Source organism: Nocardioides sp. CF8 (assembly GCF_000389985.1).
GTDB lineage: Bacteria > Actinomycetota > Actinomycetes > Propionibacteriales > Nocardioidaceae > Nocardioides > Nocardioides allogilvus.
On record NZ_CM001852.1, the window covers coordinates 1,924,986 to 1,981,602 of the forward strand.

General features: G+C 70.2%; 55 protein-coding genes and 1 riboswitch (1 of these 56 running past the window's edge). Of the genes, 25 read left to right on the forward strand and 30 right to left on the reverse strand.

Going from position 1 to position 56,617, the window contains the following annotated elements:
- Window positions 1-80: 80 nt before the first annotated feature.
- Together CF8_RS09415 and CF8_RS09420 are read left to right on the forward strand one after the other, a co-directional pair.
- A complete protein-coding gene (locus CF8_RS09415; protein ID WP_010832886.1) occupies window positions 81-953 on the forward strand; it encodes a diacylglycerol kinase in 873 nt (290 codons plus the stop codon).
- Window positions 950-3,757: a DEAD/DEAH box helicase gene (locus CF8_RS09420; RefSeq protein ID WP_010832887.1), complete on the forward strand. Its 2,808-nt coding sequence runs from the start codon at window positions 950-952 to the stop codon at window positions 3,755-3,757. Before CF8_RS09415 ends, CF8_RS09420 begins: the two co-directional genes overlap by 4 nt.
- Here CF8_RS09420 and CF8_RS09425 read toward each other — a convergent pair.
- The gene (locus CF8_RS09425) at window positions 3,747-4,682 is read right to left on the reverse strand and encodes a 5'-3' exonuclease (protein WP_442937097.1); all 936 of its coding nucleotides are present in this window, start codon (window positions 4,680-4,682) and stop codon (window positions 3,747-3,749) included. The genes CF8_RS09420 and CF8_RS09425 overlap by 11 nt on opposite strands.
- A 38-nt stretch (window positions 4,683-4,720) precedes the next feature.
- Here CF8_RS09425 and CF8_RS09430 point away from each other — a divergent pair, with 38 nt between their 5' ends.
- Window positions 4,721-5,173 (forward strand): Lrp/AsnC family transcriptional regulator, encoded by a 453-nt coding sequence (locus tag CF8_RS09430; RefSeq protein WP_269634811.1) that lies wholly within the window; start codon window positions 4,721-4,723, stop codon window positions 5,171-5,173.
- 114 nt (window positions 5,174-5,287) lie between these two features.
- On the opposite strand, the gene CF8_RS09435 is transcribed toward CF8_RS09430, so the two are convergent.
- Together CF8_RS09435 and CF8_RS09440 are read right to left on the reverse strand one after the other, a co-directional pair.
- A complete protein-coding gene (locus tag CF8_RS09435; protein ID WP_036490668.1) occupies window positions 5,288-6,244 on the reverse strand; it encodes a hypothetical protein in 957 nt (318 codons plus the stop codon).
- Between the two features lie 217 nt (window positions 6,245-6,461).
- Window positions 6,462-7,931 (reverse strand): KamA family radical SAM protein, encoded by a 1,470-nt coding sequence (locus tag CF8_RS09440; RefSeq protein ID WP_010832891.1) that lies wholly within the window; start codon window positions 7,929-7,931, stop codon window positions 6,462-6,464.
- Between the two features lie 154 nt (window positions 7,932-8,085).
- Here CF8_RS09440 and CF8_RS09445 point away from each other — a divergent pair, with 154 nt between their 5' ends.
- The 7 genes from CF8_RS09445 (at window position 8,086) to CF8_RS09475 (ending at window position 15,150) form a co-directional block, all read left to right on the forward strand.
- Window positions 8,086-9,138: a hypothetical protein gene (locus CF8_RS09445; protein WP_010832892.1), complete on the forward strand. Its 1,053-nt coding sequence runs from the start codon at window positions 8,086-8,088 to the stop codon at window positions 9,136-9,138.
- Window positions 9,135-10,706 carry a lysine 5,6-aminomutase subunit alpha gene (locus CF8_RS09450; RefSeq protein ID WP_010832893.1) on the forward strand — a complete coding sequence of 524 codons (1,572 nt, stop codon included), beginning with the start codon at window positions 9,135-9,137 and terminating at the stop codon, window positions 10,704-10,706. Before CF8_RS09445 ends, CF8_RS09450 begins: the two co-directional genes overlap by 4 nt.
- 76 nt (window positions 10,707-10,782) lie before the next feature.
- Window positions 10,783-11,520 carry an OAM dimerization domain-containing protein gene (locus tag CF8_RS09455; protein ID WP_010832894.1) on the forward strand — a complete coding sequence of 246 codons (738 nt, stop codon included), beginning with the start codon at window positions 10,783-10,785 and terminating at the stop codon, window positions 11,518-11,520.
- On the forward strand, window positions 11,517-11,921 hold the full coding sequence (locus CF8_RS09460; RefSeq protein ID WP_010832895.1) for a hotdog domain-containing protein: 405 nt from the start codon (window positions 11,517-11,519) through the stop codon (window positions 11,919-11,921). The genes CF8_RS09455 and CF8_RS09460 overlap by 4 nt, the downstream gene beginning before the upstream one ends.
- Before the next feature lie 421 nt (window positions 11,922-12,342).
- On the forward strand, window positions 12,343-13,848 hold the full coding sequence (gene lnt, locus CF8_RS09465) for an apolipoprotein N-acyltransferase (RefSeq protein WP_157953235.1): 1,506 nt from the start codon (window positions 12,343-12,345) through the stop codon (window positions 13,846-13,848).
- A gap of 40 nt (window positions 13,849-13,888) precedes the next feature.
- Complete coding sequence (locus CF8_RS09470; protein WP_051204182.1) at window positions 13,889-14,656, forward strand: polyprenol monophosphomannose synthase; 768 nt, start codon at window positions 13,889-13,891, stop codon at window positions 14,654-14,656.
- Complete coding sequence (locus CF8_RS09475) at window positions 14,653-15,150, forward strand: FxsA family protein (protein ID WP_010832898.1); 498 nt, start codon at window positions 14,653-14,655, stop codon at window positions 15,148-15,150. The genes CF8_RS09470 and CF8_RS09475 overlap by 4 nt, the downstream gene beginning before the upstream one ends.
- A gap of 9 nt (window positions 15,151-15,159) precedes the next feature.
- Here CF8_RS09475 and CF8_RS09480 read toward each other — a convergent pair whose 3' ends face one another.
- The 5 genes from CF8_RS09480 to CF8_RS09500 form a co-directional block, all read right to left on the reverse strand.
- Window positions 15,160-15,543 (reverse strand): RNA polymerase-binding protein RbpA, encoded by a 384-nt coding sequence (locus CF8_RS09480; RefSeq protein WP_010832899.1) that lies wholly within the window; start codon window positions 15,541-15,543, stop codon window positions 15,160-15,162.
- Window positions 15,544-15,755: 212 nt separating this feature from the next.
- Window positions 15,756-17,117: an MFS transporter gene (locus CF8_RS09485; protein WP_036490671.1), complete on the reverse strand. Its 1,362-nt coding sequence runs from the start codon at window positions 17,115-17,117 to the stop codon at window positions 15,756-15,758.
- On the reverse strand, window positions 17,114-17,896 hold the full coding sequence (locus CF8_RS09490; protein ID WP_010832901.1) for a glycerophosphodiester phosphodiesterase: 783 nt from the start codon (window positions 17,894-17,896) through the stop codon (window positions 17,114-17,116). The genes CF8_RS09485 and CF8_RS09490 overlap by 4 nt, the downstream gene beginning before the upstream one ends.
- A gap of 19 nt (window positions 17,897-17,915) precedes the next feature.
- Window positions 17,916-18,734 (reverse strand): GNAT family N-acetyltransferase, encoded by an 819-nt coding sequence (locus tag CF8_RS09495; protein ID WP_010832902.1) that lies wholly within the window; start codon window positions 18,732-18,734, stop codon window positions 17,916-17,918.
- 84 nt (window positions 18,735-18,818) lie between these two features.
- A complete protein-coding gene (locus CF8_RS09500) occupies window positions 18,819-20,345 on the reverse strand; it encodes a helix-turn-helix domain-containing protein (protein ID WP_036490673.1) in 1,527 nt (508 codons plus the stop codon).
- A gap of 101 nt (window positions 20,346-20,446) precedes the next feature.
- Here CF8_RS09500 and CF8_RS09505 point away from each other — a divergent pair, with 101 nt between their 5' ends.
- The gene (locus tag CF8_RS09505) at window positions 20,447-21,463 is read left to right on the forward strand and encodes a zinc-dependent alcohol dehydrogenase family protein (RefSeq protein WP_010832904.1); all 1,017 of its coding nucleotides are present in this window, start codon (window positions 20,447-20,449) and stop codon (window positions 21,461-21,463) included.
- Window positions 21,464-21,473: 10 nt separating this feature from the next.
- On the opposite strand, the gene CF8_RS21990 is transcribed toward CF8_RS09505, so the two are convergent.
- The 4 genes from CF8_RS21990 to CF8_RS09520 form a co-directional block, all read right to left on the reverse strand.
- Window positions 21,474-21,620 carry a hypothetical protein gene (locus CF8_RS21990; RefSeq protein ID WP_156887197.1) on the reverse strand — a complete coding sequence of 49 codons (147 nt, stop codon included), beginning with the start codon at window positions 21,618-21,620 and terminating at the stop codon, window positions 21,474-21,476.
- Window positions 21,621-21,731: 111 nt separating this feature from the next.
- On the reverse strand, window positions 21,732-22,130 hold the full coding sequence (locus tag CF8_RS09510; RefSeq protein ID WP_010832905.1) for an arsenate reductase ArsC: 399 nt from the start codon (window positions 22,128-22,130) through the stop codon (window positions 21,732-21,734).
- Window positions 22,127-22,792: an aquaporin gene (locus tag CF8_RS09515; protein WP_010832906.1), complete on the reverse strand. Its 666-nt coding sequence runs from the start codon at window positions 22,790-22,792 to the stop codon at window positions 22,127-22,129. The genes CF8_RS09510 and CF8_RS09515 overlap by 4 nt, the downstream gene beginning before the upstream one ends.
- Window positions 22,789-23,148 (reverse strand): ArsR/SmtB family transcription factor, encoded by a 360-nt coding sequence (locus tag CF8_RS09520; RefSeq protein ID WP_010832907.1) that lies wholly within the window; start codon window positions 23,146-23,148, stop codon window positions 22,789-22,791. Before CF8_RS09520 ends, CF8_RS09515 begins: the two co-directional genes overlap by 4 nt.
- A 75-nt stretch (window positions 23,149-23,223) precedes the next feature.
- On the opposite strand from CF8_RS09520, the gene CF8_RS09525 reads away from it, so the two are divergent.
- Complete coding sequence (locus CF8_RS09525) at window positions 23,224-23,634, forward strand: ArsI/CadI family heavy metal resistance metalloenzyme (RefSeq protein ID WP_010832908.1); 411 nt, start codon at window positions 23,224-23,226, stop codon at window positions 23,632-23,634.
- A gap of 16 nt (window positions 23,635-23,650) precedes the next feature.
- On the opposite strand, the gene CF8_RS09530 is transcribed toward CF8_RS09525, so the two are convergent.
- Window positions 23,651-24,295, reverse strand: a complete 645-nt coding sequence (locus tag CF8_RS09530; RefSeq protein ID WP_010832909.1) for a hypothetical protein — start codon at window positions 24,293-24,295, stop codon at window positions 23,651-23,653.
- Window positions 24,296-24,367: 72 nt separating this feature from the next.
- On the opposite strand from CF8_RS09530, the gene CF8_RS09535 reads away from it, so the two are divergent.
- Complete coding sequence (locus tag CF8_RS09535) at window positions 24,368-25,384, forward strand: LLM class flavin-dependent oxidoreductase (RefSeq protein WP_010832910.1); 1,017 nt, start codon at window positions 24,368-24,370, stop codon at window positions 25,382-25,384.
- Window positions 25,385-25,386: 2 nt separating this feature from the next.
- On the opposite strand, the gene CF8_RS09540 is transcribed toward CF8_RS09535, so the two are convergent.
- A complete protein-coding gene (locus CF8_RS09540) occupies window positions 25,387-25,704 on the reverse strand; it encodes an AzlD domain-containing protein (protein WP_010832911.1) in 318 nt (105 codons plus the stop codon).
- On the reverse strand, window positions 25,701-26,384 hold the full coding sequence (locus CF8_RS09545; protein WP_232211605.1) for an AzlC family ABC transporter permease: 684 nt from the start codon (window positions 26,382-26,384) through the stop codon (window positions 25,701-25,703). Before CF8_RS09545 ends, CF8_RS09540 begins: the two co-directional genes overlap by 4 nt.
- 101 nt (window positions 26,385-26,485) lie before the next feature.
- Here CF8_RS09545 and CF8_RS09550 point away from each other — a divergent pair, with 101 nt between their 5' ends.
- Window positions 26,486-28,846: an ATP-binding cassette domain-containing protein gene (locus CF8_RS09550; protein WP_010832913.1), complete on the forward strand. Its 2,361-nt coding sequence runs from the start codon at window positions 26,486-26,488 to the stop codon at window positions 28,844-28,846.
- A gap of 9 nt (window positions 28,847-28,855) precedes the next feature.
- On the opposite strand, the gene helR is transcribed toward CF8_RS09550, so the two are convergent.
- A complete protein-coding gene (gene helR, locus CF8_RS09555; RefSeq protein WP_010832914.1) occupies window positions 28,856-31,003 on the reverse strand; it encodes an RNA polymerase recycling motor ATPase HelR in 2,148 nt (715 codons plus the stop codon).
- A gap of 295 nt (window positions 31,004-31,298) precedes the next feature.
- Here helR and CF8_RS20895 point away from each other — a divergent pair, with 295 nt between their 5' ends.
- Both CF8_RS20895 and CF8_RS09565 read left to right on the forward strand, forming a co-directional pair.
- Window positions 31,299-31,586 carry a hypothetical protein gene (locus CF8_RS20895; RefSeq protein WP_156887198.1) on the forward strand — a complete coding sequence of 96 codons (288 nt, stop codon included), beginning with the start codon at window positions 31,299-31,301 and terminating at the stop codon, window positions 31,584-31,586.
- Between the two features lie 183 nt (window positions 31,587-31,769).
- On the forward strand, window positions 31,770-32,204 hold the full coding sequence (locus tag CF8_RS09565) for a GNAT family N-acetyltransferase (RefSeq protein WP_010832916.1): 435 nt from the start codon (window positions 31,770-31,772) through the stop codon (window positions 32,202-32,204).
- Here the strand turns inward: CF8_RS09565 and CF8_RS09570 are convergent.
- Window positions 32,186-32,818, reverse strand: a complete 633-nt coding sequence (locus CF8_RS09570) for a TetR/AcrR family transcriptional regulator (protein ID WP_010832917.1) — start codon at window positions 32,816-32,818, stop codon at window positions 32,186-32,188. The genes CF8_RS09565 and CF8_RS09570 overlap by 19 nt on opposite strands.
- A 50-nt stretch (window positions 32,819-32,868) precedes the next feature.
- Between CF8_RS09570 and CF8_RS09575 the strand changes: the two genes are divergently transcribed.
- The gene (locus CF8_RS09575) at window positions 32,869-33,390 is read left to right on the forward strand and encodes a hypothetical protein (protein WP_010832918.1); all 522 of its coding nucleotides are present in this window, start codon (window positions 32,869-32,871) and stop codon (window positions 33,388-33,390) included.
- Between the two features lie 9 nt (window positions 33,391-33,399).
- Here the strand turns inward: CF8_RS09575 and CF8_RS09580 are convergent, their stop codons facing one another.
- A complete protein-coding gene (locus CF8_RS09580) occupies window positions 33,400-33,756 on the reverse strand; it encodes a hypothetical protein (protein ID WP_156887202.1) in 357 nt (118 codons plus the stop codon).
- 46 nt (window positions 33,757-33,802) lie between these two features.
- Here CF8_RS09580 and CF8_RS09585 point away from each other — a divergent pair, with 46 nt between their 5' ends.
- On the forward strand, window positions 33,803-34,525 hold the full coding sequence (locus CF8_RS09585) for a peptidylprolyl isomerase (protein WP_010832920.1): 723 nt from the start codon (window positions 33,803-33,805) through the stop codon (window positions 34,523-34,525).
- A gap of 3 nt (window positions 34,526-34,528) precedes the next feature.
- On the opposite strand, the gene CF8_RS09590 is transcribed toward CF8_RS09585, so the two are convergent.
- The 3 genes from CF8_RS09590 to CF8_RS21995 are packed head-to-tail and all read right to left on the reverse strand — an operon-like array spanning window position 34,529 to window position 36,022.
- Window positions 34,529-35,482, reverse strand: a complete 954-nt coding sequence (locus CF8_RS09590) for an oxidoreductase (protein ID WP_442937098.1) — start codon at window positions 35,480-35,482, stop codon at window positions 34,529-34,531.
- The gene (locus CF8_RS09595; protein ID WP_010832922.1) at window positions 35,425-35,850 is read right to left on the reverse strand and encodes an OsmC family protein; all 426 of its coding nucleotides are present in this window, start codon (window positions 35,848-35,850) and stop codon (window positions 35,425-35,427) included. The genes CF8_RS09590 and CF8_RS09595 overlap by 58 nt, the downstream gene beginning before the upstream one ends.
- Before the next feature lie 28 nt (window positions 35,851-35,878).
- A complete protein-coding gene (locus CF8_RS21995) occupies window positions 35,879-36,022 on the reverse strand; it encodes a hypothetical protein (RefSeq protein WP_156887203.1) in 144 nt (47 codons plus the stop codon).
- Between the two features lie 162 nt (window positions 36,023-36,184).
- Here CF8_RS21995 and pepN point away from each other — a divergent pair, with 162 nt between their 5' ends.
- From pepN to CF8_RS09615, 4 genes are read left to right on the forward strand one after another with little or no spacing between them, the layout of a single operon-like run.
- The gene (pepN, locus tag CF8_RS09600; protein ID WP_010832923.1) at window positions 36,185-38,680 is read left to right on the forward strand and encodes an aminopeptidase N; all 2,496 of its coding nucleotides are present in this window, start codon (window positions 36,185-36,187) and stop codon (window positions 38,678-38,680) included.
- Window positions 38,677-39,501 carry a formate dehydrogenase accessory sulfurtransferase FdhD gene (locus CF8_RS09605; protein ID WP_010832924.1) on the forward strand — a complete coding sequence of 275 codons (825 nt, stop codon included), beginning with the start codon at window positions 38,677-38,679 and terminating at the stop codon, window positions 39,499-39,501. Before pepN ends, CF8_RS09605 begins: the two co-directional genes overlap by 4 nt.
- Window positions 39,502-39,560: 59 nt before the next feature.
- The gene (locus tag CF8_RS09610) at window positions 39,561-40,721 is read left to right on the forward strand and encodes an exonuclease SbcCD subunit D (RefSeq protein WP_010832925.1); all 1,161 of its coding nucleotides are present in this window, start codon (window positions 39,561-39,563) and stop codon (window positions 40,719-40,721) included.
- Window positions 40,721-43,720, forward strand: a complete 3,000-nt coding sequence (locus tag CF8_RS09615; protein ID WP_010832926.1) for an AAA family ATPase — start codon at window positions 40,721-40,723, stop codon at window positions 43,718-43,720. The genes CF8_RS09610 and CF8_RS09615 overlap by 1 nt, the downstream gene beginning before the upstream one ends.
- Before the next feature lie 6 nt (window positions 43,721-43,726).
- Here CF8_RS09615 and CF8_RS09620 read toward each other — a convergent pair whose 3' ends face one another.
- The gene (locus CF8_RS09620) at window positions 43,727-44,422 is read right to left on the reverse strand and encodes a sulfotransferase domain-containing protein (protein WP_010832927.1); all 696 of its coding nucleotides are present in this window, start codon (window positions 44,420-44,422) and stop codon (window positions 43,727-43,729) included.
- A gap of 35 nt (window positions 44,423-44,457) precedes the next feature.
- Here CF8_RS09620 and CF8_RS09625 point away from each other — a divergent pair, with 35 nt between their 5' ends.
- The 3 genes from CF8_RS09625 to CF8_RS09635 all read left to right on the forward strand — a co-directional run bounded on the left by CF8_RS09625 (window position 44,458) and on the right by CF8_RS09635 (window position 48,685).
- Window positions 44,458-45,966, forward strand: a complete 1,509-nt coding sequence (locus CF8_RS09625; protein ID WP_010832928.1) for a TldD/PmbA family protein — start codon at window positions 44,458-44,460, stop codon at window positions 45,964-45,966.
- Window positions 45,966-47,357: a metallopeptidase TldD-related protein gene (locus tag CF8_RS09630; protein WP_010832929.1), complete on the forward strand. Its 1,392-nt coding sequence runs from the start codon at window positions 45,966-45,968 to the stop codon at window positions 47,355-47,357. Before CF8_RS09625 ends, CF8_RS09630 begins: the two co-directional genes overlap by 1 nt.
- Before the next feature lie 101 nt (window positions 47,358-47,458).
- Window positions 47,459-48,685, forward strand: a complete 1,227-nt coding sequence (locus tag CF8_RS09635; protein WP_051204184.1) for a hypothetical protein — start codon at window positions 47,459-47,461, stop codon at window positions 48,683-48,685.
- A 22-nt stretch (window positions 48,686-48,707) separates the two neighbouring features.
- Here CF8_RS09635 and CF8_RS09640 read toward each other — a convergent pair whose 3' ends face one another.
- The 8 genes from CF8_RS09640 to CF8_RS09675 form a co-directional block, all read right to left on the reverse strand.
- Window positions 48,708-50,039, reverse strand: coding sequence for a serine hydrolase domain-containing protein (locus CF8_RS09640; protein ID WP_010832931.1), 1,332 nt, complete (start codon window positions 50,037-50,039; stop codon window positions 48,708-48,710).
- The gene (gene gcvP, locus CF8_RS09645; protein WP_010832932.1) at window positions 50,036-52,876 is read right to left on the reverse strand and encodes an aminomethyl-transferring glycine dehydrogenase; all 2,841 of its coding nucleotides are present in this window, start codon (window positions 52,874-52,876) and stop codon (window positions 50,036-50,038) included. The genes CF8_RS09640 and gcvP overlap by 4 nt, the downstream gene beginning before the upstream one ends.
- 70 nt (window positions 52,877-52,946) lie before the next feature.
- A riboswitch (glycine riboswitch) is annotated at window positions 52,947-53,067 on the reverse strand.
- Window positions 53,068-53,115: 48 nt separating this feature from the next.
- Window positions 53,116-53,700: a MerR family transcriptional regulator gene (locus CF8_RS09650; RefSeq protein WP_051204440.1), complete on the reverse strand. Its 585-nt coding sequence runs from the start codon at window positions 53,698-53,700 to the stop codon at window positions 53,116-53,118.
- 206 nt (window positions 53,701-53,906) lie between these two features.
- Window positions 53,907-54,374 carry a bifunctional nuclease family protein gene (locus CF8_RS09655; RefSeq protein ID WP_010832934.1) on the reverse strand — a complete coding sequence of 156 codons (468 nt, stop codon included), beginning with the start codon at window positions 54,372-54,374 and terminating at the stop codon, window positions 53,907-53,909.
- Window positions 54,375-54,416: 42 nt separating this feature from the next.
- On the reverse strand, window positions 54,417-55,145 hold the full coding sequence (ftsR, locus tag CF8_RS09660; protein ID WP_010832935.1) for a transcriptional regulator FtsR: 729 nt from the start codon (window positions 55,143-55,145) through the stop codon (window positions 54,417-54,419).
- 3 nt (window positions 55,146-55,148) lie between these two features.
- Window positions 55,149-55,685, reverse strand: a complete 537-nt coding sequence (locus CF8_RS09665) for an FHA domain-containing protein (RefSeq protein ID WP_036490683.1) — start codon at window positions 55,683-55,685, stop codon at window positions 55,149-55,151.
- Between the two features lie 127 nt (window positions 55,686-55,812).
- Entirely contained in the window at window positions 55,813-56,199 is a 387-nt protein-coding gene (gcvH, locus tag CF8_RS09670; RefSeq protein ID WP_010832937.1) for a glycine cleavage system protein GcvH, read from the reverse strand.
- Between the two features lie 36 nt (window positions 56,200-56,235).
- Window positions 56,236-56,617, reverse strand: the 3' end of a protein-coding gene (locus CF8_RS09675) for a DUF881 domain-containing protein (protein ID WP_010832938.1). It continues 440 nt past the right edge of the window; 382 of the gene's 822 nt are visible here — the last part of the coding sequence; its start codon lies beyond the right edge, outside the window; the stop codon is at window positions 56,236-56,238.

Below are 56,617 nucleotides of genomic sequence, written 5' to 3' on the forward strand. Positions count from 1 at the left end.
TCGCCCGACAACATGGGCGCGCTGCTGCGGATCGGCGCGGAGAAGCAGAACCGTCGCTGAGGCTGGATAGGGTCGTCGACATGGCCCGCGAGATCGCTCTTCTCACCAATCCCACCTCGGGCAAGGGGAAGGGCGCGCGCTACCGCGAGGCGGCACTGTCACGGCTGCGCGACGCCGGCCTCATCGTGCGCAACCTCGAGGGACGCGACGCCGACGAGGCCCTCGACCTGGCCCGCGCCAGCGTCGCCGACGGCGTCGAGGCGCTCGTGGTCTGCGGAGGCGACGGCCTCGCCCACCTCGCCGCCCAGGTCCTCGCCGGCACCGGCGTACCCCTCGGGATCATCCCCGCGGGCACCGGGAACGACGTCGCCCGCTACTTCGACCTGCCGCGCCAGGACCCGGTCGCCGCGGCGGATCGGGTGATCGGTTCCCGCACGCGGACCATCGACCTGGCCCGCACCGGCTCGCGCTACTTCATCACCGTCCTGGCCGCCGGCTTCGACGCGATCGTCAACGAGCGGGCCAACGAGATGAGCTGGCCACGGGGGCAGATGCGCTACAACCTCGCCACGCTCGTCGAGCTGCGCACCTTCCGTGCCCTCCCGTTCACGCTCGAGCTCGACGGCGCGCAGATCCAGCGCGACGCGATGCTCGTCGCCGTCGGCAACGGCATCTCCTACGGCGGCGGTCTGCGGATCGCCGAGGGGGCCCTGCTGGACGACGGCTTGCTCGATGTGGTCATCATCAAGACGATGACCAAGCCCAGGCTGATCCGCACCTATCCCAAGCTCTTCTCCGGCACCCACACGCAGGCGCCGGAATACGAGCGCCACCGCGTCCGCAGCGTCACCCTCGCCGCACCAGGTGTGACGACGTACGCCGACGGCGAGCGCTTCGGCGCCCTGCCGCTGACGATCACCTGCGAGCCTGCTGCCCTGTCGGTGTTCGCATGAGCGGCCACGAGGACGAGCCCGTGTTCGAGGACGAGCACGCGTCGACGTACGCGCGGATGACCACGCACCCGGTGACGGCCGCGTTCGCCGGTCTCTACGACTTCCCGCTGGACGACTTCCAGGTGCGGGGGTGCAAGGAGATCGAGGAGGGGCGCGGCGTGCTGGTCGCCGCCCCGACCGGCTCCGGCAAGACGATCGTCGGCGAGTTCGCCGTCCACCTCGCGCTCGAGACCGGGCGCAAGTGCTTCTACACGACGCCGATCAAGGCGCTGAGCAACCAGAAGTACAACGACCTCGTCGCGCGCTACGGGCCGGAGAAGGTGGGCCTGCTGACCGGCGACAACGTCGTCAACGGCGAGGCGCCGATCGTGGTGATGACCACCGAGGTGCTGCGCAACATGCTCTATGCCGGCTCGCGCACGTTGATCGGGCTCGGCTTCGTGGTGATGGACGAGGTGCACTACCTCGCGGACCGGATGCGCGGCGCGGTCTGGGAAGAGGTGATCATCCACCTGCCCGAGTCGGTCACGCTGGTGTCGCTGTCCGCGACCGTGTCCAACGCCGAGGAGTTCGGCGAGTGGCTGGCGACCGTGCGCGGCGAGACGACCACCATCGTCGAGGAACGCCGACCGGTGCCGCTGTTCCAGCACGTGATGGTCGGCAAGCGGCTCTTCGACCTGTTCGCCTCCTCCGACGTCGACGCCAGCGCCGGCTTCGTGAAGGAGGGCGCGCCCGTCAACGACGAGCTCGTGCGGATCGCGCGCGACGACTGGGCGAGCTCGCGGCTGATGCGCGATCGCAAGTCGGCCCGGAAGGGCAAGCCGGGGGCCTCCAAGAACCCCCGCCAGGTCGGCAACGGCCGGCGCGTGTGGATCCCGAGCCGGGTCGAGGTGCTCGAGCGCCTCGACAGCGAGGGACTGCTGCCCGCCATCGTCTTCATCTTCAGCCGGGTCGGCTGCGACGCCGCCGTCACGCAGTGCCTCTCGGCCAACGTCCGGCTGACGAGCCCCGAGGAACGCGCCGAGATCTTCGCCTACGTCGAGGAGCGCTGCCGCCACCTGCCCGACGACGACCTGGAGGTGCTCGGCTACCCCGAGTTCCTCGACGGCCTGACGCGTGGCGTCGCCGCCCACCACGCGGGCATGCTGCCGACCTTCAAGTCCTGCGTGGAGGAGCTCTTCCTGCGTGGCCTGGTGAAGGCGGTGTTCGCGACCGAGACGCTCGCGCTCGGCATCAACATGCCGGCTCGCACCGTGGTGATCGAGAAGCTGTCGAAGTGGAACGGCGAGACGCACGCCGACATCACGCCGGGGGAGTACACCCAGCTCACCGGTCGTGCCGGTCGCCGCGGGCTCGACGTCGAGGGCCACGGCGTGGTGCTGTGGCAGCCCGGGATGAACCCCGGCGAGGTCGCCGGCCTCGCCTCCACCCGCACCTATCCGCTGCGCAGCTCGTTCCGCCCGTCCTACAACATGGCGGTCAACCTGGTCCACCAGTTCGGCCGCGAGCGCTCGCGCGAGCTGCTGGAGCAGTCCTTCGCCCAGTTCCAGGCCGACCGGGCCGTCGTCGGGATGGCGCGCCAGCTGCAGAAGGCCCAGGAGGCGATCGCGGGTTACGACGAGGCCGCCACCTGCCACGTCGGTGACTTCATGGAGTACGCCGCGCTGCGCCGTCGCATCTCCGAGGTCGAGAAGGGCGCCTCCCGGGAGCGGCGCTCGGGTCGCCGCGAGGAGGCGATGGAGTCGCTGACGCGGCTCAAGCCGGGCGACGTGATCATGGTGCCCAACGGGAAGTTCGCTGGCTTCGCGGTCGTCATCGATCCCGGCATCGGCGGCCACGAACCGCGGCCCTACGTCCTGACCGCAGACCGGCAGGCCCGCCGCCTCGCGCCGATGGACTTCCAGACGCCCGTCGAGGCCATCACCCGGATGCGGCTGCCGAAGTCGTTCAACGGCCGCAACCCGGCCATGCGGCGCGACCTCGCCTCGGCACTGCGGACCAAGACCCACAACCTGACGCCGCCACCCCCGCGCCGTACCACCCGCAACGACGACTTCACCGAGTCGCCGATCGACCGGGAGATCGCCGAGCTGCGCACGAAGCTCAAGCAGCACCCGTGCCACCAGTGCCCCGAGCGCGAGGACCACGCGCGCTGGGCCGAGCGGTCCTTCAAGCTGGCGCGCGATGCCGAGACGCTCAAGCGGCGGGTCGAGTCACGCACCAACACGGTCGCGCGCACCTTCGACCGGGTGTGCAACGTGATGACGGCGCTGGGCTATCTCGAGGGCGACACCGTGACCGAGCGCGGGAGCCACCTCCGGCGCATCTACACCGACATGGACCTCGTGGCGGCCGAGTCGCTGCGCGAGGGGCTGTGGGACCACCTCGATGCCTCCGAGCTGGCCGCGGTCCTCTCGTCACTGGTCTACGAGGCCCGTCGTGCCGACGATGCCTCCGCGCCAAAGGTCCCAGGCGGTGCCGTGCAGGCCGCCCTCGTCGACACCGTGCGGGTGTGGGGCCAGCTCGACGCGCTGGAGCGTGACAACAAGCTGGAGTTCCTGCGTGAGCCCGACCTCGGGTTCGCCTGGGCCGCCTTCCGCTGGGCGGAGGGCGACGACCTCGACGACGTGCTCGGTGGGACCGACCTGGCCGCCGGCGACTTCGTCCGCTGGATGAAGCAGCTGCTCGACCTCGCCGGCCAGGTGGCCGACGCAGCCGGCGACTCCCCGCTGCGCAAGACCGCGCGCGAGACGGTGAAGGCGCTCAAGCGCGGCGTCGTGGCCTACTCCTCCGTCACGGAGTGAGCCCGGCGAGCACCTTGGTGAGGCGCTCGACCGGGCTGTTCAGCCCCCAGCGCTCGGCGAGGGCCGCCAGTGCCTCGGGGTCCTTCGGCGAGCGCGGCAGGGTGCAGTCCGGGGTGCCGAGGTCGATGTCGCGGGCCACGGCCACGACCGTCGGGGCGACCTCGAGGTAGTCGGCCGCCGCCAGGATCTTGCCTCGCGGGCCGGGGCCCAGCGCCGAGCCGGGATCGGCCGCCGCCGCTCGGATGCCCGACAGGTCGCCGTACGACAGGAGCAGGCTGGCGGCCGTCTTGTCGCCGACGCCCGCGACTCCGGGCAGGCCGTCGGACGCGTCGCCGCGCAGGGTGGCGAAGTCGGCGTACTGCTGGGGGAGGACGGAGTACTTCTCGACCACGACGTGCTCGGTCATGCGCTCGTGCTTGGCGACACCGCGGGCGACGTAGAGGACGCGCACCTCGGCTGCGTCGTCGACGAGCTGGAAGAGGTCGCGGTCGCCGGTGACGATGTCGACGGGCATCGTCGCGTTGGTGGCGAGGGTGCCGATGACGTCGTCGGCCTCGTAGTCGTCGGCGCCGACGATGGAGATGCCGAACGCGTCGAGGACCTCGACGATCACCGGGATCTGGGCCTCGAGCGGGTCGGGCACCTCCTCGATGTCCGGGATGCCGTCAGGACGCGGCGCCTCGACGCGGTGGGCCTTGTAGGTCGGGATCAGGTCGACGCGCCACTGCGGGCGCCAGTCGTTGTCCCAGCAGCACACGAGATCGGTCGGCTGGTACTCCTCCACGAGCCTGCTGATGAAGTCGAGGAGCCCCCTCACGGCGTTCACGGGAGTGCCGTCGGGTGCGCGCACGGAGTCCGGAACACCGAAGAATGCGCGGAAGTACAGGGAGGCCGTGTCAAGAAGCATCAGTCGCTGTGCGGTCACACCGGGATCCTTGCACGATCCGTCGCTACTCTGAGCGCGTGACAACCCCTGCCGTGGAGACCACCGACCGCCTGATCCTGTCCCTGCTCGCCACGGACGGGCGGATGTCGTTCACCGACCTGGGCAAGGCCACCGGTCTCTCGACCTCCGCCGTGCACCAGCGGGTCAAGCGCCTGGAGTCGCGCGGCCTGATCCGCGGCTACGGTGCGCAGGTCGACCACGAGCAGCTCGGACGGCCGCTGACCGCGTTCATCTCGATCACGCCGATCGACCCCTCGCAGCCCGACGACTACCCCGAGCGGCTCGTCGACATCCCCGAGATCGAGTCCTGCTGGTCCGTGGCCGGTGAGGAGTCCTACATCCTCAAGATCCGCGTCCCCACCCCCCGGCACCTCGAGGACCTCCTCGCCCGCATCCGCTCCGCCGCGAACGTCTCCACCCGCACGACGATCGTGCTCTCCACGCCGTACGAGAACCGCCCCCTCGGCTGAGGTCGTCCCTCCTGTCGCGGAGTCCCCGCCTAAGCGGGGACTCCGTCACAGGTTGGCCGTTGCAACGCCCCAGAGGCGCAAGAGTTCCCCAACCTGATGAGCGAGCAACTCTGGTCACGCCGCAGGTGCACCGCGGCTCGCCAGCAGCTTGAGGATGCGGCGAGCAGTGGCAGTCGGGTTCTCGAGGTCGGCCCAGCCGATGCGGATGCACACCCACCCCGTGGCTTGGCAGATTCGCTCCTCGCGTCGCTTCTCACGCATGAGGTAGTCGGCGAGAGTCTCTCCGGGGCGTCGGTAGATCTCGTACTTGATGCGGCCATCGAACTCGAGGAAGACGCCGTGCTTGCGCCACAGGAAGTCGACCACGCCGATCAGGAATCCTGATTCGTCCAGCACCTCCACTTGTGGCTCTGGCCGAGGCAGCCCCTGGCGGTAGCAGAGGTAGACGAATCGAGTCTCGGCAACGCTCTGGAGGCGCGAGTCCGCGAGACTCAGGGCTACCCGCGTGTTCAGCGTCTCGGGCCAGTGCTCCGTCTGTCGCGCCAGTCTTGCGACCTCCTCCGGCGTCGTCCGTCTCAGGTTGAGCAGGCCATTGAGGATGACCAGACCGAGTTCGAGGTCAACGACGGACAGGATCTCGACCGCGGTCCTGGCTGCCGTGGCCACGGGGACCCCGTGGCGCAGCGTGATGTGTTCGAGAGGCAGCCGCCCGGAGTGGTGCACGATCAAGCTCTCGCGGCGACCGGCCTTTTCATCGGTCCGGGTCAGCGCAACCTCGGTCAGGTCGATGCGCCACATCGGCACGTCCCACTCGGCAAGCGCGGATTGGTGCGTAAGCACTGACGACTCATGGGCAGTCCTCAGCACGGCACGCGAGCGGACGCGATACCTGTGTAGATCGCTCGCCGCGCTCCACAGTGCCGAGTCGACGTATGCGCCGAACCTGACCCTGCTGATGAGTCCCGCCTTCACGCACCTCGCGATGTCGCGGTCAGACCACTCGCGGTCAATGAGCTCTCGGCGGAGCCAGATGTCCTCGAGTCTCACAGGAAAGGCTTCGTTGGCCGTCATGGCGACGACCGTTCCTTCATGGACCGACACTCATGCGTCGATGCAACGACCCGCTGTGGATATCGCACCCGGACGCATACCTGTGGAGACGTTGTGGTCCGGAGCGCCGAACAGGTAGGGAGAGTTTGACGCCGGTGGGCCGTTGCAACGGCCACTACGTGCAGGAGTCCCCGCCGAAGCGGGGACTCCTGCAGTGGTCAGGGAACTTCGACGCCGCCTACCAGGCCTGGAGGGCGGCGGTACGGCGACTCGCCTCCGCCATCTCGGCAGCCTTGAGCGCGGTGGACTCGAGCCCGCCGTGCTCGGCCCACCACTGCTGGCCGGCGGCGGGGAGGGTGTGGATCGGGTCGTAGTACTCGTAGGTGCGCGACAAGGCGTCGGGGTCGGCCGCCTCGATGGACGTCTTGTAGTTCTTCGTCCAGTAGGAGATGCCACGCTCGGTGTCGTAGTCGGCGAGCTGGTGCACCCAGCGCTTCCCGACGAACGGCACGTCGCAGACGATCCGCGGGGTCGCGAAGCCGGGGAGGTAGCCCATGATGTGGTGCTGCAGCTTCTGCGCATCGGCGACCGAGACCCGCCAGTGCTCCGAGAACGGGATCATGTCGCACATGTAGAAGTAGTAGGGCATGATCTGCGCCCCGTCGAGCAGCCGGAAGCACAGGTCGAGCAGGGTGTCGCCGTCGGCGTTGACGCCGTTGAGCAGCACCCCTTGGTTGCGTACGTCGCGCACGCCGGCGTCGAGCATCGCGCGCGTCGCCCTGGCGACGATCGGGGTGATCGAGCTCGCGTGGTTGGCGTGGGTGTGGATCGCCAGGGACACACCGCGCGAGCGGGCGATGGCGGCCACGCGGCCGACGCCGTCGACGACCTCGGGCTGCAGCCAGTGCTGGGGGAGCCCGATCAGGGCCTTGGTGGCGAGCCGGATGTCGCGGATGTTGTCGACCTCGAGCACCGAGGTCAAGAACGCCTCGAGCCGCGGCCACGGCATGTTGGCCACGTCGCCACCGGAGACGACGACGTCGCGCACCGACGGCGTCCGTCGCAGGTAGTCGATCATGTCGCCGATGCGGTCGTTGGGCTTGCCGGCGAACTTCAGCTTCTCGATCACCGGCGTCGAGTTCCCGACGAGGTCCATGCGCGTGCAGTGCCCGCAGTACTGCGGGCAGGTCGGCAGCAGCTCGGCCAGCACCTTGGTCGGGTAGCGGTGGGTCAGCCCCTCGGTCGCCCACATGTCGTGCTCGTGCAGCGAGTCGCGGGTGGCGTGCGGGTGCGAGGACCAGTCCGTACGGCGATCGCTGAACACCGGGATCATGTAGGTGCGGATCGGGTCGGCGTACAGCGCCTCCGTCAGGGAACCGGGACCGGACGGCACCGCGGACGGCATCATCGTGTTCATCATCTGCGGGGGGATGAGCATCGACATGGTGGCTCGCTCGGCCTGGTCGCGCTCGAGGTCGGCGTAGAACCGGTCGTCGACGAGGTCACCGAGCAGCTCGCGCAGCTGCTTGACGTTCTTGACGCAGTGGGCGCGCTGCCACTGGACCGATTCCCAGTCCTCGGCCGTGACGTCGCGCCAGCCCGGGAACCGGGTCCAGTCGGGCTCCACGAGCTCGACCCGCTGGTAGGGGTAGGGCTGTCCGGAGTCACTGCGCCGATCGGTGGGGGCGGGTGAGATGTCGAGGCTCATGGGTGCTCCAAGGGCGAGGGTGGCCGGTCGGGCTGGCTGGGTCTGGTGCGCGCGGCGCGTCAGTTGTGTGAGCCGCGCCTCATCTGCCACGATACGAGGAGATTGTCCGGCAAGTCCAATGACGCGCCGCAATATCTCCTGTATCGACACCCATATGACGGAGGACGAGCGGATGTCACGCGAGTCGACGAGTGATCCCACCGGCCTGCACCGGGTCCTGGACGACGCGGTCGTGCTGCCGCAGGCGGCCCAGCGGCTCGACACCAGCGCCGAGCTGTGGCCCGACGAGGTCCGAGTTCGCGTCGAGAAGCTGAACCTCGATGCTGCGTCCTTCCGCCAGCTCGAGGGAAAGCACGGTGGCGACGGCGACCTCGTGCGCGCGGAGGTGCTCGACATCGTCGGCACCCGCGGCAAGATGCACAACCCTGTCACCGGGTCCGGCGGCATGCTCGTCGGCACCGTCGAGGAGGTCGGCCCGGAGTCGACCCTCGGCCTCGCGGTCGGTGACCGCATCGCCACCCTGGTCAGCCTGACGCTCACGCCACTGGTGATCGAGGACGAGCTGAAGCAGTGGGACGGTCGCAGCGAGCAGGTCCCGTGTGACGGCTACGCCGTCCTGTTCGGCCGGTCCATCGCCGCAGTCATTCCAGACGACCTGCCTGCCGCCCTGAGCCTGTCGGTCATGGACGTCTGTGGTGCCCCGGCCCTGACCGCGCGCGTGGTGGCCGACTACGCCGAGCCCACCGTCGTGGTGATCGGGGGAGGCGGCAAGTCCGGCTCCCTGAGCCTGGCCGCCGCCCGCGAGGCCGGAGCCGGACGGGTCATCGGGGTCGTGCCGCAACAAGAAGAGGCGGAGCGACTGCGCGGTGCAGGACTAGCCGACGAGGTCGTGATCGCCGACGCCCGCGACCCGATCGCCCTGCGCGACGCGGTCGCGAAGGCCGGGGGACCGGCTGAGGTCACCGTCGTCTGCGTCGACGTGCCCGGCTGCGAGGGGGGAGCGATCCTGTCCACAGCCGAGGGCGGCACCGTCATCTTCTTCTCGATGGCCACCTCCTTCTCCGCCGCAGCGCTGGGCGCCGAGGGGCTCGCTGCGGACGTCCAGATGATCGTCGGCAACGGCTATGTGCCCGGCCACGCGGCGTACGCCATGGAGCTCCTGCGGGGAAACGCCGGCGTGCGCGGACTCTTCGAGGGACGACTGTGAAGACCACCGGGAAGCTCGGCCTCGACACCGCCCAGATCCGTGAGGCGCGCACGCTCGCACGCCGGGTCGGCAAGCCGATCGTGAGGACGGCCCAGCGGCACACGACCGTCAGTGTCGAGCGCGCCACCCTGCGGCTCGCCGGACTCGGCGGCGCCGACTCCGAGGGCACGCCGTGGGTCAACCGCCTTGCCGACGTCGTCCGCGCGGACGTCGGGCTCGAGCACGGCCTGGCTCTCCCGGTGTGGGACGCCCTGCTTCGCGGAGAGGCCGACGACCTCGAGACGTTGGCCCAGAAGGCGTCCGCCGGCTCGATCACCTTCCACCTCCCGGAGGGGAAGGACGCGATCCGCGCGGCCAAGGCCTCGCACAAGGCCGTCGGCAGGGGCATCAAGCAGATCGACCGCCGCCGCGTCGAGCGCGAGCGGGTGATCGCCAAGGTCGGCGACGCGCCCCGGAAGCCGTGGATCTACCTCATCGTCGCCACCGGCGACATCTACGAGGACATCCCGCAGGCCCAGAACGCCGCGCGTGAGGGCGCCGACGTCATCGCCGTCATCCGCAGCACGGGGCAGAGCCTGCTCGACTTCGTGCCGGAGGGCGCCACGCGCGAGGGCTTCGCGGGGACCTACGCCACGCAGGAGAACTTCCGCCTGATGCGCGCAGCCCTCGACGAGACGAGCCGCGAGCTCGGGCGCTACGTCCGGCTGACCAACTACGCCTCTGGCCTGTGCATGCCCGAGATCGCCGCGCTGGCGGGCCTCGAGCGGCTCGACATGATGCTCAACGACTCGATGTACGGGATCCTCTTCCGGGACATCAACCCGATCCGCACCTTCGTCGACCAGCGCTTCAGCCGCCAGGTCCACGCCCGCGCCGGCATCATCATCAACACCGGTGAGGACAACTACCTCACCACCGCCGACGCGGTCGAGGCGGCACACACGGTCACGACCAGCCAGCTCCTCAACGAGTACTTCGCCAAGGAGGCCGGCCTCGAGGACTGGCAGCTCGGACTTGGGCACGCCTTCGAGATCGATCCCGAGGTGCCCGACTCGTTCCGCCTCGAGCTCGCCCACGCGATGCTCGCGCGCGACCTCTTCCCGAAGGCGCCGCTCAAGTGGATGCCGCCGACGCGGCACATGACCGGCGACGTGTTCAAGGGCTACCTCCTCGACGGGTTCTTCAACCTCGTCGGCGCGCTGACCGACCAGGGCATCCTGCTCGTCGGGATGATGACCGAGGCGGTGGTGACGCCCTGGCTCTCCGATCGTGACCTGGCGCTGCAGAACGTCCGCTACGTCATGAACGCCGCCGGCAACCTGCACGAGGACTTCTCCCCGAAGCCGGGCGGCTTCATCGTCAACCGGGCCCAGGAGGTCCTGGGCGACTCCATCACGCTGCTCCAGGACATCGAGGGCCACCCCAACGGCCTGCTCGACGCCATCGCCGACGGCACGTTCGGCCTGATGAAGCGCCCCGCCGACAAGGGCCGCGGGCTCGAGGGCGTCGCGAAGAAGGCACGCGACTACTACAACCCCGCCACCGAGATCCTGGAGGGACGCCTGTGAACGAGCGCAGCGAGCGAACCATTCAACGCAGCGCGGTCTGTGCCTCATGCGCGCACGGAGCGAAGCGAGTACGCGCATGAGCCTCATTCGTCCGTACGGCGACACGACCGGCGACGGCATGGTCCAGCTGTCCTTCACGCTGCCGATGGCGCACTCGAAGATCGCCGAGGGAGCCGCGGCCCAGCTCGCCAACAAGATGGGCATGGACCCCGCGATGGTCGTGCACTCCAAGGCGATGGGGCCCGACTTCACCTTCTTCGTGGTCTACGGCCGGGTCAACCACCTCGTCGACCCCAGCGTGGTCGAGGTCGTCGAGCGCGACTACCCGCTGCTCACGCCGAAGGAGGCCAACGCGGAGATCAAGCGCACCCTGCGGCGCCGGATGGTGGTCGTCGGCGGCTGCATCGGCACCGACGCCCACACCGTCGGCATCGACGCGATCCTCAACATCAAGGGGTTCGCGGGGGAGAAGGGACTGGAGTACTACCGCGAGGTGAAGGTCGTCAATCTCGGTGCCCAGGTGTCCGTCCCCGAGCTCGTCGAGGCCGCTCGCACCGAGAAGGCCGACGCGGTCCTCGTCTCGCAGGTCGTCACCCAGCGCGACGCCCACCTCCTCAACACCCGCGAGATGTCGGCCGCCTTCCGCGAGTCCTATCCCGCGGACAAGCGCCCGCTGCTCGTCGTCGGTGGCCCCCGCTTCGATGAGACGATGGCCGACGAGCTCGGGGTCGACCGGGTCTTCAGCCGCGGCACGACTCCCGGCGAGGTCGCCTCCTTCCTCGTCCACCGCCTCACCACCAGGGAAGCGTCATGACTGATTCGCGCATCGGCACCACCGTCACCCACCGCCGCTACGTCCCCTACAGCCACGCCCACTACGCCGGCAACCTCGTCGACGGTGCCTACTCCCTCGGTCTCTTCGGTGACGTGGCGACCGAGCTGTGCATCCTGCTCGACGGTGACGAGGGCCTGTTCGCGTCCTACTCCGACGTGCAGTTCAAGGCGCCGGTGCACGCCGGTGACGTCCTCGAGATCACCGCGACCCTGGTCAGGGCCGGCACCCGCAGCCGGGTCATGGACTTCATGGTGAGCGTCGTCGCCAGGGGCGCGGCCACACCCGAGGCGCCCGGCGCGGCCGCCTCCCTCACCCCGCCCCTCGTGGCGACCACCGCCACCGGCACGGTGGTCGTGCCGCCTTCCCCAGCGCGGGAGTGAAGGTCGCGGCGTGTCACGCTCCGACACGCCGATCCCCGCATCTTTTTTGCCCAATTCTTGTGGTGTACGGCGCCGCGCTGACCTGCGAAGATGCGCGTTGCCGCAGGTCAGCGGCCTGTTGACACGCGTCGCCCGGACAGCGAAGGTGCCGTGGTCCGCCCGTGCAGATCATGGCTGGCGGACCGGCGTCCGAGTGGCCGGATCGGGGGGTGTGCAGCCAGCATCCGAGCCGAACTGGTTCACGGAGGTCGGTCTCGCACCATGAGGGTGGAGACGGGAGGGGCGCAGGCTCCGTAGACAACTTCCTGCTGTCCGCAGCCAGCTGGCAGTGGGTTGGTCCGAAGGGTGTGCGCGCCTCCCGTTCCCCTGCAAGGAGCGCGGCCATGACGGGCGATGACCGCCCGACGGCTAGCGTGTGCGCGTGCTGCTCCGCTGCGTCGTCGCCCTGCTCGGCGGCGTCGTGCTCTCCCTGGGCTTCGCCCCGGTCAGCTTCGCTCCCGCACTGCCGATCGGCATCGCAATCCTCGTCCTCAGCGTGCGCGGCACCAGGCTTCGCTGGGCCTGGCTGCCGGGGTGGCTCTTCGGGCTCGCCTTCTTCGGCGGCCTGCTGTGGTGGCTGCGGGTCGTGGGCCCGGACGCGTGGGCCGCCCTGTCGGTCGTGCAGTCCGTCTACTTCGCCCCCTTGGGTGTCGCGTTCGCTGCCCTCACCCGCCTGCGCTGGTGGCCCGTGTGGTGCGCCTGCGCGTGGGTGAGCGTCGAGTCGTGGCGCGGCGCGTGGCCGTTCGGCGGCCTCACCTGGGGCAGGTTGTCCTTCGGCACCGCCGACACCGTGTGGGCGGCGGGGCTGCCCTGGCTCGGGATGACCGGGGTCAGCCTGCTGATCGCGCTCACCGGCAGTGCGCTGGCCTGGCTGGTGACCACTCGGCTGCGCAAGCCGGCGGCTGCCCTGCTCGCCGCCGCGGCGCTGGTCGCGGTGACCTGCGTGCCGCTGCTGGCGACGTATGACATCGAGCGGGGGCGCAGCCTGCGGGTGGCCGCCGTGCAGGCGGACGTGCCGGGCGACGGCACCGACGTGCTCGCCCACCACCGCGACATCACGCGCGCCTTCTCCGACCTGACGGTCGAGCTGGCCGGTGCTGGGGAGCGGGTCGACCTCGTCGTCTGGTCCGAGAACTCCACGGCCGTCGACCCGTTCAGCGACGTCGAGGCACGCGCCGAGATCACGACCGCCTCCGACGCGATCGGGGTGCCGATCCTGGTCGGCGGGATGGTCGACTCACCCCGCGAGAAGGAGGTCCTCAACCAGGGCATCGTGTGGCAGCCCGAGATCGGTGGGGGAGACCGCTACACCAAGCGCCATCCCGTGCCGTACGGCGAGTACATCCCCTACCGGGGCTCACTGATCCCCGACACCTACGGCCAGCTCGCACTGATCCCGCGCGACATGGCCCGCGGCACCAGCCTCGAGCCGCTCCGGATCGCCGGGACCAGGATCGCGGACGCCATCTGCTTCGACGTCGCCTACGACGACGCCATCCACGGCCAGGTCGCGAACGGGGGCCAGCTGATCACCGTGCAGACCAGCAACGCGATGTTCATCAACACCGCCCAGATCGACCAGCAGTTCGAGATCAGCAGGCTGCGCGCGATCGAGACCGGGCGCTACGTCGTGGTCGCCGCGATCAACGGGGTCTCGGGCATCATCGCGCCCGACGGGGAGGTGCTCGAGGCCGCCGATCCGCGCACCCGCGCCGTGGTCGTCGGGGACGTCACGCTCGCTGCCGAGCTGACGCCGGCCGTCGCGGTGGGTGCATGGCCCGGACGTGTCATCGTCGCCATCACAGTTGTTTCTCTGGCATTCATTCTGGTCACGTATCGTCGCAAGGAACGGCCGAATTCCGCGCCGGGCCGTATTCTCGACACGTGAGGGGAGACCAGTGAGCACAGCCGAGCTTGGTCGAGTTGTGATGGTGATCCCCACCTTCAACGAAGCCACCAACCTTGAGCTCATCGTCGCCCGCCTGCGGGCCGCGGAGCCGAGCATCGACGTCCTCGTGGTCGACGACAACTCGCCCGACGGCACCGGCGACATCGCCGACCGGCTGGCCGCCGAGGACAGCCAGGTGCAGGTCCTGCACCGTACGGCGAAGGGCGGGCTCGGCGCTGCCTACCTGCACGGCTTCGCCGTCGCGCTCGAGCAGGGCTACGACGTCATCGGCGAGATGGATGCCGACGGCTCGCACCAGCCCGAGCAGCTGCACCGCCTGCTCGGCGCGCTGGTCGACGCCGACCTCGTGATCGGCTCGCGCTACGTCCCGGGCGGGTCCATCGTCAACTGGCCGCGGCGGCGCGAGCTGCTCTCACGCGGCGGCAACCTCTACGTGCGGCTGCTGCTGGGCATGGGCGTCAAGGACGCCACGGCCGGCTTCCGCCTGTTCCGCCGCCCCACCCTGGAGAAGATCGACCTCGCGACGGTGACCTCGACCGGCTATGTCTTCCAGACCGACATGGCCTACCGCACCGTCATGGCGGGCCTGAAGGTGGCCGAGGTGCCGATCGAGTTCATCGAGCGCGTCCGTGGCGACTCCAAGATGAGCGGCCAGGTCGCCAGCGAGTCGCTGAAGAAGATCACGCTCTGGGGGCTGCACGAGCGTCGTGAGCAGGCGCGGCGCGCGCTGCGCCGGCGCGACGGGCGGCGCACGACCCGGAAGGGCCCGCGCGGGAGCACCCCATGACGCGACGCAAGATCCCCGCCTGGCTGCTCGTGGTGGCCTTCGTGGTGGTGCCGCTGCTGGAGATCTTCGTGCTCATCCAGGTCGGTCAGGTCATCGGCCCGTGGTGGACGATCCTGCTGCTGGTCGCCGCCAGCATCATCGGTGCCTGGCTGATCCGCCGCGAGGGCGGCCGCGCCTTCGCGGCCCTGCGCACTGCGCTCGGCAGCGGTCAGATGCCGGCCAGGGAGCTCGCCGACGGTGCGCTGATCCTGATCGGCGGCACCCTCATGCTGACTCCGGGCTTCGTCACCGATCTCCTCGGGATGGCGCTGATCCTCCCCTTCACGCGTCCACTCGCGCGCCGGGCGCTCACCGGGGTGGTGTCCCGGCGCCTGGTCGGCGCCGGCGCAGCGGCGTACATGCCTCGAACCGGCCCGGGTGCGACGCCCGGAAATCAACAACGCCCCCACCCGAACCCTGGCGGGTCCGTGGTGGAGGGCGAAGTGGTCGACTAGTCGAGCAGGTCAGGAGACCTTGCGCTTCTTGGCGTTGGCGCGGTGCAGGTGCGCCGGGCCGATCTGACCGCCACGGAGCAGGTCGAGGCGCTCCTTGAGGATGTCCTCGAGCTCCTGGGTGGAACGGCGCTCGAGCAGCATGTCCCAGTGGGTGCGAGCCGGCTTCTCGACCTTCTCCTCGGGCAGGATGCCGGCGGTGCTGAGGGCCTTGGCGCCGCAACGCGGGCACTCCCAGTTCGCGGGGATGTCGGCCTCGACCGACATCGTGATCTCGAACTCGTGCCCGTGGTCGCAGCGGTAACCCACCTGCTGACGAGCGGCGAACTCGATGCCGCGCTCGTCTTCAAAGCTCTGGCCGCCGAGCCTCGCGCCGCGTAGTGTGCGCTCCGCCATTGAGCCACCTCCAAGTGTGCTGAAAAGTTTGTCCGCCCGTTGATGGGGACGGTCATGAGACGGGCGGACTGGCTTGTCCTGACGCCGGTTGTGCCGACGTTTACGTCTCGATTCAATCAACGTTAGCGGGGTGCGCAAGGTTCCGGGGAATCCGGAGACCTGCCTCACCCGTCGGGGTGAGACAGGTCACCGACGCCGGGGCATCGGTGCGATCAGACGACGGCGGGCATGTCGTTGCCGGCCTCACGGATGCCGCGCTCGGTGTCGACCCGGGTCAGCAGCAGCCCACCGATCACGAAGAAGGCGATCAGCGCGAAGATCGCCGGTCGGTAGGAGTCGGTGATCGCGAGCACGATCGCGAAGGTGGCCGTCCCGAACCACGACGTCCCGCGGTCCATCGCGTGGTAGAAGCTGAAGTACTCGGCTTCCTTGCCGCGCGGGATCAGCAGCGAGAAGTAGGAGCGCGCGAGGGCCTGCGTGCCGCCCAGCACGACGCCGATGGCCGCGCCCAGGACGAGGAACAACGGCACGTTGCCGGCCGGCAGGAAGAGCGCGACGGTGACGATGACCATCCAGATCACCAGGCCCATCAGGATCGTCTTCTTCGCACCCTGGCGAGCGGCGAGGCGGCCGAAGAGCAGCGCACCGAAGAACGCGACGAACTGCACCATCAAGATGGTGGCGATGAGGATCGTCTGGTCGTGCCCGAGCTCCTCGGCGCCGTACACCGAGGCAGAGGCGATGACCGTCTGGATGCCGTCGTTGAAGAAGAGGTAGGCCAGCAGGAAGGTCAGCGCCATCGGGTAGTTCTTCATCTCGCGCAAGGTCGCGCCCAGCTGGCCGAAGCTGCGCCTGACCGCGTTGCCCTGGACGGGCTCGACGTCGGCCGGCGGGTGGTTGTTGAGCCGGCGGAAGGGGATGAGGGTGAACGCGGCCCACCAGACGGCAGCCGACAGCATGCACAGCCGCGCGGCCATGCCCTCCTCGAGACCGATCTTCTCGTGCCCGAGGAAGACGGCGAGGTTGACGACCAGCAGCAGCCCGCCGCCGAGGTAGCCGAACGCCCACCCGCGTGACGAGACGCGGTCGCGGTTGGCCTCGTCGGAGATGAGCGGGAGGATGGAGTCGTTGATGACTCCCGCCGCACCGAAGCACAGGTTGCCGATGACGATGCCGACGGCCGCGAGCTGCCAGTTGTCGCCCGTGGCGAAGAAGATCAGGGCTGCGAAGAAGGCGCCGGTCCACGCGAAGAACGCGAGCAGTCCCTTCTTGTTGGCCGTGCGGTCGGCGTAGGCGCCGAGGGGCGGCAGCAGCAACGCCGACAGGATCGTCGAGGCGGTGATCAGCCAGAAGAAAAGCGAGCCGGGAGGCATCGAGAAGGGGCCGACGTCGAAGCGACCGCCCTCGCCCACGGCGTTCTCGGCGAGGTTGATGAAGTAGGGGCCGAAGAAGACGGTACCGATCGTGGTCGTGTAGGCACTGTTCGCCCAGTCGTACCAGTACCAGGCCTTCTGCTCCTTCTCCTGCTCGAGCGGCCTGAGGTCAGCGATCCCACCGGGAACCGTGTTGCTCATGACTTGTCCTCCCATTGGCCGCGGGATCGCAGCACGTCGATGAGTATGTCGGTGCGATCGGTGATCAGGCCATCGACACCACGCTCCAGCAGCTCGATCATTTCGTCGCGTTCATCCACCGTCCACACGTGCACCTGGACGCCGTTCGCGTGCGCGCGGCGGATGACGCGTCGCGATGCCACGACGAGCCGACCGCGCCGGTGCGGGATCTGCAGCGCGTCCGGCCGGCCCGGCGTCAGCAGCCGGGCGAGGGCGGCAGTGGGGGACAGGACGTAGGCCGCCACCTCCAGCGGGTGCGCGGAGGTGGCCACCCGACCCCGGGTCAGGCGGCGGAAGGCACCGAGGCGGGTCCTGGAGAACGAGCCGACCAGCACCCGGTCCCACGCCTCGTTGGCCGCGATGAACTCCGCGAGCGCCGAGACGGCCCCGGCCGACTTGATGTCGATGTTGAAGCGGGCGTCGGGAAAGGCCTCGAAGAGCTCGGTCAACGTCGGCACGCGCTCGCGGCCACCGATGAGGGCGGCCTGCACATCGGCGTACGACGTCTCGGCGATGCTGCCCGTGCGGTCGGTCACCCGGTCGAGGACGTCGTCGTGGAAGGCGAGCAGCACCCCGTCGCCGGTCACGTGGACATCGGTCTCGAGGTAGGTGTAGCCGAGGGCGACCGCATGGGTGAACGCGGCCATCGTGTTCTCGAGGCCCTCGATCTCGGGGTGGTAGGCGCCACCACGGTGTGCGAAGGCCAGGACGCTGGCGTGGTCGAGGTAGCGACGTCTCACGCGAGCAGTATGGCGGTGCTCAGGGGCGAAGGGTGTCGCGTTGCCAGACGAAGGGTGTCGTGGTGGTGACGCGCACGAGGCCGGACCGCTCCAGGATCGGGCGGGACATCTCGGTGCAGTCGGACTGGAGGTAGCGCACGCCGCGGGTGATCGCCGACGACGCCCGAGCCGCGACCAGGGCGCGGTAGATGCCCCGGCCGCGCCACGGCGCGATCGTGGCGCCGCCCCACAGGCCCGCGAACTCGGTCCCCGGGACCACCTCGAGCCGGCCGGCGCACACGACCTCGCCGTCCGCCTCGGCGACCCAGGCCTCCGACAGGCCGTCGGGGTGCACGAGGCGAGCGATCAGTGCGTCGCCCGACGGGCCGTCGCCGAACGCTGCCGCCTGCATGGCGGCCATGCGGTGCGCGTCGTCGGTGAACGTCGCGGCGTCGGGGTCGAGTCGTCGCAGCGACACCTCGGCCGGGATCTCGACGGGTACGGGGAGCGCGGCCGCCTCACCGATCATCACCGTCTCCTCGGGCTCGGCGCGGAGGCCCGCCGCCAGGAGGTGGTCGGCCAGGTCGGCGGGCGCGTCGTGGCCGCGGGTCTTCCACTCGAAGTCCTCGACGTCGGTCTCGTCGCGGAAGTGGGCGATGGTGCGCCGGATCAGCGCGTCGAGGTCGGCCCCGGCAAGACCGTCGAGGTCGCGGTAGCTGACGAACCCGCCACGGTCGAAGCGCCCGCGCACCAGCGGTCCGTCGGTGGAGACGTCCGTGGCGGTGAGCAGCTCCGCCTCGCGGCGGAGCTGGGCGTCATACGCCTCGAGCAGTGCGGAGGGCTTCGCCGCAGCCGTCACGCCCTCGTCCCTCGGTCGTGGGCCTTGCTCAGGCGTTCGTCGAGCTGACGCCTCGAGCTCGTTCCTCGCTCGTTGCTGCTCGACTCAGATGTCACGGAACGTTTCGATGTTGGCCCCGAGGAGGTTGAGCCTCTCGGCGAGGTCCTCGTAGCCGCGGTGGATGACGTAGGTGGAACGCAGCACCGAGGTGCCCTTGCAGGCCAGCATCGCCAGCAGGATCACCACGGCCGGGCGCAGCGCGGGCGGGCAGACGATCTCCGCGCCGGACCAGTGCGTCGGGCCCTCGACCAGGACGCGGTGGGGGTCGAGCAGCTTGACCTGGGCCCCGAGCTTGTTGAGCTCGGTGAGGTAGATCGCGCGGTTCTCGTAGACCCAGTCGTGCAACAGGGTCTGGCCCTCGGCGACCGCGGCGATCGCGGCGAAGAACGGGAGGTTGTCGATGTTGAGGCCCGGGAAGGGCATCGGGTGGATCTTGTCCAGCGGAGCCGTCAGGTCGCTGGCGCTCGTGGTGAGGTCGACCAGGCGCGTGGCGCCGTTGGCGGCGACGTATTCCTCGGTGCGGGTGTAGCGGAAGCCCATCTCCTCCAGCGTCGCCAGCTCGATCTCGAGGAACTCGATCGGGACCCGGGTGATGGTGATCGACGACTTGGTGACGATCGCGGCCGCCAGCAGCGACATCGCCTCGATCGGGTCCTCGGAGGGGGAGTAGTCGACGTCGACGTCGATGCGCTCGCAGCCGGTGACGCGCAGCGTGGTGCTGCCGACGCCGTCGATGACGACGCCGAGCTTCTGGAGGTAGAAACAGAGGTCCTGGACCATGTAGTTGGAGGAGGCGTTGCGGATGACTGTGGTGCCCGGGTGCAGGGCGGCGGCCATCAGGGCGTTCTCGGTGACCGTGTCGCCGCGCTCGGTGAGCACGATCGGGCGGCCGGGTTCGACGGCCCGGTTGACCTGGGCGTGGTACATCCCGTCGGTGGCCTTGACCTCGAGGCCGAAGGGACGCAGGGCCGACATGTGCGGCTCGACGGTGCGGGTGCCGAGGTTGCAGCCGCCGGCGTAGGGGAGGTCGAAGCTGTCGCTGCGGTGCAGCAACGGGCCGAGGAACATGATGACCGAGCGGGTTCGGCGAGCCGCGTCCTCGTCGATCTTCGTCAGGTCGAGCTCGGCGGGCGGGATGATCTCGAGGTCGTTCTGGTCGTTGAGCCAGCGGGTCTGGACCCCGAGGGAGGTCAGCACCTCGAGCAGCCGGTTGACCTCCTCGATGCGCGCGACCTTGCGCAGCGTGGTGCGACCGCGGTTCAGCAGCGAGGCACAGAGCAGGGCGACACCGGCGTTCTTGGAGGTCTTGACCTCGATCGACCCCGACAGCGTCGTGGGACCGGTGACTCGCAAGTGGGTCGGCCCGGCACCCAGGGCGACGATCTCGGAGTCGAGAGCGGCGCCGATACGCGCCAGCATCTCGAGCGAGAGGTTCTGGTGACCCTTCTCGATCCGGTTGATGGCGCTCTGGCTGGTGGCGAGCAGCTCGGCCAGCTGGTGCTGGGTGAGGCGCCGGTGCTTGCGCGCGTCACGGATGAGGTTCCCGATGCGACCCTTGTAGTCCGTCTCCATGGAGATCACGGTATCTCAGATATGAGATACGACAAGCAGTGCCAACGCGGCGAGCCGCGTCACACCCGGGAGCCCTCCACCGTCGTGCGAGGATCGGCGTCATGCGCGCAACGACCATCCACGCCCCCGGTGACATCCGCGTCGAAGAGGTCCCCGACCCGACGATCACCAAGCCGACCGAGGCCATCATCAAGGTGACCGCGGGCTGCATCTGCGGCTCGGACCTGTGGCCCTACCGCGGCTTCAACGACATCACGCCCGGCGACACGATCGGCCACGAGTGCGTCGGCATCGTCGAGGAGGTGGGTGCCGAGGTCACCGACTTCAAGCCCGGCGACTTCGTCATCGTGCCGTTCGACCACTGCGACAACACCTGCGCCCACTGCCGCAACGGCATGCAGGCCGGGTGCGTCAACCTCGGCTTCACGATGAGCGGCCAGGCCGAGTACGCCCTGGTCACCCAGGCCAACGGCTCCATGGTCAAGACCGACGCGATGCCCGACGCCGGCCTGGTCCCGTCGCTGCTCGCCCTCTCCGACGTGATGGCCACCGGATGGCACGCAGCCGTGTCGGCGGGTGTGAAGCCCGGCAGCACGGCGGTCGTCGTCGGTGACGGCGCCGTCGGCCTGTGCGGCGTGCTGGCTGCCGCGCAGATGGGCGCCGAGCGCGTGATCGCCATGTCGCGCCACGAGTCCCGCCAGGACATCGCCCGCCAGTTCGGCGCCACCCACATCGTGGCCGAGCGCGGCAAGGAGGGCGCCGCCCGGATCGCGGAGATCACCGACGGCATCGGCGCCGACGCCGTCCTCGAGTGCGTCGGGACCGACCAGGCGATCAAGACGGCCTTCGCCGTGGCCCGCCCCGGGGCGACGGTCGGCTTCGTCGGCGTACCCCACGACGTGGAGCTGCCGGTGCGCAAGATGTTCCAGCAGAACATCGGGCTGGCCGGCGGGATGGCGCCGGTGCGCAAGTACCTCCCCGAACTGCTGGAGCGGACGCTCTCGGGGGCGATCAACCCGGGCCTGGTCTTCGACCTGACGCTGCCGCTGGACGAGTCGCCCGAGGGCTACCGCGCGATGGACGAGCGCCGCGCGATCAAGGTGCTGCTCCAGCCGTGAGCCCGTTGGGTCAGCGAGAGCTGCCCTGCAGGGCCCGGCCGCGCGCGCACTCGCAGGAGTCGGAGCACGGGAGGTAGGTGTGCTGGCCGTGCCCGCACTCGACGCACGGGCGATCGTGCGAGAGGTGCTCGGTGGTGCTGGTGACGGTGTCCCACATGTCTCGACGGTGACACGACCGGGCGGCGCTCGCAGCCGAACGCGCGGGGACAGGTGTCATCGGGCCATCACAACCACCCAGGATGACTAGGCGGAGCGGACGACCGGTGTCCTAGGCGGGCGCGATCTCCGCGACCAGCGCCTCGACACGCGCGCGGATCTCGTCGCGGATCGGACGGACGGCCTCGATGCCCTGACCGGCCGGGTCCTCGAGATGCCAGTCCTCGTAGCGCTTGCCGGCGTAGAACGGGCAGGCGTCACCGCAGCCCATGGTGATCACCACGTCGGAGGCCTGCACGGCGCCGTCTGTCAGGACCTTGGGCCTGGCCGAGGTGATGTCGATGCCGACCTCGGCCATCGCCTCGACCGCGGTGGGGTTGATCGTCTCGGCCGGCGCGGACCCCGCGCTCAGCACCTCGACGCGATCGCCGGCGAGGTGCTGCAACCAGCCGGCGGCCATCTGCGAACGGCCGGCGTTGTGGACGCACACGAACAGGACGGTGGGCTTCACTGGGACTCCTCAGGGGTGGGGTAGAGGACGCGCACGAGTCCGAGGGCGAGGGCCCCGCCGATGACCTGCATGAGCAGGAACGGCGCGACGGAGCCCGGGGCGATCCCGGCGAACGTGTCGGAGAACATGCGGGCCACTGTGACCGCAGGGTTGGCGAAGCTGGTCGAGCTGGTGAACCAGTAGGCCGCGGCGATGTAGCCACCGACGGCGAAGGCGATGCTCTCGGTGCGACCGGAGCGGACGCTGCCGAAGACGATGACGACGAGGCCGAGGGTTGCGACCACCTCGGCGATGAGGAGGTGGCTCCCGTCGCGCTGGGTGCCCGCGACGGAGACCGCGTCCAGGTCGAACATCAGGTTGGCGAGTACGGCGCCGAGGATCCCGCCGACGACCTGGGCGGCGACGTGACAAGCGGCGGCCAGTGGGGCGATCAGCCCCAGGCCGAGCTCCACCAGCGTCACCACCGGGTTGAAGGCGGCCGAGACCGGCTGCAGGGACAAGATCAGCGCCACGAGCACTGCGCCGGTGGCGGTGGAGTTGATCAGGAGCTGCAGCCCGACGTCGTCGGTCAGCCGGGTCGCCATGATGCCGGACCCGACCACGGCCGCGACGAGGAAGGCCGTCCCGACCAGCTCGGACAGACCGCTGCGCAGGAGGGTCACCGGGCCACCCCGCCCAGCAGGGTGCCCAGGTCGGTGAGTGCCTCGGTGTGCACGCGGTAGTAGACCCACACCCCGCGCTTGCTCCGGTCGAGCAGGCCGGCCTCGTGCAGGACCTTGAGGTGGTGGCTGATGGTGGGCTGGCTGAGGTCGAAGGCGTCGTTGAGGTCGCAGACGCACGCCTCGCCGCCCTCGTGCGCGGCCACCAGGCTGAGGAGCCGCAACCGGACCGGATCGGCGATCGCCTTGAGCATCGGCGCGATGCGCTCTGCCACCTGGGCATCCATCGGCTGCTTGAGCACGGGGGAGCAGCACGCCACCGACTCGGCGGCCGTGAGCGTCAGTTCAGACTTCGACATGGATCAATATTGACAGATGTCGATATCCTTGTCACTCTCAGACATCGACAACCATCAATATTTAAGGAGCTCCACATGTCTCGTCTGCAACTCGCCCTCAACGTCAACGACCTCGACGCCTCCATCGCGTTCTACAGCCACCTGTTCGGCACCGAGCCGGCCAAGACCCGGCCGGGCTACGCCAACTTCGCGATCACCACGCCGCCGCTGAAGCTCGTGCTGATCGAGAACCCCGGCAGCGGGGGATCGGTCAACCACCTCGGTGTGGAGGTGGCCGACACGGCCACCGTCGAGGCGGAGCAGGAGCGGCTCGCCGCTCTCGGCCATGCGGTGATCGAGGAGAAGGACACCACCTGCTGCTACGCCCGCCAGGACAAGTTCTGGGTGCAGGACACCCCGGACGCCGAGCGCTGGGAGATCTACACGGTGCTCGACGACGCGCCGGTCGTGGACGCTCCTGCCGCAGAGGCGACCTGCTGCGTCTGACCGGTCGGCTCCGGCCTCAGCCCCACGCGGGGCCGGAGCCGCCCACCCGCTCGACGAGGCGCCCGGCGACGTACGCCGCGTTGGCCCGCAGCACCTCGGGCGGGACGGGCGGGAGGTTCTCCTCCCAGTCGAGCAGGCAGGAGCCGCGCAGCTGCGGCATCCGGGCCGGTCGGCCGAAGAAGAACGGGTGCGCGTGTGCCCCGCCGTCGCCGTAGCGACCGATGTGGCAGCGCCCGACGCTCGGCAGCTCTTCCACGGCAGCGGCGATGCGCACCATCAGCACCCCCAGCTCGGCTGCCAGGTCGTCGGGCAGGTCGGCGATGTCGAAGTGCTCGACGGGACGCAGGATGAAGGAGACCGGCAGCTTCATGTCGAGCGCGACCAGCGCCCAGCGCTCGTTGCTCCACGCGACCCGGGCTGCGCGCTCGGCCGGCATCGGCGACTGGCAGGAGCAGTCAGCAGGGTCCTCGCCCTCACGTGGCGGCTCGGCGTCGAGCAGCGGCTCGAGCGGCTTGATCAGCAGCCCCTCGAGCTCGAAGGGGAAGATGTCCCAGCCCGGCATCGCCTCGACGGCCACCGGCAGGCGTCCCTCGTCGTCGGTGGCGGCGGCCACCCGGGCGTGGAACTCCTCGGCGGTCTCCAGCTGGTGTGTGTCGCTCATGCGGACATCCAAGCAGCCGGTCCGCCCTCCCGCCGCCCGGAATAGCGACGGTGGAAGGTTGTTGAATCCTGCATGAAGAACATCGGCTTCCTCTCCTTCGGCCACTGGACCCCATCGCCGCACTCGCAGACCCGCACCGCGGCCGACGCGCTGCACCAGGCGATCGACCTGGCCGTGGCGGCCGAGGAGCTCGGCGCGGACGGTGCCTACTACCGCGTGCACCACTTCGCGCGACAGCTCGCGTCGCCGTTCCCGCTGCTGGCTGCTGTCGGCGCGCGCACGAGCAGGATCGAGATCGGCACCGGCGTGATCGACATGCGCTACGAGAACCCGCTCTACATGGCCGAGGACGCCGGCGCGTCCGACCTGATCGCCGACGGCCGGCTCCAGCTCGGCATCAGCCGCGGATCACCGGAGCAGGTCATCGAGGGCTACCGCCACTTCGGCTTCGATCCGTTGGACGGCGACCACGCGACGATGGCGCGCGAGCACACGGCGGTGTTCCTCAGGATGCTCGAGGGGGAGGGGTTCGCCGAGCCCAACCCTCGACCGATGTTCCCCAACCCGCCCGGGCTGCTGCGCGTCGAGCCGCACTCCGAGGGACTGCGCGACCGCATCTGGTGGGGCGCCGCGACCCGCGCCACCGCTGAGTGGACCGCCGAGCAGGGCATGAACCTGATGAGCTCGACGCTGCTCACCGAGGACACCGGCGTGCCGTTCCACCAGCTGCAGGCCGAGCAGATCCAGCGCTTCCGCGACGCGTGGCAGGCCGCCGGACACACACGCACGCCGCGCGTCTCGGTCAGCCGCAGCATCATGCCGCTCGTCTCCGAGCTCGACCACGCCTACTTCGGCACCGAGCGGCGCAGCACCGACCAGGTCGGCATGCTCGAGGGCGGCAAGGCACGGTTCGGCAAGACGTACGCCGCTGAGCCGGACGTCCTCGTCAAGCAGCTCGCCGAGGACGAGGCCGTCGCCGCTGCCGACACGTTGCTGCTGACGGTGCCCAACCAGCTCGGAGTCGACTACAACGCCCAGCTCATCGACAACGTGCTGACCCTGGTGGCGCCCGAGCTCGGCTGGCGCTGAGCTCAGAGCGCGCGGAGCCCGGCCGTGACCGCCACGGCGACCACGACTGCGAGCACCAGCGAGTGGCGGCGCCACAGCAGCACCCCGGCCACGGCCACCCCGACGGTGTGGGCGCCCACCGACCACGTGCGGCCGGTGGCCAGCACCGAGGTCACCACCAGCGCGCACAGCAGGGTCGGCGCCATCAGCACCACCACCCGGGTGAACCACGCAGGGAGGGAGCGACCGCCGAGGAGCATCGGCCCGAGCGCCTTGATCAGCATCGTGAGCGCGGCGCACCCGAGGATCAGCACCCAGACCTGGGTGGGCGACAACGTCATCGCGACCTCCGCACGAGGCCGAGCAGCGCGACCGCGCTCGCCGCGAGGATCGGGACGCCCGGGGGACTGATCGGCACGAGCGCCAGGGCGAGCGCGCCACCGCCCAGGGCCGCCCAGCGTGCTGATGGGTCCCTGACCTCGGCGATGAGCAGGGCCAGGAAGAACGTCGGATAGATCGCGTCGAGCCCCAGCCGGTGGGTGTCGCCGAACGCGTCCCCGAAGAAGGCGCCGGCCACCGAGCCGAGCACCCAGGCGACGTACTGCGGAACCGTGGTGCCGAAGAGCAGCCACCGGTCGAAGGTGCCGTCGCCCCGGTTGGCGATCGCCCACGACGAGTCCACGACCGTCTGGCCCTGGACGGCGCGCTTGAGCGGCCCTCCCGGCAGCGACGGCGCGAGGGCGACGCCCATGGCGAGGAAGCGTGAGTTCATCAGGCTGGCCGCGGTGAGGGCAGCGGGGATGCCGCCACCCGCGATGACGACCGACAACATGGCGAACTGGGCAGACCCGGCGAAGACGATCGCGGACGTGACCACGGCCTGGGCGACGCTGAAGCCTGCCTGCCGCGCCAGCACCGCGAAGGAGAGACTGAGCAGGAAGCCGACCACGCCGAAGGGGACGCCGATCCTCAGGCCGCGACGGAACGCAGCCTGCGCTCCAGCTTCTGCCCGTTCCACCACCCGCGCAGTCTAGGAACGCGACACAGCCGGTGATCGTTGGCCCCGGGAGTGCAGGACGCGAGAGGATCGCGGACGCCGGTCCGACCGAACGAGGGAGCACGATGAGCACGCACGTCGCCGACAGCCACGACCTGATCCGGGTGCAGGGGGCGCGGGAGAACAACCTGAAGAACGTCAGCGTGGAGATCCCCAAGCGCAGGCTGACGGTCTTCACGGGAGTCTCGGGGTCGGGCAAGAGCTCGCTGGTCTTCGCGACGATCGCTGCCGAGTCGCAGCGGATGATCAACGAGACCTACAGCGCCTTCCTGCAGGGCTTCATGCCGTCGCTGGCGCGCCCGGAGGTCGACTACCTCGAGGGGCTGACGACAGCGATCATCGTCGACCAGGAGCGGATGGGGGCCAACCCGCGCTCCACGGTCGGCACCGCGACCGATGCCAATGCGATGCTGCGCATCCTCTTCAGCCGGCTCGGGTCCCCGCACATCGGACCTCCCACGGCCTACTCCTTCAACGTCCCCACCCGTCGCGCCGGTGGTGTGATGAGCACGGAGAAGGCCGGCCACACCGAGAAGAAGGTGGTCAAGGACGCCGTCTACCTCGGCGGCATGTGCCCGCGCTGCGAGGGCATGGGCACGGTCAACGACATCGACCTGACCGCGCTCTACGACGAGACGAAGTCGCTCAGCGAGGGCGCCCTGACGATCCCGGGCTACTCGATGGACGGGTGGTACGGCCGGCTGTTCGAGGGCGTCGGGCTGCCCATGGACAAGCCGATCGCGAAGTTCACCAAGAAGCAGCTCGAGACGATGCTCTACTCGGAGCCGACCAAGATCAAGGTCGAGGGCATCAACCTCACCTTCGACGGGATCATCCCCAAGATCCAGAAGTCGATGCTGTCCAAGGACCCCGAGGCGATGCAGCCGCACGTGCGTCGCTTCGTCGAGCGGGCGGTCACCTTCCAGACCTGCCCCGACTGCGACGGCACCCGGCTCACGAAGGAGGCGCTGTCGTCGAAGGTGGCCGGCAAGAACATCGCCGAGCTCTGCCAGATGCAGATCAACGACCTGGCCGACTGGGTGCGCGAGCTCGACGAGCCGTCGGTCGCCCCGCTGCTCAAGGGCCTGCAGCACCTCCTCGACTCCTTCGCCGACATCGGCCTCGGCTATCTCTCCCTCGACCGCCCGGCGGGCACGTTGTCCGGGGGAGAGGCCCAGCGGACCAAGATGATCCGCCACCTCGGCTCGTCCCTCACCGACGTCACCTACGTCTTCGACGAGCCCACGATCGGCCTGCACCCGCACGACATCGAGCGGATGAACCAGCTCCTGCTGCAGCTGCGCGACAAGGGCAACACGGTGCTCGTGGTCGAGCACAAGCCGGAGACGATCGCGATCGCCGACCACGTCGTCGACCTCGGCCCGGCAGCCGGTACGGCGGGTGGTGAGATCTGCTTCGAGGGCACCGTCGCAGGGCTGCGGGGGAGCGACACCACCACCGGTCGCCACCTCGACGACCGCGCCGCGCTCAAGGAGGCGGTCCGGACCCCGTCCGGCCAGCTCTCGATCAAGGACGCCTCGACGCACAACCTGAAGGACGTCGACGTCGACGTGCCGCTCGGCGTGCTCTGCGTCATCACCGGGGTCGCGGGCTCCGGCAAGAGCTCCCTGATCCACGGCTCGCTGGCGGGCCGCGACGGCGTGATCACGATCGACCAGGGAGCGATCAAGGGGTCGCGGCGCAGCAACCCGGCGACGTACACCGGACTGCTCGAACCGATCCGCAAGGCCTTCGCCAAGGCCAACGGCGTCAAGCCGGCCCTGTTCAGCTCGAACTCCGAGGGCGCGTGCCCGACCTGCAACGGCGCCGGCGTGATCTTCACCGAGCTGGGCGTGATGGCCACGGTCGAGTCGCCGTGCGAGGAGTGCGAGGGCAAGCGCTTCCAGGCGGCGGTGCTGGAATACACGTTCGGCGGCAAGAACATCGCCGAGGTGCTGGCGATGTCGGTGACCGAGGCCGAGGCGTTCTTCGGCGAGGGGGAGGCCAAGACCCCGGCCGCCTACAAGATCCTGGACCGGCTCGAGGACGTCGGACTCGGCTACCTCAGCCTGGGCCAGCCGCTGACCACCCTCTCCGGCGGAGAGCGCCAGCGACTCAAGCTGGCCACCCAGATGGCCGACAAGGGCGATATCTACATCCTCGACGAGCCGACCACCGGCCTGCACCTCGCCGACGTCGCCAACCTGCTCGGCCTGCTCGACCGGCTCGTCGAGTCCGGCAAGTCGGTGATCGTGATCGAGCACCACCAGGCTGTGATGGCGCACGCCGACTGGCTGATCGACATCGGCCCCGGTGCCGGCCACGACGGCGGGACGATCGTCTTCGAGGGCACGCCGGCCGAGCTGGTGTCCTCGAAGGCGACGACGCTCACCGGCGAGCACCTGGCGGCGTACGTCGGCGGGTGACGTCGAAGCTCACCCGCTCGTGAGGATGACCAGCCTCTCCGTCGCCCGGGTCATGGCGACGTACCGGTCCACGGCGCCCTCGATGCCCGTGCCGAAGGTCTCGGGGTCGATCAGCACGACGAGGTCGAACTCGAGGCCCTTGACGTGCTCGGGGGAGAGGGAGCGGACGCGCGCGGTGCCCTCGAAGGCGGGGTCGCCGATGACGCACGCGATGCCTTCGGCGTGCTCGGCCAGCCATGAGTCGAGGACCTGCTGCAACTCGGCCGTCGAGCCATGCTGGACGGGGATCCCGCTGCGGCGGATGGAGGTCGGCACGTTGGCGTCGGGGAGTACGGCGCGGATGACCGGCTCGGCCGCGGTCATGACTTCCTCGGGCGTGCGGTAGTTGATGCTCAGCGACGCCAGGTGCACCTGGTCGAGACCGACTCGCTCGAGGCGCTCCTCCCACGACTCGGTGAAGCCGTGGCGCGCCTGCGCGCGGTCGCCGACGATGGTGAAGCTGCGCGACGGGCAGCGCTGCAGCAGCATCTGCCACTCCGCGTCGGTCAGCTCCTGGGCCTCGTCGACCACGATGTGCGCGAACGGCCCGGCCAGGGGATCGGAGGTCGCCTCCGGGAGCGCACCCTCGTCGACCAGCGCGTCGCGGAGGCCGCCCTGGTTGAGCTGGGCCATCATCCCGTCGTCGTCCTCCTGCTGGAGGATCTCGTCGATCACCCGGTCCATCCGTGCGCGCTCGGCCGCGACGGCCGCCTCGTGCCGACGTCGGCGACGCGATGCCTCCGGGTCGCCGAGACGTTGTCGAGCGGCGTCGAGCAGGGGGAGGTCGGAGACGGTCCAGGCGCGGGCGTCGGCGCGTCGCAGGGTGCGCACCTCGTCGGGGCTCAGCCAGGGAGCGCACATCCGCAGGTAGGCCGGAACCTCCCACAGGTCGCCGACCAGGTCGGCCGCCTCGATGACCGGCCAGGCCTTGTTGAAGGCAGTGACCAGGTCGGTGTTCTGGGCCAGCGATCGGCGCACGAGCTCGGGGGAGACCTCGTCATCGGCCTCGTGCTTGTCGATGAGGATCGTGAGCAGCTCCTCCCAGATCTGGTCGCGTGCCTCGTTGTGGGGAGTGCCCGGAGCCGGTGCGGCGAAGGCCTCCGCCCAGTCCGTGGCGCTGAGCCAGACGTCGGCCCAGTGGGTCTCGACCTCCATGCCCTCGGTGGGCGGCTCCTCGTACAGCCTGACGGCCGGTTCGATCGCCCGGACCATGTCGACGGACGACTTCAGGCGTGCCACCTCGGGGTCTGCCTCCACCTGGAGGGCCGCACCTTCGGGTTGCAGGTCGAGCAACGTGCACGTCTTGACTCCCTCCTCGCCGAGGCTGGGCAGGACGTCGGCGACATACGCGAGGTACGGCGCGTGCGGACCCACGAAGAGCACGCCGCCGCGGCGATCGCCCAGCCGGGGGTCGGAGTAGAGGAGGTAGGCCGTGCGGTGCAGCGCCACCACGGTCTTGCCCGTGCCCGGACCGCCGTCGACGACATGGGTTCCGCGCGAGCCCGAGCGGATGATGGCGTCCTGGTCGGCCTGGATGGTGCCGAGCACGTCGCGCATCTGCGGCGAGCGGCTGCTGCCCAGGGTGGCGATGAAGGCGGACTGGTCGTCCAGGGCGGCGTGGCCCTCGAGCCCTTCGGAGGTGAACACCTCGTCCCAGTAGTCGCTGATGCGACCGCGGGTCCAGCGGTAGCGCCGGCGGCTCGCCAGCCCCATCGGGTTGGCGTGGGTCGCGCCGAAGAACGGCTCGGCCGCGGGGGAGCGCCAGTCCACGAGCAGGCGCCGGCCGTCACGGTCGGTCAGGCCGAGGCGCCCGATGTAGAGGGCCTCGCCCGCCGTACCCACGACGCGGCCCAGGCACAGGTCGAGGGTGTAGCGACGCAGGGTGCGCAGGCGGCCGCTGAGTCGGTGGATCTCCTCGTCGCGGTCCATCGCGGCCTGGCCGGTGCCGCCCGGAGCCCTGAGCTGCTCGTTGAGCCGCGCGGACAAGTCAGCGATCGAGCTCTCGAGGCTCTCGCCGATGGCCCGGAAATGCTGCTCGTCGTCGGTGATCAGCGCGGGGTCGGACTTGGCGGATCGTTGGTCGGGAAGGTCGAAAGCACTGGTGGTGCCAGTCGTCACTGAACATCTGCTCCGATGCGTGTGGGCGTCCCGCGAGGTGCGCAGAACCGGCCTGGATGGGCGAGTCTGGACCATGCCGGGGGCCTTGCCGCAAGCCCCCCACTGCGCTATAAGTTGGAACTGAGGGACAGTGCGTCAGCGACGGCCATCTGCGTCCCGCCATCGTGCGGGCATCATCGGGCAAGGAGCCGTCATGGGAATCGTTCGACACTGCGTGGTGGCGTCCGCTGTGGCGCTCGTCCTGAGCGGGTGCGCGTCGACGTCCGAACCCCAGGACCCGAGCACGGAGGACACCGTGAGCACATCACCCGGCGAACCGACACCCTCGCCATCACCAGTCGCGCAGCAGGCCGTCACCGACCTGGCCGGCACGTTGGGAGTGGACGAGGGCGACATAACGCTCCTCGAGCTCGAGGAGGTCACCTGGCGCGACGGCAGCCTCGGGTGCGCCCAGTCCGGGAAGATGTACACCCAGGCGCTGGTCGACGGCCAGCGGATCGTGCTGTCAGCCGGCGGGCAGCGCTACGAGTACCACTCCGGTGGCGGACGCGACGCGTTCTACTGTGAGAACCCGACGCAGTAGACCTGCACGTCGGGTGGGGAACGAAATCGGGATGTGCGCCTGATCTGACCCCGATCTGGTTCCCCAGGCAAAGCGCCGATAACTGACATTATGTCAATATGTGTGGGTCGGGACCGGTGTTCACCCTCCCCACTCGTCACCTGGGGACGAATCGCCACTGTTCGAGAGCTGTACGGTTCGCCGGTGATCCGTGAGGCAGTTGCAGAAGACTTCCAGGCCATTGCGCGTCTCTACCGTCAGCTGCATCCGGCGGACCCGGTCCTGGAGGATGGTTCCGACCGGACCGCCTTCGACGTGATCCTGAGGACGCCAGGGCTGTCCCTGTTGCTGCTCGAGGTGGATGGCGCGGTGGTCGCGACCACCTATCTGAACATCATCGCGAACATGACGCGGGGCGCGTCGCCGTACGCCGTCATCGAGAACGTCGTCGTCGACGAGAGCCACCGTGGGTCCGGGCTCGGGAAGCAGATCATGGCGGCGACGCTCCAGGCCGCCTGGGACGCAGGCTGCTACAAGGCCATGCTGCTCACCGGCTCGAGGACGCCCGGGACCCATGCCTTCTACCGCAGCTGCGGCTTCTCCCCCGACGCGAAGACGGCCTACCTGGCCGTCCCGTAGAGAACGCGTCCCCACACCGTCGTCAGCGTGCTCGCCACGGCGTCGACGTCGGGAGCCGGGTTGTCGACCAGCTCGTCGAAGAAGTACTGCAGGTTCATCGCGAGCAACGCTCGCACTGTCGGTTCGGGGTCGATGCCCGAGATCCGACCGGCAGCGATCTCCAGCTCGACCAACCGCACGTGCGCGTCGACCACCGGTTCCATGAACCCGCGCCACGCTCGTCGCGTGTCGTCGTCATGCGCCGCCGCATGGGCCAGTGCGCGCAACAAACGGCCGTGCTCGAGATAGAAGCGAGCCAGTCCGTGCAGCGCTTCCTGGCCGGCCAGCATCAGGCTGTCAGCTGTGTAGACCGGCTCGATGATGGAGTCCCGCTGCGCTGCCAACGGGTCGAGCAGTCGTCGCAACAGCTCGTTGCGATCGGCGAAGTAGACGTAGAAGGACTTCCTGCTGAGCGTGGTGGACGCCATCACGGCACTCACCGTCACCTGCTCCCCCGGCAGGCGCGTCAGCAGGTCGCGCGTCGCATCGAGGATCTCGGCCTGTGCCTCCTCGGGGCGACGCCGTCGTCGTGTGTGAGTGGTCGGGTTGTTGACGCGCGAGGGTGTGGGCGGCACTCTTGGAAGCCTACTACTGCCACTGTGGCAGTAACATGAGGAGGTGCCAGGTGGAGAACCTCGCAGCAGCGCTGACTCTCGTGGGCGCTCTCGCCATTGCGCCAGCAGCGGCGGCCGGCACACCGGGGCCGGCAACCTTCGACGGCTCCTGCTCCCTGACCGGCGTGGTGAGGTTCGAGCCTGGCCTGGGCGCCGCCATGGTGACCACGACGGCGATCGCACGCGCTTCCGGTGAGTGCAGCGGCGTACTAGCCAAGAACAACGGCGAGACGGTCACGCTCAGTGACGAGTCCGCGACCTATCGAGGACGCGCCGCCGGGGAGCAGTCGTGCGCGGCGGGCACCACCCGCGGTGTGAGCCGGCTGCGCATCGCCGGGCAGACCGTGAGGTTCACGCTCTCCGAGACGCGTGTCGGCGTTCTCGCCGTGATCCGGCTCCGCGACGCGACGGGGGCGACCACGACGGGGCTCGCTGCGGTGGCACCCAGCGAGGAGTCGATCAACCAGGCCATGGCCTGTTCATCCACAGCCGGATTGACCCGGGTGCCGGTCACGATCTCAACGACGTCGTGACCGTGCCGGTCACTCGCTGCAGCGCTCGGCCCTCTCGCCCAGGTCGTTGCTGGCGCTGACGCAGAACGAGTTCTCGTCGACCGCGCGGACGACGACCGTCACTCCCGGCGACGCGGTGAACTCACTGGCGCCGACCTTCACGGCCTCGCCGTCCGTGGCGGTCACGTCCTCGGGTCTGCCCTCGTTGACGACGTTCAAGGCCTGGAGGTTCTGCATGCGCAGCATGTCCTGGTACATCGGCCGGTCCTCGTCGATGTCTGCGTCGAGCATCCAGACCAGCGGCAGGCACGCCAGCATCACGACGAAGACGCCGAGCGTGATGAGCAGCGGCAGTCGGTCGCCCTGGGTCGGCACGCGTTGATTCACGAACGTGATCCTAGGTCCACACACGATCTCCCCTACGATCGTCGGCATGTTGAAGCGACTCGTAGCCATCTCGGCGACCCTGGCCTGTCTTTCCCTCGCAGCGTGCGGCAACGAAGGGGGCGAGAGCGCGACCGACCCGACCACCGAGGAGACCACCAGCGAGACCACGAGTGAGACGCCGGCCGAGACCGAGTCCGCCGCCGGTGCCTGTGAGTACGTCGAGGGCGGCTCCCCCGCCGTCAGGGAGGTCGAGCTCCCGCCGAGCGAGCCCACCGTGTCCGGCGAGGTGAAGGTCGTCTTCCAGACCACGCTCGGCGACATCCCCGCGACGCTCGACGCCGACGCCACCCCCTGCACGGTCAACTCGTTCGTCTCGCTCGCCGAGCAGGGATTCTTCGACGACTCGCCGTGCCCGCGCATGGCAACGGCCCCCTCCTTCGGCATCCTGCAGTGCGGTGACCCGTCCGGCAGCGGCTCGGGCGGTCCCGGCTACAGCTACGCCGACGAGCTGACCGGCGAGGAGACCTATGAGGCGGGCACGCTCGCCATGGCCAACGCCGGCCCCGACACCAACGGCTCGCAGTTCTTCTTCGTGTTCAACGACTCCCCCGGCCTGACGCCCGACTACAACGTCTTCGGCTCCGTCGACCCGGCCGGCCTCAAGCTGCTCACCAAGGCTGCCAAGAAGGGCGACGACGGCTCGCACCCCGCCGGCGGCGGCGTCCCCAACGCCGGCCCGATCGACATCACCGGTGTCACCATCGGCTGATCGCTACAGCGGCCAGCTGATCCCCGTCAGCGACTCCGACCTCGCCCACAGCTCCTTGGCGAGGTCGGGGTCGCTGGCCATTTCGGAGCGACCGACCGGCACCGGTGAGCCCCACAGCTCCATCGGGCCGTGCGGCCCGAAGTAGGAGTTGCCCGGGACGTCCATGGTCGCCGCGAACAGGGCCGGCTGGACGCCGCGCGCGACTGGCATGCCGACCACTCGGTTGCCCAGGGCGCCGATGCGGTTGAAGGCTGCGCTTCCGGTGCTGACCTGGATGCCGGTCGACGTGTAGCCGGGGTGCGCGCCCACGGACCGCAGGGTCGAGCCGGCCGCGGTGAGACGGCGTTGCAGCTCGCCCAGGAAGCTGACGTTGGCCAGCTTCGACGCCGCGTAGGCGGCATAGGGCCGGTAGGGGCGCCGGTCGAAGAAGAGGTCCGCCACGTCGAGCACTCCGCTGCGATGGGCGTCCGACCCGATGGTGACGACCCGGTCCGTCAGCCTGGGCAGGAGCAGGTTGGTCAGGGCGAAGTGACCGAGGTGGTTGGTCGCGAGCTGCGTCTCGAAGCCGTCGACGGTCCGCGACCGCGGCAGCGACATCACCCCCGCGTTGTTGACCAGGACGTCGACCCGCTCCGTCTCGTCGGCGAAGGCGCGCACCGACGACAGGTCGGCGACGTCGAGGCGACGTAGGACGAAGTCACCCGGCACGCCGTCGATGACCGCGCGTCCCTTGTCCACGTTGCGTACGGCGACCACGACCCTCGCACCGGCGCCGGCCAGCGCCGTGGCGGTCGCGAGGCCGAGCCCGCCGGAGGCGCCGGTGACGACGAAGGTCCGCCCGTCCTGGCGCGGCATCCGCTCCGTGGTCCAGCCACGGGTCGGCGTACGACCCAGCACCGTCAGGTCTGGTCGTAGGTGACGTCGGCACCCAGCTGGACCGTGCGGCTGACGGTGCACAGCCGGTCGCGGGACATCTCGATCGCCTTCGGGAGGAACTCGCGCGCGGCGTCGCCCTCGGGCCCGTCGGGGAAGGTGATGTCGAAGGAGAGTCGCAGGCCGGTCATGTGGTTGCCGGACTCGTCGCGGACCTTGTGGCCCTCGGCGGTGATGTCGAAGCTCGTGCTGACGGCCCGCTTGGCGGTGATGAGGTCGACGTCGATGGCGCTGCACCCGGCGATCGCGGCGAGCAGCATCTCGACCGGCGTGAAGTCGGGGTCCTCTCCCCCGGTGCCCATGAAGGTCTCGCCACCACGGGCGTTCGTTGCCTTGAAGCGGGCGTCACCGATCTTGGTCAGCGCGACGCTGCGGAGGGTGTCATCACTCATGGCGCCGAGCATAGGCGCCCGTGCAGGCTCAGCGAGCGTTGCGGCGCGCGGAGCGATCGGCTCGGCGCTGCTCGCGACGAGCGAGCTGGACCGAGCGCAGCAGGGCCTGGTCCTCGACGGAGTGGACACGTCCTTCGACGATTCCGAAGGCGACGTGCAGCTGCGTGCTCATGGTGTTCCCTGGTCCTTCTCGGCCGCGCGGGCCGGGTGCGAGATGTAATGTGCAGGGCGTCCCTGCGACTCTTACATTCTATGGGAGTCGCCGTGCCGCGCCGGACCATTTCCGGGGTGATCTCCCACACCCGGCAAGACTTCCCGTGGCTAGGGTGCACGCGTGTCCCGATCCCCCCACCTGAGCCTCCAGCACCGCGAAGCGATCGAGCGGTATGCGTCCGTGACGGTGGTGTCCTACGACGTCGCGCTCGACCTGGACGTCGACGACGCGACCTTCGGGTCGCGCACCACCATCGTCTTCGAGTCGACCGGTGCCGCGACGTTCGTCGACGTGAAGCCAGTGCGGCTCACAGAGGTCCGCCTCAACGGTGTCCGGCTGGATCCGGAGAGCTGGGACCGCGGACGCCTCACGCTCCACCCGCAGGCAGGAGCCAACGAGCTCGTCGTCGATGCCGTGATGGGCTTTCGCAGCGACGGCGAGGGCCTGCACCGCAGCGTCGACCCCGCCGACGGACGCCACTACGTCTACGGCATGTCCTTCCTGGACGCCGCCCCGAGCATCTTCGCCTGCTTCGACCAGCCCGACCTCAAGGCGCCCTACACCTTCCACGTGCGCGCGCCGGTCGAGTGGACGGTGATCGGCAACGCCCCCGGCACGCAGGTCGAGCCCGGCGTCTGGGAGCTCGAGCAGAGCCAGCCGCTGTCGACCTACTTCGTCACCCTGGTCGCCGGACCCTGGCACGCGATCACCACGGAGCACGACGGGATCCGGCTCGGGCTGACTGCCCGCCGGAGCATCGCGGGCGCGCTCGAGCGCGACGCCGAGGAGATCCTGACGGTGACCCGGCAGTGCTTCGACGAGTTCCACCGGCTCTTCGACGACCGCTATCCCTTCGGTGACTACCACCAGGCGTTCGTGCCCGACTTCAACGCCGGCGCCATGGAGAACCCCGGCTGCGTCACCCTGCGCGATCCCTACCTCTTCACCTCCCAGGTCACCCGCGGCGCGCAGTGCCTGCGCGCCACCACGATCGCCCACGAGCTCGCGCACCAGTGGTTCGGCAACCTGACGACCCCGACGTGGTGGGACGACCTGTGGCTCAACGAGTCGTTCGCCGAGTACATGGGCAACCGGGTGACCGCCGACGTCACCGAGTTCGACGACGCCTGGGTCCGCAACGCCTACCAGCGCCGGCAGTGGGGGCTGCTCGCCGACTCCGGCCCGACCACCCACCCGGTCGCCGGCACCGGGGCGTCCGACGCCGTCACCGCCCTCCAGGACTTCGACGGCATCTCCTACACCAAGGGCTCGAGCATCCTGAAGCAGCTCAACGCGCGACTCGGCGACGACGTCTTCCTCGCCGGCGTCAACGACCACTTCGCGCGCCACCGGTTCGCCAACGCGACCATGCACGACCTGTTCAACAGCTGGGAACGCGCGGGGGCCGGCGACCTCGGCGACGTGACGCAGGGCTGGCTGCGGACCAGCGGGGTAGACCGCGTCACGCTCGACCGCCACAGCGGGATGCTCCGGCGCACTCCCCCGACCTCGTCCACTACGGCCGCACTCCCCCGACGGCACGCCTTCGACATCGCCGCCATCGCCGCGGACGGCAGCTGGCGGCGCGAAGGCGTGGTGCTCGACGACGCAGCCTCGGCCGTCGAGGTCGCCCCCGAGGAGGTCGTGGTCCTCGACGCCGGCGAGACGTCGTGGCTGGTGGCCCAGGTCGATCCCGCGAGCATGGAGCGGCTGGCAGCCGTGATGCCGCTGCTGACCGACGACGCGTTGCGGGCCTCGGTGTGGAACAACGTCCGCAGCTCGTTCGAGACCGCAGTCATCTCCCCCGAGGACGTCCTGGCCGTCGCCGTCGCGTCGATCCCCGGCGAGACCAACGACGAGCCGCTCTCGCTCAACGCGCGCGCCATCGACCCCAGCAAGCTGCTCCTGACCGAGTGGCTGATCACCAAGGTCGCGCCGCTGAGCGCCGATCCGGTCGCCGCGGTCGACGCGCTGCACGCGGCCTACTGCACCCGACTGGAGACGGCCGGATCCGGCAGCACCGTCCAGCACGCAGCCTTCCGGGCAGCCGTCGAGACCTCGTCGTCCACGGAGGACCTCGAGCGCTGGCTCGCCGGCGACCTGCCGGCCGGGATCTCGACGGACCTCTCCCTGCGCTGGCTCCTGCTGCTCCGCCTCGCGTGCCTGGGGGCCGTCGACCGGTCGTCCCTCGACCAGCACCTGGCCGAGGAGACCACGGCGGTCTCGACGGTCGAGCACGCGCGCGCCGTGGCGAGCCTGCCGACACCGGAGTCCAAGCAGTGGGCCTGGGACCGGTTCGTCGGGGCCGTGGACGCGCCGAGCTACGAGCTCCAGGCCTGTGGCCAGGGCATGTGGCGACCCGGCCAGGAGGCCCTCACGGAGTCGTACGTCGAGCGGTTCTTCGACGAGCTGCCGCACACCGCGTCCGTGCGCAGTGGCTGGCTGCTGGCCTCGGCCGCCTGCTGGTTCTTCCCGCTCACCTCGCTCACCGACGAGACCGTGGCACGGGCCGAGGAGCTGGCGCGCGCGGAGAGCCTGGATTCCTCCCTGCGCAGGCAGCTGGCGATCATGGCCGACGAGGTCCGCCGGCGCATCGCCGTACGCTCTGAGGCATGAGCACGCTTGCGCGCCGACCCGGACCTTCGGTGCGGACGCGCGTCACCCAGCACACCGATGCGGGACCGCGCGCCCACGAGGACCGGCTCGCCAGCGAGGAGCCGCTGGAGATCCGGCTCGCCGCTGGGGGCGCTCCGGCCGAGCGGGTCTGGGTCACGATGCGGACGCCGGGTCACGACTTCGAGCTGGCGGCGGGCTTCGCGGTGAACGAGTCACTGGCGGCTCCTTCCGAGATCGCGCGGGTGGCCTACTGCACCGACACCGAGCTGGATCGGGAGCAGGAGTTCAACGTCGTGACGATCACCGTGACAGGACCCACCGACATCGCACACCGGCACACCGCCCAGTCGGCAGGCTCGTCCGCGTGCGGTGTCTGCGGCAAGGACAGCGTGGCCGCGGTGCTGGACGTCCGCTCCGCCCCGGCGTGGCCGGGCGCCATCCCCGCTCCCCACGTCATCCGCGGGCTGCCTGCCGCGATGCGCGAGCGGCAGAAGCTCTTCGACCGGACGGGCGGTGTGCACGCCGCGGCCCTGGCCGACGCGGACGGGCGGCTGCTGGTGGTCCGCGAGGACGTCGGACGGCACAACGCTGTCGACAAGGTGATCGGCGCGCAGGTGCTCGCCGGCGAACCCCACAGCGCGGCCTGTCTCGTGGTCAGCGGCCGGGCCGGGTTCGAGCTGGTCCAGAAGGCCGTGACGAGCGGCATCGGCAGCCTGGTCGCGGTGGGCGCACCGACGAGCCTCTCGGTCCGGCTGGCCACCGAGTCGGGCTTGGCGCTGTTCGGCTTCACCAGCCCCCGCAGGTGTGTGCAATACGCCTGAGGAGCCGCCTGCGGCGTGGGCTCCCGGGCGATGTCGGTGCTCGAATCTAGGTTCGTCCCATGCGTATCCTGCACACCTCCGACTGGCACCTGGGGAGGTCCTTCCACCGTGAGGGGCTCCTCGGCCACCAGGGCGTGTTCATGGACCACCTCCTCGACGTCATCGAGACCGAGCGCGTCGATGTCGTCGTCGTCGCGGGCGACATCTATGACCGGGCGCTGCCGGCCGTCGACGCCGTGCGCCTCGCCGACGAGACCTTCGCCCGGCTGGCCGCATCTCGGGCCGCCGTGGTCGTCACCAGCGGCAACCACGACTCCGCCCAGCGGCTCGGCTTCGGCAGTCGCCTGATCGACGCGGCGGGCGTGTTCATCCGCACCGACGCCGCGTCCGTCGGCACCCCCGTCCTGCTCGGCGACGAGCACGGCCCGATCGCCTTCCACGGCCTTCCCTACCTCGACCCGACCGCGATGATCGAGCCGTGGGGCCTGCCGGGGCGTTCGCACGAGATCGTGCTGCGCGAGGCGATGCGCCGCGTCCGCGCCGACCTCGACACGCGTCCGGGAGCCCGCTCCGTCGTGCTCGCGCACGCCTTCGTCGCCGGTGCACAGCCGTCGGAGTCCGAGCGAGACATCAGCGTCGGCGGCGTGAGCCGGGTGCCGACGGGCGTCTTCGACGACATCGACTACGTCGCGCTCGGCCACCTCCACGGCCGCCACACCCTCGAGCACCACATCCGCTACAGCGGCTCCCCGCTTGCCTACTCCTTCGGCGAGGCCGACCAGGTCAAGGGCAGCTGGCTGGTCGACCTCGGCCCGCTGGGCGCGAGCGCTGCCCACTTCATCGAGGCGCCGGTGCCACGACGCCTCGCCCGTCTCAGCGGTGACCTCGAGACGCTGCTGGGCGACCCCGACCTGCACTCCCACGAGCACGACTGGGTGCAGGTGACGCTGACCGACCAGCTGCGGCCTGCGCAGGCCATGGAGCGGCTGCGTCGTCGCTTCGAGCACACCTTGGTTCTGTCGTTCGCGCCGACCGGTGCGGCTCCGGCCGCTCTCCCCGTCGCCAGCGTCGCGGGCCGACGCGACCATGACATTGCGCTCGACTTCGTGGCCGAGCTGCGCGGCGTGCCCGCGACCCCCGCCGAGTCGGCGCTCCTGCTCGACGCGTGCGACGCATGCTGCGACGACACCGATCTCGACGTCCTCGTGGGTGACGGCTGATGCGCCTGCACTCCCTGTCGATCACCGCCTTCGGACCGTTCGCCGACACCGTCGAGGTCGACTTCGACTCGTTGTCCGACTCCGGGCTGTTCCTGCTCAGCGGTCCCACGGGCGCGGGCAAGTCGAGCGTGCTCGACGCCGTCTGCTTCGCGTTGTACGGCGACGTCCCCGGTGATCGCAGCACCGCCGCTCGGCTCCGGTGCGACCAGGCGGGCGACGGCGTCGCACCCCGGGTCCGGCTGGAGGTGACGCTGTCCGGTCGCCGCTTCCGGATCGAACGCTCGCCGAAGTGGGAGCGCCCGAAGAAGCGTGGCACCGGCATGACCACCGAGCAGGCCTCGGTCGTGCTCAGCGAGCACCGCCCCGATGGCTGGCAACCGCTCTCCACCCGCCTGGACGAGACCGGCCACCTCGTGACCGGGCTCGTCGGACTCACGCTGACGCAGTTCTGCCAGGTGGCGATGTTGCCGCAGGGGCGCTTCCAGGCTTTCCTGCGGGCCCGGTCCGACGAGCGGCACGCACTCCTGCGGCAGGTGTTCCGCACCGGACGCTTCGACCGGATCGAGCAGTGGCTGCGCGACCGGCGACTGGACCTGCAGCGGAGCTCCGCTGCCCACGGCCGCACGGTCGCCCACCTGGCCGGCCGCGTGAGCGAGACGGCGCGCCAGCCGCTGCCGACGGCGTGGGACATGTCCGACCTCTCGCTGGAAGCGTCCGAGGGCGCCGTCACCCGATGGGTCCGCGAGCACCTCGCGGAAGCGACGGCAGACGTCCATGCCTCGGAGGCGGCGCGCATCGACGCCGACCGGCTGGTGCACACCTCGCTGGCGGGCCTCGAGGCCGGCCTCCGCCTCGCCGACCGGCAGGCAGCGCATGCGCAGGCGGCCGATCGGCTGGCCGAGCACGACCATGACTCCCTGACGGACCTGCGCGAACGACTTCGGCGCGCCGAGCGGGCCGAGCCCCTGGCCGAGCTGGAGGCCGCCGCCCGCGACGACCACGCGCTGGCCGGACGCCGGCGGCGCGAGGCCTCGACCCTGACCGCGTCGTGGCTCCGGATCGCGGACGCCGGCCAGGACGATGTGGAAGCCGCTCGACTGCCCGAGGCGCTGGCGGCCGCTCGGCGGGCGCTCGACGAGGCCGAGGCCGCCCACCCCGACGCCGAGCGGCTGCGTGAGCTCACGCGCCTGGGTGACGACCTGACCGGCACGCTCACCGGCGCCGCGGGCGAGGTCGCCCGGTTGTCGACCGAGCTCGAGGCAGCGCCGGTCCTGCTCCGCGAGGCGGAGGACGCGCTCGCCCTGGCCCGAGCGGCGCAGGACCGCCTGCCCACGCTGGCGGTGGCCCTGCGCACGGTGCGCGAGCGCGCCGACGCGGCTGCCGAGCTGGTGGCGGTCACACCCGCGGTGACCGCCGCACGACACGAGCGCGAGGAGGCCCGCGAGCACGCGGCCCGGCTCAAGGAGACCTGGCTGGACATCCGCGAGGCCCGCCTCAACGGCATGGCCGCCGAGATCGCCGGGGCCCTCGTCGTCGGTGCCGACTGTCCCGTGTGCGGCTCCCACGAGCATCCTCGGCCCGCGGTCGCTGCGCCCGGCAGCCCCGATGCCGCCTCCGAGCGCGCTGCGCGCAAGGACGTCGACGACGCGGAGGGCCTGCTGGTCGTCCTCGATGACCGGTTGCGCCAGGCCGAGGCGCTGCACACGCGCTTGCAGACCCTGGCGGACGGCCAGTCGGCCGAGGAGACTGCCCGCGCCCTCACCGACGCGGAGCGTGCCCACGCCGAGACTGCCTCGCTCGCCGCGACGAGCGCCGCCCTGCTCGAGGACGTGACGCGGCGACGAGCAGCCGGCGACGCGCTGCGCACTGCCCGCGACCTGGCGAGACAGCGCCAGAACGACCTCGAGTCGCAGCTCGCGCTGCACCGCGCCGAGCACGACCGCCTGCGCGCGCGCATCGACGAGGTGCTCTCCAACACCGGCTGCGAGACGGTCACCGCGCTGCGCACACTGCGCGCCCGTCAGCTGGACGCGTTGCAGCAGGCCTGCGCCGCCCACGAACAGCTCGCCCTGGCCGAGCGGGACCTCGCCCGTGCCGAGCGGGCGCTGGTCGACGCCGCGGCAGGTGCCGGGTTCGCCTCGGTCGACGACGCGCGTGCGGCCCGGGCGGACGACCGCGCACGCGCGGCGCTGGTCGAGGAGATCGCCCGGATCGACGAAGACCTGCGCGCAGCCCGCGCCGTCACCGAGGATGCGGACCACCGCGAGGCAGCCGCCCTCCCCCGCCCCGACGTCGACGTGCTGACCCGCGACCACGCCGACGCCGAGTCCAGCGCACGCGCGGCGCACGCCCGCCACGACGAGGCGGTGCGTCGCCACGAACGCCTGACGACCCTCGCCGACGAGGTCAGCGTCTCGCTGGCCGCCTGGGCTCCGGTGCGTGACGAGCTGGCGCTCACCGCCCGACTGGCCCACTTCGTCGAGGGCAAGTCCCCCGACAACGCCCTGCAGATGAGGCTCTCGGCCTACGTCCTCGCCCACCGGCTCACCCAGGTCGTCGCAGCCGCCAACGAGCGACTGGCGCGGATGAGCGACCAGCGATACTCCCTCGAGCACACCGGCAAGCGCGGCGCAGGCGAGTCCCGGGGTGGGCTCAGCCTGCTCGTGCGTGACGACTGGTCCGGGGAAGCCCGCGATCCGGCCACGTTGTCGGGCGGCGAGACGTTCGTCGTGTCGCTGGCGCTGGCCCTCGGCCTCGCCGACGTCATCACCCAGGAAGCGGGCGGGGCCGACCTCGACACCCTGTTCGTCGACGAGGGTTTCGGCTCCCTCGACGCCGACACCCTCGACGACGTGATGGACACCCTCGACGGCCTGCGTGACGGCGGCCGAGTCGTCGGGGTCGTGAGCCACGTCGCCGAGATGCAGACCCGGATCCCGAGCCAGCTGCGCGTGACCAAGGGACGTGACGGCTCCCGGGTCAGCGTCTCGATCGGCTGAGCGACCTCAGGGCTGCGTCGACCAGGTCGACACGTCGAGGGCCCAGTCGTCGACCAGCCGGCGCACCTGCGGCCGGTAGAGCACCTCGAGGGAGGCGACGAGCCCCTCCGGCGGTGTCCAGGACGCCTTGCTGCTGGAACCGGACGGCCGGTCGACGTCTCGCAGCGGCACGGAGGCAACGCCGAGCCGCGACCAGACCGCGTCCACCGCGGCCTGCGGATCGGTGCGGACCGACTCGAAGACCATCACCTGCATCCGCTCGCGGCCGACGTGGTGGGCCCACATCTCCAGCTGGTCGGCATAGAAGCCGCTGAAGGTCTGCACCGTCATCGGCACCGGGTAGGGCCACGGCGACTTCGCCCGCGTCGCGGCCAGCCGCATTGCGGAGAGGAACCGCTCGACGGGGTCACGCAGCAGCACCAGCACCGGCACCTCCGGCCCGAGCAGGCGGGCCGCGGTCGCCGGCGCGGACGCGTGGCGCAGGTATTGCGGCGTCCAGTCGCCCCGTCGGATCCCGTCGTCGGGGAACAGGTCGAGGTACGCCGATGCGGGCTCGACGCCGTCGCCGACCTTGTGCAGGAGGTGTTGTTCCTTCTTGCCGTTCAGGCCCACGCCGACCTGCGGGTGCTGCGTCAACAGGTCGGTGAACCACGTCGTCCCGGACCGCTGAGCGCCGATCCCCAGCCACGCCGGTGTCGTCATGCGCGTCACCCTAACGTCATGGTTAGGTTCCACCCATGATCGATCCGACCTTCGCCGCGCTGCCCCACCGGAGTCTCGGTGACGTCGCCCTGGCCCGAGCCGCAGAGCTCGGCGCCTCCCATGCCGACTTCCGCTTCGAGCGGGTCCGCTACCAGTATCTCGGTGCCCGCGACGGGGTGCTGCAGACGGCCAGCGACACGGAGGACGTCGGCTTCGCCGTACGCGTCATCCATCGCGGCGCATGGGGCTTCGCCTCCGGGGTCGTGCTCACCGAGGCGGAGGCCCGACGGGTCGCCGAGACCGCCATCGCCGTCGCCGACGTGGCGGCCGCCATGACGACGACGCCGGTCCAGCTCGCGCCTGAGCCCGTGCACGACGACGTCACCTGGGTCTCGGCCTACGACCTCAACCCGCTCGACGTGCCGACCGCGGAGAAGGCGGCCGTCCTGACGGAGTGGACGACGCGGCTGCGCAAGCACCCGAGCGTCGCGCACGCGACCGCCGACCTGCAGCAGGTCCAGGAGAACAAGTACTACGCCGACCTCGCCGGCACCCGCACCACCCAGCAGCGCGTGCGGTTGCAGCCCGGCTTCGAGGCGATGGGATCCGACGAGTCGTCCGGGGTGTTCGACTCGATGACCTCGATCGCTCCCCCGGTCGCGCGCGGCTGGGAATACCTGACCGACGGGCGCTACGACTGGGACGCCGAGCTGGCCGAGGTGCCCGACCTGCTCGCCGAGAAGCTGGCGGCTCCCAGCGTCGAGGCCGGCAGCTACGACCTCGTCATCCACCCCTCCAACCTGTGGCTGACCATCCACGAGTCGATCGGGCACGCCACCGAGCTCGACCGGGCGCTGGGCTACGAGGCCAACTACGCCGGCACGTCCTTCGCCACCTACGACAAGCTCGGCACCCTGCAGTACGGCTCGCCGATCATGAACGTCACCGGCGACCGGACCCAGCCGCACGGGCTCTCGACGGTCGGCTACGACGACGAGGGCGTCCAGACCCGTGAGTGGGACATCGTCAAGGACGGCGTGCTCGTCGGCTACCAGCTCGACCGCTCCATGGGGCACATGAAGCCGGAGCTGCACGAGGGACGTTCCAACGGTTGTGCGTACGCCGACTCGCCGGGCCACATCCCGATCCAGCGGATGGCCAACGTGTCGCTGCAGGCAGCCCCCGACGGGCCCAGCACCGAGGAGCTGATCAGCCGCGTCGAGCGCGGGATCTACATCGTCGGCGACAAGTCCTGGTCGATCGACATGCAGCGGTTCAACTTCCAGTTCACCGGGCAGCGGTTCTTCAAGATCACCGACGGCCGGCTCGACGGACAGCTCCGCGACGTCGCCTACCAGGCGACCACGACCGACTTCTGGAGCTCGATGGAGGCGGTGGGCGGTCCCGAGACCTGGGTGCTCGGCGGTGCGTTCAACTGCGGCAAGGCCCAGCCTGGTCAGGTCGCTGCTGTCAGCCACGGGGCGCCGACTGCGTTGTTCCGCGGCGTCCGCATCCTCAACACGACCGACGAGGCAGGCCACTGATGAGCGCCACCACCCCGCAGCAGCTGGTCGAGCACGCCCTCGCCACGTCTACGGCAGACGACTGCATCGCGATCGCCTCCGACAGCAGCAGCGCCAACCTGCGCTGGGCCAACAACACCCTGACGACCAACGGCGTGATGGTCGCGGTCGAGGTGACGGTCATCTCGTTCGTGGCGACCGCCGGCGGCATCGCCACCGGCTCGGTCTCCGGCAGCGCGAGCACGCTCGAGCAGGTGACGACGCTGGTCGAGGCGGCCGACGCCGCGGCCCGCTCGGCCACCGCGGCCGAGGACGCCGCGGAGCTCGTCGCCGATCGCACGAGCCCCGACTGGGACGAGGCTCCCGAGCGCACCGGGATCGCCGTCTACGACTCGTTCGCGCCCGCCCTCGGTGAGGCGTTCCGCGCTGCGACCGCGGAGGACCGCCTGCTCTACGGCTTCGTCAACCACGAGATGGTGACCACCTATCTCGGCTCCTCACGCGGGCTGAGGCTGCGGCACGCCCAGCCCACCGGTCACTACGCGTGCACGGCCAAGGACATCGGCCTGAGCCGCAGCGCCTGGGTCGGCGGTGCCACCCGCGACTTCCGCGACGTGGACGCCGCGGCGATGGCCGAGCAGGTGAAGCGGCGCCTGGGCTGGGCGGAACGGCAGATCGAGCTGCCGGCCGGTCGCTACGACACCATCCTTCCCCCGTCGTCGGTGGCCGACCTGATGATCGACGCCTACTGGGGTGCCGGGGCACGCGTCGCGCACGAGGGCGAGTCCGTCTACAGCCGTCCGGGCGGCGGCACCCGCATCGGTGAGCGGATCGTCAAGCAGGGCGTGCACCTCTACTCCGACCCTGCTCTGGCCGGCCTCGGGAGTGCTCCGTTCAACGTCGCCGGAGCTTCCGACAACACCGAGTCGGTGTTCGACAACGGGCTGGCGCTGGCGCGCACCGACTGGATCGCCGACGGCACGCTGGCCGCCCTGCTCCAGACCCGGCACTCCGCCGCCATGACCGGTCAGCCGGTCACCCCGATGATCGACAACCTCGCCCTCGAGGTCGACGGCGGCCGGGGCACCGAGCAGGACCTGGTGGCCGGGATGGAGCGGGGCCTGCTCGTGACGTGCCTGTGGTACATCCGCGAGGTCGATCCGCAGAGCATGCTGCTGACCGGCCTGACACGCGACGGGGTCTACCTCGTCGAGGGAGGCGAGATCGTCGGCGCGGTCAACAACTTCCGCTGGAACGAGAGCCCGATCGACCTGCTCAACCGCTTCTCGCACGCCAGCGCGACGGTGCCGAGCTTCAGTCGGGAGTGGGGCGACGACTACTTCTCCCGCACGGCCACCCCCGCCCTGCGCATCCCCGACTTCAACATGTCGAGCGTCTCGCAGGCCCTGTAGACCCGCCGCGTGAACTTGCTCGTGTTGGTACTTCCCAAGGTGTGACATGCGCCACTACGTTGTCACACGCTCGGGGGCCACTTCACGAACAGGATCACGTCTTGTCCACTTCTCGAATCTCCAGGCGCGCCCTGGCGGTGCTCGGCTCACTCGCCGTCTCACTCTCCGCGCTCGCTGTCGTTCCGGCCCCCGCGCACGCCGACGGCCCGGGCGTCGGGACGCCCTACGTCGTCTCCGTCGGAGAGTCCTACATCTCCGGCGAGGCGGGCCGCTGGGCCGGCAACACCAACCAGGGCTCCTACAAGCACGATGCGCTGGGCTCCACGGCCTACTTCGACAACGATGCCGGCACCGGTGAGACCTACCAGCGCTGCCACCGCAGCCGGTCGGCGGACATCCACATCGGCGGGGTGCTCAGCAAGAACCTCGCCTGCTCGGGCGCGAAGACGACGACGTACACCTCGGACGACGGCTACCTGAAGCCCGGCATCGACTTCTTCGACAACGGCAGCGTGCGCGGCCAGGCCCTCGACCTCCAGAACTTCGCGAAGACGCACAACGTGACGATGGTCGAGGTCTCCATCGGCGGCAACGATTTCGGTTTCGGCGACACGATCGTGGCGTGCATGAGCAACTGGGCCACGTCGCCGTCCTGGTGGAAGAACTACTGCTACGACGACGCGGCTGTGCAGGCGCGTGTGTCCTCCTCGAGCGTCACCACGCGCCGCAACGAGATCGCCCAGGCGTTCGCCAACGTCCGCGCGGCCATGCGCAACGCGGGGTACGGCGACTCCAGCTGGACCCTGCTGGTCCGCAACTACATGTCCCCGCTCCCCCGCGGAGCCGGCATCCGCTACGCCGAGACCGGCTACACCCGCTACGACCTCGGTGGCTGCGGGATCTGGAACAAGGACGCCGACTGGGCCAACGACGTCTACCTGTCGACCATCAACAGCACCATCGACCAGGCGCGCGTGCAGAGCGGGCTGACCAACACCCGCACCCTCAACGTCGCGACCCTGCTCAACGGCAACCGGCTGTGCGAGACGGGCGTCGGCCTGCTGGAGGAGAAGGGGCTCGACACCTGGCGGAGCCCGGGCGCCGTCGACCAGACCGAGTGGGTCAACACCACCCGCGTCGGCACCACGTGCTGCGCCAACAGCCCCTACTACATCCAGGAGTCGTTCCACCCGAACTACTGGGGCCAGCTCGCCCTGCGCGGCTGCGTCCGGGCTGCCTGGAACGGCGGCGCCGTCCGCAGCGGCACCTGCGTGCAGGGCGCCTCGGGGCTGACCGCCAGCGGTGAGCCCAAGGTCGTCCTGCAGTAGCGACGACCCCGGTCCCCGGCGGTCAGGAAGGCCGACCGCCGGGGATCGGGGCGCCGGCCTCGTAGGGCTCACGGGTGAGGATGAACGTGCCGACGTCGAGGTGGGAGACCACGCCGTCGCTGCGGCGTACGACCCTCAGCTCCTCGCCCGCGTGGTAGCCGCGGCTGCCGACGATCCGGCCCTCCTGCGCGACGAACCGCCACTTCTCCACCTGGCCGCGCCGAGCGACGAGGTCACCGCCCTCGCAGGCGAACACGAAGGGTGTGGCGCCCCAGTGCCAGACACCGAGGGCGTCTGCGAGCTCGGCCGGCACCGTCTCGTTGGGGACCCAGGGCCGCGGCAGCGCCGGCTCCCACGCCTCGAGCTCCTCGAGCAGGGCGGCGCCGAAGCCCGCGACCGGCACGCCCGCGGTCCCGTTGACCAGGGCCACGACGCCCGTACGGCGATCGCGGTCGACGAGGCAGATCGCGTGGAACCCCGGCATCGACCCGCTGTGGCCCACGAGCGTGCCCGACCCGCCGCGGAAGATCTGGAAGCCGAGGCCGTGGGCGTAGGCCAGGCCGGCGTGCTCCTCCCCCGCCTGCGGCGTGAACGCCCGCGCCAGGGCCGCCGCACCGAGCACGTCGTCGTGCCCCTCGAGCAGGAACCGGCAGTAGGTCGCGAGGTCAGTGATGGTGCTCCACACCTGGCCGGCCGGCGCCATGGCGGCGGTGTCGGGCAGCGGCTCGGGGATCAGGGTCTGGGCATAGGGGTGCACCGACCAGCCCTCGGCGTGCACGCCGGAGGCCTGGTAGGAGGTGCGCTTCATCGCGAGCGGATCGAGGATGCGCTCCCGCACCGCCTCCCACCACGTCTGCTCGCGCAGCCGGGCCACGACCTCGCCCAGCAGGCCGTAGCCGAGGTTGGAGTAGTGGAACTGCCGGTCGGGGACGAACGCCGCAGCCGTCCCGTCGTTGGCGGCGGCGAGGTCGTCGAACGATCCGCCTTGCGAGCGCTCCCACCAGTCCCCGGCCGGCTCGGCCTGCAACCCGCCGGAGTGGGCCAGCAGCTGCCGGATGGTGCGGTCGGCATAGCCCACGTCGCCGAGCACCGAGGCTGCCGGTGCGTCCAGCGACAGCAGCCCCTCCTCGACCAGCTGGAGCACGAGCACGGCGGTGAGGGTCTTGGTGATCGAGCCGACCTTGTACTGCGTGTCGGTGATAGACCCCGGGACGTCGCCGACGCCGTCGGACCACACCAGGGCGCCGTCGCGCACGATGCCGGCGACGATCGACGGCACCTGCCCGTCCGCCTGGGCCGTGGCGAGGCGCCAGCGCAGGCGGTGGGCGGTGAGGTCGGTGACGGGCGCGCTCACTCCGCGAAGGCCTCGGGCGGCGGGCAGGCGCAGACCAGGTTGCGGTCGCCGTACGCCTGGTCGATGCGGGCGACCGGTGGCCAGTACTTGTCAGGATCGATGCCGGTCGGGAAGACACCGACCTCGCGCGAGTAGGAGCGGTCCCACTCGCCCACGAGAGCCCGAGCGGTGTGCGGAGCGTGCCGTAGCGGGGAGTCCTCCGGGGTCCACTCCCCCGCCTGCACGCGGTCGATCTCGCCCTTGATCGCGATCATCGCGTCGCAGAAGCGGTCGATCTCACCGAGGTCCTCGGACTCGGTCGGCTCGACCATCAGCGTGCCGGCGACCGGGAAGGACATCGTCGGGGCGTGGAAGCCGTAGTCGACGAGCCGCTTGGCCACGTCGTCGACGCTCACGCCGGAGTCCTTGGTCAGCCCGCGCACGTCGAGGATGCACTCGTGCGCGACCAGCCCGCCGTGGCCGCGGTAGAGCACCGGGAAGTGCTGCTGCAGCCGGTGGGCGATGTAGTTGGCCGACAGCACCGCGACCGCGGTCGCCCGGGTCAGGCCGGGGCCGCCCATGAGCCGGATGTAGGCCCACGAGATCGGCAGGATGCCGGCCGAGCCGTAGGGCGCGGCGCTGATCGGGCCGATGCCTTCGCGCTTCTCGGGCTCGGGGTGCATCGGGTGCGAGGGGAGGTACGGCGCCAGGTGGGCCCGCACCGCGACCGGCCCGACACCGGGGCCGCCGCCGCCGTGCGGGATGCAGAAGGTCTTGTGCAGGTTGAGGTGGGAGACGTCGCCGCCGAACTCACCGGGCTTGGCGAAGCCCAGCAGCGCGTTGAGGTTGGCGCCGTCGACGTACACCTGGCCGCCGTGCTGGTGCACGATCCGGCACAGCTCGGTGATGGAGTCCTCGTAGGCGCCGTGCGTCGACGGATAGGTGACCATGATCGCGGCCAGCGTGTCGGAGTGCTTCTCGCACTGGGCCTCGAGATCGGCCAGGTCGACCGAGCCGTCCTCCGCCCCCTTGACCACGACGACCTTCATGCCGGCCATCACCGCGGACGCCGCGTTGGTGCCGTGAGCCGACGACGGGATCAGGCAGACCGTTCGCTCGGTGTCGCCGTTGGCGAGGTGGAAGCCACGGATCGCGAGCAAACCCGCGAGCTCGCCCTGCGAGCCGGCATTGGGCTGGATCGAGACCCGGTCGTAGCCCGTCACCTCGGCCAGCCAGCCCTCGAGGTCGTCGACCAGCCTGCGGTAGCCGGCCGCGTCCTCGGCCGGCGCGAACGGGTGCAGGTCGGCGAAGCCCGGCAGGCTCACCGGCTCCATCTCCGTGGTGGCGTTGAGCTTCATCGTGCAGGACCCGAGCGGGATCATGCCGCGGTCGAGCGCGTAGTCGCGCGCCGAGAGACGCCGCAGGTAGCGCAGCATCTGGGTCTCGCTGTGGTGGCTACCGAAGACCTCGTGGGTGAGGTACGGCGTGTGGCGGGCCACCGGGGCCGGGATCGCACCCTCGGCGGACTGTCCGTCCTCCGTGACGCCGAAGGCCCGCAGGACGCTCGTCACGGTGGACTCGGTGGTGGTCTCCGAGGTGGACAGGGCGACGTGGTCGGCGTCCACGAGACGCAGGTGCAGGCCCAGGGCGCGGGCGGCGGCGACGACGTCAGCGGCGCGACCGGGGACGCTGGCGGTCAGGGTGTCGAAGAAGGTGTCGTTGACCAGCTCCACTCCCCCGGCCCGGAGCGCGGTCGCGATCCGACCGGCGTAGTCGTGGGCGCGCTGGGCGATGGCCTTCAGGCCCTCGGGGCCGTGGTAGACGGCATACATCGAGGCGACGACCGCCAGCAGCACCTGGGCGGTGCAGATGTTGGAGGTCGCCTTGTCCCGGCGGATGTGCTGCTCGCGGGTCTGCAGGGCCAAGCGGTAGGCCGGGCGTCCCTCGGCGTCCACCGAGACCCCGACGAGCCGACCCGGCAGGTGCCGCTCGAGGCCGCTGCTGACGGACATGAAGCCGGCGTGCGGACCGCCGTAGAACAACGGCACCCCGAAGCGCTGCGAGGACCCGACGACGACGTCGGCGCCCATCTCGCCCGGCGCCTCCAGCAGGGTGAGCGCGAGCAGGTCGGCCGCCACCACTGCGAGCGCGCCGCGCTCGTGGGCAGTCTCGATCAGGGGCCGCGGGTCGAGGATCCGGCCGCTGGCGCCGGGGTACTGCACCAGCAGGCCGCTCAGCTCACCGTCGGGCAGGCCGTCCGTGAGGTCGGCGACGACCACCTCGATGCCCATGGCGTCGGCGCGGGTGCGCACGACCTCGATGGTCTGCGGCAGCGCGTCGGCGTCGACGACGAACGGCCCGGCTGCCTTCTTGTTCCCCCGGCGCACGAGCGTCATCGCCTCTGCAGCGGCGGTGCCCTCGTCGAGCAGCGACGAGTTGGCCGTGGGCAGACCGGTCAGGTCGCCGATCACGGTCTGGAAGTTGATCAGCGCCTCGAGGCGGCCCTGCGAGATCTCGGGCTGGTACGGCGTGTAGGCGGTGTACCAGCTGGGGTCCTCCAGCACGTTGCGGCGGATCACGGGCGGCGTGATGGTCGCGTGGTAGCCGCAGCCGATCATTGCCTCGGCGGGCCGGTTCAGCGCGGCGAGCTGGCGCAGCTCCTTGGCTGCGGCCTCCTCGCTCACGGCCTCGGGTAGATCGAGGTCACCAGCGGCCCGGATGCCGCCTGGCACGGCCGCGAGCATCAACGACTCCAGCGAGTCGTGCCCCAGCGCGGCGAGCATCTTGTCGATGTCCTCGGGCCGCAGACCGATGTGGCGGTCGACGAAGGGTGAGTGCGGCGAGGACGGGTCCGTCATGGAGGCTCCCTGGTTGGCGGTCAGCAGGCGGCCTCCCCCTCTGTCAGTCCGGACGGACCTTCAGAGTTGCCTGCTCCGCGCGGTTCGGGTGCCTGAGAGGTTCCGGGGAGGAATTGCCCCTTCGGCGCAACGCACGCGACCACTCCTCCGAGAAGGACCGATCGCGCCGTCGACTCTCCCGCGTGGGATCGTCAGCGACCCCAGCCTACCGTGTCGCCCGGGTCAGGGCAGCGCCCGGCTCAGCCGATCTTGCGCGCGGCACGCCGCGCGGCGAGCTCGTCGCCCGCGACGTCGGTGACGTCCTCGGCCGCACGCTCGCTGGGCAGCTCGGCGAGCGTGCCCTCGATCTCGCGCCAGACGCCACCGATGGCGATGCCGAACACGCCCTGGCCGCCCTGGAGCAGGTCGATGACCTCGTCGTTGCTGGTGCACTCGTAGACGCTGGCGCCGTCGCTCATCAAGGTGACGCGCGTCAGGTCGTCGGTGCCGCGCTCGCGCAGGTGCTGCACGGCGGTGCGAATCTGCTGCAGCGAGATGCCGGCGTCGAGCAGCCGCTTGACGACCTTGAGGATCAAGATGTCGCGGAAGGAGTAGAGCCGCTGCGAACCCGACCCGGTGGCACCGCGGACGGTCGGCTCGACCAGTCCGGTGCGCGCCCAGTAGTCGAGCTGGCGGTAGGTGATGCCCGCGGCGTTGCACGCCGTCGGGCCGCGGTAGCCGGTGTCGCTGGGCAGCGGAGAGACGTCGTCCGCGAAGAGCAGGCCCTGCTCCTCGGCAGCCTCGGCGGCTCGCTCAGCAGCGATGTCCGCACGTGCGGCGGCCAGGCGGTCCTGGTCGTTCTCGTTCACAGCCACAGCGACCCTCCACGGTCCTACTCCGTTGGGCGTAACTCCGGGGGAAGGGGCTGCGGGGAAGAGCAACCACACAGGTGGAGTTACAACAGAGACATTTCAAGGTAGGCCGCGAAGGCGGCCCGGTCAATCATGGGCGCGGCGTGTCGCAACCCTCAACCTCAACCTGAGGGTGAGGGTCACTGCGCTTCGAAGTCCTCGGGTGAGACGTGGTCGAGGAACTCGCGGAAGGCCTCGACCTCGTCCTCCTGCTCGGCCGGCACGGCCAGGCCCGCCTCGTCGAGGACCTCCTCGGCACACACGATCCGGGTGCCCGTGCGCAGCGCCAGCGCGATCGAGTCCGAGGGTCGCGCACTGACCTCCTGGCCGTTGGCGAAGACCAGCTCGGCGTAGAACACCCCGTCACGGACGTCGGTGATGCGCACCTCGCTCAGCTCCTGGCCGGTGGCCTCCAGCACGTTCTTCATCAGGTCGTGGGTCAGCGGCCTTGGCGGGGTGACGCCCTGCTGGGCGAAGGCGATGGCCGTGGCCTCGACCGCGCCGATCCAGATCGGGAGATAGCGCTCTCCCCCGGCCTCGCGCAACAACACGATGGGCTGGTTGGAGGGCATCTCCACCCGGACTCCGATGACGTCTACTTCGCGCACACGTTCACCCTACTCCGCCTCGATCAGGGCACTCGGGCGCCGTCAGGAGCGACGCAGGCCGGACTTGACCAAGGTGGCGTGCAGGCGCACCGACAGGGCGGCGATCTCGCTCACGGCGTCCTCGATGCGCCCCTTCGCGGCGGCGTCGCGGCCACGCTGGAGCGGCGCCACGACCTGCTCGACCAGGCCGACCTCCCGGTCCGCGGCCGTCTTGAACGCGCGCAGGTGGCGCGGCTCGAAGCCGAAGTCGGCCAGCTCGCGGGCCGTCTGCGCCACGACGAGCGCGTCGGTGTCGTAGTGGCCGGTGCCGGCGCGCGGGGAGATCAGTCCGAACTGCTCCAGCTGGACCAGCAGCTCCTCGGAGATCTCGGCGATCTTGATCAGCTCACGACGCGAGAGGCGCACGTCGCTGGTGCTGCGGAAGGACTCCGGCGACGGGAGACCGTCCGGAGCCAGCGAGACCTTGGGCACCGTCGGCACCACGCCGTCGATGGCCGGCGGCTCGAGGCCGCGGTCGATCGCGTCGAGGTGCTCGCCGATCACCTTGTGCGGGAGGTAGTGGTCGCGCTGCATCCGCAGGATGTAGCGGAGCCGGTCGACGTCCTCGCCGCAGAACTTGCGGTAGCCCGACTGGGTGCGCTCGGGCTTGATCAGGCCCTGGTCCTCGAGGAACCGGATCTTGGAGATGGTCACACCCGGGAAGTCACTGCGCAGGTGGTCGAGGACCTGCCCGATGTTCATCCGCGCCCGAGACGCAGCGGCTTCTGCCATCGATCAGCCTGCGGCGCTGGTGAAGAAGACGAGCCGGTACTTGCCGATCTGGACCTCGTCACCGTCGGAGAGCTCGACGGAGTCGATGCGGTCCCGGTTGACGTAGGTGCCGTTGAGGCTGCCAACGTCACTGACGGTGAACGCGTTGCCGTTGCGGCGGAACTCCGCGTGGCGACGCGACACGGTCACGTCGTCGAGGAAGATCTCGCTGTCGGGGTGGCGTCCCGCACCGATCAGGTCGGCGTCGAGCAGGAAGCGGCTGCCGGCGCTCGGGCCGCGCTGCACGATCAGCAGGGCGTGCCCATCGGGCAGCGCGTCGACGGCTGCGGCGTCGACCGGGCTGAGCTTGCGGTCCGAGGTGTCGGTCGGCGTCGTGACCCCGAAGGTGATCGTCGCGGTGGCGTCGGTCGCCGGCACGGCGCCCTCCGGACCACCGGTGGCGGGCGCGTCGGCGTCGTCGGTCACCAGGCGCGTGCCGCACTGCGAGCAGAACCGCGCGTCGTCCGGGTTCTGCTTGCCACAGGCGGTGCAGAACGGCATGAAACCTCCTCGGTTGCCAGGTCCCCACGGTCGGATCACTGGCGCGAAACTCAACTCTGACTACTGATTCGAACCTATCAGCCGCACCATGCCCGGCGCGGCACGTCGAGGCGATCAGTCAGGTCGATCAGCCTTCGAGGCCGGCCTGGTAGGCCGCTGCGTCCATCAGGGCGTCGACGGCCCCGGCGTCGGTCGGGACGACCTCGAACAGCCAGCCAGCGGCGTACGGGTCGGTGTTCACGAGTTCGGGCGTCGCGTCGAGCGACTCGTTGCGGGCCACGACCTCACCGGTGAGCGGCGCATAGACGTCGCTGACGGACTTGGTCGACTCGAGCTCGCCGCACGTCTCGCCGCCGGTGACCTGCTCCCCGACCTCAGGGAGCGAGACATAGACGATGTCGCCGAGCGCGTCCTGGGCGAAGTGCGTGATGCCGATCCGAACCGATCCCTCGGCCTCGCCGGGGCTGCGCACCCACTCGTGCTCACTGGTGTACTTCAGGTCCTCGGGATACACGGTGACTCCTTCTCCTCGGCTCGGTTGTGCGGAAGGCTACTGGCCCGGGTCCGCTTCGGCATTCACGGGGCGCTCCGGATCGCGGATGCTCTCGATGTCGAGCGACTCGAGCTCGGTGACCTCCACTGACGCGCCGTCGAACTCGAGCTGCTCGATGGGCCCGTTCTCGAAGGTCATCGCGCTGCGCAGCGCGTGCGGGTCGCCGATCACGTCGATGACGTAGGGCGGCTCGAGGAGGTTGCCGTCGAGCTCGATGCCACCGACGACCGTGTTGAACGAGCTCTGCGCGGCCAGCCGGTGGGTGTCGTTGAACTCCATCGCCTCGGCGTCGGCCGTGCGCATCTCCTGGACCAGGTCGAGCAGGGAGGTGAGCGTGGGCCGGCCGGTGTCCTCCTCGATCCGGATCCGGATGCCCGGA

Bases quoted from the DNA above. Each gene is read 5' to 3' on its own strand.
- CF8_RS09665 (WP_036490683.1), bottom strand. From the start codon at position 55,685: ATGCCGTTCTGCACCGCCTGTGGCAAGCAGAACCCGGACGACGCGCGG.
- CF8_RS09485 (WP_036490671.1), bottom strand. From the start codon at position 17,117: ATGAGCAACACGGTTCCCGGTGGGATCGCTGACCTCAGGCCGCTCGAG.
- CF8_RS21995 (WP_156887203.1), bottom strand. From the start codon at position 36,022: ATGAGCACGCAGCTGCACGTCGCCTTCGGAATCGTCGAAGGACGTGTC.
- CF8_RS09460 (WP_010832895.1), top strand. From the start codon at position 11,517: ATGACTGATTCGCGCATCGGCACCACCGTCACCCACCGCCGCTACGTC.
- CF8_RS09525 (WP_010832908.1), top strand. From the start codon at position 23,224: ATGTCTCGTCTGCAACTCGCCCTCAACGTCAACGACCTCGACGCCTCC.
- CF8_RS09500 (WP_036490673.1), bottom strand. From the start codon at position 20,345: ATGGAGACGGACTACAAGGGTCGCATCGGGAACCTCATCCGTGACGCG.
- CF8_RS09605 (WP_010832924.1), top strand. From the start codon at position 38,677: ATGAGCACGCTTGCGCGCCGACCCGGACCTTCGGTGCGGACGCGCGTC.
- CF8_RS09620 (WP_010832927.1), bottom strand. From the start codon at position 44,422: ATGACGACACCGGCGTGGCTGGGGATCGGCGCTCAGCGGTCCGGGACG.
- CF8_RS09630 (WP_010832929.1), top strand. From the start codon at position 45,966: ATGAGCGCCACCACCCCGCAGCAGCTGGTCGAGCACGCCCTCGCCACG.
- CF8_RS09440 (WP_010832891.1), bottom strand. From the start codon at position 7,931: ATGAGCCTCGACATCTCACCCGCCCCCACCGATCGGCGCAGTGACTCC.
- CF8_RS09445 (WP_010832892.1), top strand. From the start codon at position 8,086: ATGACGGAGGACGAGCGGATGTCACGCGAGTCGACGAGTGATCCCACC.
- CF8_RS09420 (WP_010832887.1), top strand. From the start codon at position 950: ATGAGCGGCCACGAGGACGAGCCCGTGTTCGAGGACGAGCACGCGTCG.
- CF8_RS09480 (WP_010832899.1), bottom strand. From the start codon at position 15,543: ATGGCGGAGCGCACACTACGCGGCGCGAGGCTCGGCGGCCAGAGCTTT.
- CF8_RS09595 (WP_010832922.1), bottom strand. From the start codon at position 35,850: ATGAGTGATGACACCCTCCGCAGCGTCGCGCTGACCAAGATCGGTGAC.
- CF8_RS09470 (WP_051204182.1), top strand. From the start codon at position 13,889: ATGGTGATCCCCACCTTCAACGAAGCCACCAACCTTGAGCTCATCGTC.
- CF8_RS09475 (WP_010832898.1), top strand. From the start codon at position 14,653: ATGACGCGACGCAAGATCCCCGCCTGGCTGCTCGTGGTGGCCTTCGTG.
- gcvP (WP_010832932.1), bottom strand. From the start codon at position 52,876: ATGACGGACCCGTCCTCGCCGCACTCACCCTTCGTCGACCGCCACATC.
- CF8_RS09455 (WP_010832894.1), top strand. From the start codon at position 10,783: ATGAGCCTCATTCGTCCGTACGGCGACACGACCGGCGACGGCATGGTC.
- CF8_RS09530 (WP_010832909.1), bottom strand. From the start codon at position 24,295: ATGAGCGACACACACCAGCTGGAGACCGCCGAGGAGTTCCACGCCCGG.
- CF8_RS09535 (WP_010832910.1), top strand. From the start codon at position 24,368: ATGAAGAACATCGGCTTCCTCTCCTTCGGCCACTGGACCCCATCGCCG.
- CF8_RS09610 (WP_010832925.1), top strand. From the start codon at position 39,561: ATGCGTATCCTGCACACCTCCGACTGGCACCTGGGGAGGTCCTTCCAC.
- CF8_RS09625 (WP_010832928.1), top strand. From the start codon at position 44,458: ATGATCGATCCGACCTTCGCCGCGCTGCCCCACCGGAGTCTCGGTGAC.
- CF8_RS21990 (WP_156887197.1), bottom strand. From the start codon at position 21,620: ATGTGGGACACCGTCACCAGCACCACCGAGCACCTCTCGCACGATCGC.
- CF8_RS09585 (WP_010832920.1), top strand. From the start codon at position 33,803: ATGTTGAAGCGACTCGTAGCCATCTCGGCGACCCTGGCCTGTCTTTCC.
- CF8_RS09520 (WP_010832907.1), bottom strand. From the start codon at position 23,148: ATGTCGAAGTCTGAACTGACGCTCACGGCCGCCGAGTCGGTGGCGTGC.
- CF8_RS09415 (WP_010832886.1), top strand. From the start codon at position 81: ATGGCCCGCGAGATCGCTCTTCTCACCAATCCCACCTCGGGCAAGGGG.
- ftsR (WP_010832935.1), bottom strand. From the start codon at position 55,145: ATGGCAGAAGCCGCTGCGTCTCGGGCGCGGATGAACATCGGGCAGGTC.
- CF8_RS09615 (WP_010832926.1), top strand. From the start codon at position 40,721: ATGCGCCTGCACTCCCTGTCGATCACCGCCTTCGGACCGTTCGCCGAC.
- CF8_RS09435 (WP_036490668.1), bottom strand. From the start codon at position 6,244: ATGACGGCCAACGAAGCCTTTCCTGTGAGACTCGAGGACATCTGGCTC.
- CF8_RS09505 (WP_010832904.1), top strand. From the start codon at position 20,447: ATGCGCGCAACGACCATCCACGCCCCCGGTGACATCCGCGTCGAAGAG.
- CF8_RS09540 (WP_010832911.1), bottom strand. From the start codon at position 25,704: ATGACGTTGTCGCCCACCCAGGTCTGGGTGCTGATCCTCGGGTGCGCC.
- CF8_RS09550 (WP_010832913.1), top strand. From the start codon at position 26,486: ATGAGCACGCACGTCGCCGACAGCCACGACCTGATCCGGGTGCAGGGG.